Annotated in this window: 50 protein-coding genes and 3 tRNA genes (2 of these 53 running past the window's edge); 21 read left to right on the top strand and 32 right to left on the bottom strand. The window is 71.0% G+C overall.

Annotation, left to right across the window (positions count from 1 at the left end; genetic code table 11):
* Window positions 1–771: the 5' portion of a Rieske 2Fe-2S domain-containing protein gene (locus AB0F61_RS08870; RefSeq protein ID WP_357805430.1), read on the bottom strand. The gene continues 84 nt to the left of window position 1, outside the view; 771 of the gene's 855 nt are visible here — the first part of the coding sequence; it begins with the start codon at window positions 769–771; the stop codon falls past the left edge of the window.
* Between the two features lie 173 nt (window positions 772–944).
* Between AB0F61_RS08870 and AB0F61_RS08875 the strand changes: the two genes are divergently transcribed.
* Window positions 945–1,760 (top strand): crotonase/enoyl-CoA hydratase family protein, encoded by an 816-nt coding sequence (locus AB0F61_RS08875; RefSeq protein WP_357805432.1) that lies wholly within the window; start codon window positions 945–947, stop codon window positions 1,758–1,760.
* On the opposite strand, the gene AB0F61_RS08880 is transcribed toward AB0F61_RS08875, so the two are convergent.
* The 8 genes from AB0F61_RS08880 to AB0F61_RS08915 form a co-directional block, all read right to left on the bottom strand.
* Entirely contained in the window at window positions 1,747–5,436 is a 3,690-nt protein-coding gene (locus AB0F61_RS08880) for a discoidin domain-containing protein (RefSeq protein WP_357805434.1), read from the bottom strand. The two genes, AB0F61_RS08875 and AB0F61_RS08880, sit on opposite strands and share 14 nt — an antisense overlap.
* A 186-nt stretch (window positions 5,437–5,622) precedes the next feature.
* Window positions 5,623–8,529, bottom strand: coding sequence for a discoidin domain-containing protein (locus AB0F61_RS08885; RefSeq protein ID WP_357805437.1), 2,907 nt, complete (start codon window positions 8,527–8,529; stop codon window positions 5,623–5,625).
* A 140-nt stretch (window positions 8,530–8,669) separates the two neighbouring features.
* On the bottom strand, window positions 8,670–10,280 hold the full coding sequence (locus tag AB0F61_RS08890; protein ID WP_357805440.1) for a glycoside hydrolase family 13 protein: 1,611 nt from the start codon (window positions 10,278–10,280) through the stop codon (window positions 8,670–8,672).
* A gap of 140 nt (window positions 10,281–10,420) precedes the next feature.
* A complete protein-coding gene (locus AB0F61_RS08895) occupies window positions 10,421–11,308 on the bottom strand; it encodes a carbohydrate ABC transporter permease (RefSeq protein WP_357805443.1) in 888 nt (295 codons plus the stop codon).
* Window positions 11,309–11,319: 11 nt separating this feature from the next.
* Window positions 11,320–12,276, bottom strand: coding sequence for a sugar ABC transporter permease (locus AB0F61_RS08900; RefSeq protein ID WP_357805446.1), 957 nt, complete (start codon window positions 12,274–12,276; stop codon window positions 11,320–11,322).
* Between the two features lie 86 nt (window positions 12,277–12,362).
* On the bottom strand, window positions 12,363–13,742 hold the full coding sequence (locus AB0F61_RS08905) for an extracellular solute-binding protein (RefSeq protein WP_357805469.1): 1,380 nt from the start codon (window positions 13,740–13,742) through the stop codon (window positions 12,363–12,365).
* Window positions 13,743–14,075: 333 nt separating this feature from the next.
* Entirely contained in the window at window positions 14,076–15,080 is a 1,005-nt protein-coding gene (locus AB0F61_RS08910) for a LacI family DNA-binding transcriptional regulator (protein ID WP_357805472.1), read from the bottom strand.
* Window positions 15,081–15,285: 205 nt separating this feature from the next.
* Window positions 15,286–16,761, bottom strand: coding sequence for an FAD-dependent oxidoreductase (locus tag AB0F61_RS08915; protein WP_357805474.1), 1,476 nt, complete (start codon window positions 16,759–16,761; stop codon window positions 15,286–15,288).
* 91 nt (window positions 16,762–16,852) lie between these two features.
* On the opposite strand from AB0F61_RS08915, the gene AB0F61_RS08920 reads away from it, so the two are divergent.
* Window positions 16,853–17,929 (top strand): serine hydrolase domain-containing protein, encoded by a 1,077-nt coding sequence (locus tag AB0F61_RS08920; protein WP_357805477.1) that lies wholly within the window; start codon window positions 16,853–16,855, stop codon window positions 17,927–17,929.
* Here AB0F61_RS08920 and AB0F61_RS08925 read toward each other — a convergent pair whose 3' ends face one another.
* The gene (locus AB0F61_RS08925; protein ID WP_357805494.1) at window positions 17,930–19,243 is read right to left on the bottom strand and encodes a deoxyribodipyrimidine photo-lyase; all 1,314 of its coding nucleotides are present in this window, start codon (window positions 19,241–19,243) and stop codon (window positions 17,930–17,932) included.
* Window positions 19,240–20,163 (bottom strand): phytoene/squalene synthase family protein, encoded by a 924-nt coding sequence (locus AB0F61_RS08930; RefSeq protein ID WP_357805497.1) that lies wholly within the window; start codon window positions 20,161–20,163, stop codon window positions 19,240–19,242. Before AB0F61_RS08930 ends, AB0F61_RS08925 begins: the two co-directional genes overlap by 4 nt.
* Window positions 20,164–20,227: 64 nt before the next feature.
* Between AB0F61_RS08930 and AB0F61_RS08935 the strand changes: the two genes are divergently transcribed.
* The 8 genes from AB0F61_RS08935 to AB0F61_RS08970 all read left to right on the top strand — a co-directional run bounded on the left by AB0F61_RS08935 (window position 20,228) and on the right by AB0F61_RS08970 (window position 25,791).
* Entirely contained in the window at window positions 20,228–21,370 is a 1,143-nt protein-coding gene (locus tag AB0F61_RS08935) for a polyprenyl synthetase family protein (RefSeq protein ID WP_357805504.1), read from the top strand.
* Between the two features lie 28 nt (window positions 21,371–21,398).
* Window positions 21,399–22,880: a phytoene desaturase family protein gene (crtI, locus tag AB0F61_RS08940; protein ID WP_357805517.1), complete on the top strand. Its 1,482-nt coding sequence runs from the start codon at window positions 21,399–21,401 to the stop codon at window positions 22,878–22,880.
* Window positions 22,877–23,497 carry an isopentenyl-diphosphate Delta-isomerase gene (gene idi, locus AB0F61_RS08945; protein ID WP_357805520.1) on the top strand — a complete coding sequence of 207 codons (621 nt, stop codon included), beginning with the start codon at window positions 22,877–22,879 and terminating at the stop codon, window positions 23,495–23,497. The genes crtI and idi overlap by 4 nt, the downstream gene beginning before the upstream one ends.
* A complete protein-coding gene (locus tag AB0F61_RS08950; RefSeq protein ID WP_357806005.1) occupies window positions 23,487–24,431 on the top strand; it encodes a MerR family transcriptional regulator in 945 nt (314 codons plus the stop codon). Before idi ends, AB0F61_RS08950 begins: the two co-directional genes overlap by 11 nt.
* A gap of 75 nt (window positions 24,432–24,506) precedes the next feature.
* Entirely contained in the window at window positions 24,507–25,286 is a 780-nt protein-coding gene (locus tag AB0F61_RS08955; protein ID WP_357805523.1) for a polysaccharide deacetylase family protein, read from the top strand.
* A gap of 154 nt (window positions 25,287–25,440) precedes the next feature.
* A tRNA-Glu gene (locus AB0F61_RS08960) sits at window positions 25,441–25,513 on the top strand.
* Between the two features lie 31 nt (window positions 25,514–25,544).
* Window positions 25,545–25,618 (top strand) — tRNA-Asp (locus AB0F61_RS08965).
* A gap of 99 nt (window positions 25,619–25,717) precedes the next feature.
* A tRNA-Phe gene (locus AB0F61_RS08970) sits at window positions 25,718–25,791 on the top strand.
* A 194-nt stretch (window positions 25,792–25,985) separates the two neighbouring features.
* Here AB0F61_RS08970 and AB0F61_RS08975 read toward each other — a convergent pair.
* Window positions 25,986–27,152, bottom strand: coding sequence for a hypothetical protein (locus AB0F61_RS08975; protein WP_357805542.1), 1,167 nt, complete (start codon window positions 27,150–27,152; stop codon window positions 25,986–25,988).
* A gap of 165 nt (window positions 27,153–27,317) precedes the next feature.
* Here AB0F61_RS08975 and AB0F61_RS08980 point away from each other — a divergent pair, with 165 nt between their 5' ends.
* Window positions 27,318–27,836 carry an SRPBCC family protein gene (locus AB0F61_RS08980; RefSeq protein ID WP_357805545.1) on the top strand — a complete coding sequence of 173 codons (519 nt, stop codon included), beginning with the start codon at window positions 27,318–27,320 and terminating at the stop codon, window positions 27,834–27,836.
* Between the two features lie 20 nt (window positions 27,837–27,856).
* Here the strand turns inward: AB0F61_RS08980 and AB0F61_RS08985 are convergent, their stop codons facing one another.
* A complete protein-coding gene (locus AB0F61_RS08985; protein WP_357805550.1) occupies window positions 27,857–28,564 on the bottom strand; it encodes a DUF2786 domain-containing protein in 708 nt (235 codons plus the stop codon).
* Between the two features lie 125 nt (window positions 28,565–28,689).
* Between AB0F61_RS08985 and AB0F61_RS08990 the strand changes: the two genes are divergently transcribed.
* On the top strand, window positions 28,690–29,130 hold the full coding sequence (locus AB0F61_RS08990; protein WP_357805552.1) for a hypothetical protein: 441 nt from the start codon (window positions 28,690–28,692) through the stop codon (window positions 29,128–29,130).
* Between the two features lie 53 nt (window positions 29,131–29,183).
* Here AB0F61_RS08990 and AB0F61_RS08995 read toward each other — a convergent pair whose 3' ends face one another.
* Window positions 29,184–29,573, bottom strand: a complete 390-nt coding sequence (locus AB0F61_RS08995; RefSeq protein ID WP_357805564.1) for a hypothetical protein — start codon at window positions 29,571–29,573, stop codon at window positions 29,184–29,186.
* Window positions 29,574–29,728: 155 nt separating this feature from the next.
* On the opposite strand from AB0F61_RS08995, the gene AB0F61_RS09000 reads away from it, so the two are divergent.
* The gene (locus AB0F61_RS09000) at window positions 29,729–31,072 is read left to right on the top strand and encodes an ABC transporter substrate-binding protein (protein ID WP_357805568.1); all 1,344 of its coding nucleotides are present in this window, start codon (window positions 29,729–29,731) and stop codon (window positions 31,070–31,072) included.
* Window positions 31,073–31,140: 68 nt separating this feature from the next.
* On the opposite strand, the gene AB0F61_RS09005 is transcribed toward AB0F61_RS09000, so the two are convergent.
* The gene (locus AB0F61_RS09005) at window positions 31,141–31,884 is read right to left on the bottom strand and encodes an enoyl-CoA hydratase/isomerase family protein (RefSeq protein ID WP_357805571.1); all 744 of its coding nucleotides are present in this window, start codon (window positions 31,882–31,884) and stop codon (window positions 31,141–31,143) included.
* A complete protein-coding gene (locus AB0F61_RS09010) occupies window positions 31,881–32,738 on the bottom strand; it encodes a 3-hydroxyacyl-CoA dehydrogenase family protein (protein ID WP_357805595.1) in 858 nt (285 codons plus the stop codon). Before AB0F61_RS09010 ends, AB0F61_RS09005 begins: the two co-directional genes overlap by 4 nt.
* 177 nt (window positions 32,739–32,915) lie before the next feature.
* Between AB0F61_RS09010 and AB0F61_RS09015 the strand changes: the two genes are divergently transcribed.
* Entirely contained in the window at window positions 32,916–33,203 is a 288-nt protein-coding gene (locus AB0F61_RS09015) for a hypothetical protein (protein WP_357805598.1), read from the top strand.
* Window positions 33,204–33,246: 43 nt separating this feature from the next.
* Here AB0F61_RS09015 and AB0F61_RS09020 read toward each other — a convergent pair whose 3' ends face one another.
* The gene (locus AB0F61_RS09020) at window positions 33,247–34,026 is read right to left on the bottom strand and encodes a class I SAM-dependent methyltransferase (protein WP_357805609.1); all 780 of its coding nucleotides are present in this window, start codon (window positions 34,024–34,026) and stop codon (window positions 33,247–33,249) included.
* Between the two features lie 53 nt (window positions 34,027–34,079).
* On the opposite strand from AB0F61_RS09020, the gene AB0F61_RS09025 reads away from it, so the two are divergent.
* Window positions 34,080–34,469 carry a PPOX class F420-dependent oxidoreductase gene (locus AB0F61_RS09025; protein WP_357805612.1) on the top strand — a complete coding sequence of 130 codons (390 nt, stop codon included), beginning with the start codon at window positions 34,080–34,082 and terminating at the stop codon, window positions 34,467–34,469.
* 82 nt (window positions 34,470–34,551) lie between these two features.
* Here the strand turns inward: AB0F61_RS09025 and AB0F61_RS09030 are convergent, their stop codons facing one another.
* Together AB0F61_RS09030 and AB0F61_RS09035 are read right to left on the bottom strand one after the other, a co-directional pair.
* On the bottom strand, window positions 34,552–34,761 hold the full coding sequence (locus tag AB0F61_RS09030) for a BldC family transcriptional regulator (protein ID WP_007073996.1): 210 nt from the start codon (window positions 34,759–34,761) through the stop codon (window positions 34,552–34,554).
* A 250-nt stretch (window positions 34,762–35,011) separates the two neighbouring features.
* Complete coding sequence (locus AB0F61_RS09035) at window positions 35,012–35,851, bottom strand: hypothetical protein (RefSeq protein ID WP_357805627.1); 840 nt, start codon at window positions 35,849–35,851, stop codon at window positions 35,012–35,014.
* Window positions 35,852–36,044: 193 nt separating this feature from the next.
* On the opposite strand from AB0F61_RS09035, the gene AB0F61_RS09040 reads away from it, so the two are divergent.
* Complete coding sequence (locus AB0F61_RS09040; RefSeq protein ID WP_357805630.1) at window positions 36,045–37,127, top strand: Glu/Leu/Phe/Val dehydrogenase; 1,083 nt, start codon at window positions 36,045–36,047, stop codon at window positions 37,125–37,127.
* A 302-nt stretch (window positions 37,128–37,429) separates the two neighbouring features.
* Window positions 37,430–37,645 (top strand): DUF3073 domain-containing protein, encoded by a 216-nt coding sequence (locus AB0F61_RS09045; protein WP_357805639.1) that lies wholly within the window; start codon window positions 37,430–37,432, stop codon window positions 37,643–37,645.
* A 136-nt stretch (window positions 37,646–37,781) separates the two neighbouring features.
* Here AB0F61_RS09045 and amcA read toward each other — a convergent pair whose 3' ends face one another.
* From amcA to AB0F61_RS09070, 5 genes are all read right to left on the bottom strand, one after another.
* Window positions 37,782–38,009 (bottom strand): multiple cyclophane-containing RiPP AmcA, encoded by a 228-nt coding sequence (amcA, locus tag AB0F61_RS09050; protein ID WP_357805642.1) that lies wholly within the window; start codon window positions 38,007–38,009, stop codon window positions 37,782–37,784.
* Entirely contained in the window at window positions 37,978–39,081 is a 1,104-nt protein-coding gene (amcB, locus tag AB0F61_RS09055) for a cyclophane-forming radical SAM peptide maturase AmcB (protein ID WP_357806008.1), read from the bottom strand. Before amcB ends, amcA begins: the two co-directional genes overlap by 32 nt.
* Window positions 39,082–39,207: 126 nt before the next feature.
* Entirely contained in the window at window positions 39,208–40,362 is a 1,155-nt protein-coding gene (gene purM, locus AB0F61_RS09060; protein WP_357805659.1) for a phosphoribosylformylglycinamidine cyclo-ligase, read from the bottom strand.
* 59 nt (window positions 40,363–40,421) lie between these two features.
* Window positions 40,422–41,960, bottom strand: coding sequence for an amidophosphoribosyltransferase (purF, locus tag AB0F61_RS09065; protein WP_357805662.1), 1,539 nt, complete (start codon window positions 41,958–41,960; stop codon window positions 40,422–40,424).
* A gap of 166 nt (window positions 41,961–42,126) precedes the next feature.
* Window positions 42,127–42,480: a sterol carrier family protein gene (locus tag AB0F61_RS09070; protein ID WP_357243539.1), complete on the bottom strand. Its 354-nt coding sequence runs from the start codon at window positions 42,478–42,480 to the stop codon at window positions 42,127–42,129.
* Between the two features lie 161 nt (window positions 42,481–42,641).
* Between AB0F61_RS09070 and AB0F61_RS09075 the strand changes: the two genes are divergently transcribed.
* Window positions 42,642–44,723 (top strand): hypothetical protein, encoded by a 2,082-nt coding sequence (locus AB0F61_RS09075; RefSeq protein ID WP_357805680.1) that lies wholly within the window; start codon window positions 42,642–42,644, stop codon window positions 44,721–44,723.
* A 139-nt stretch (window positions 44,724–44,862) separates the two neighbouring features.
* Here the strand turns inward: AB0F61_RS09075 and AB0F61_RS09080 are convergent, their stop codons facing one another.
* The 4 genes from AB0F61_RS09080 to purS form a co-directional block, all read right to left on the bottom strand.
* On the bottom strand, window positions 44,863–45,618 hold the full coding sequence (locus AB0F61_RS09080) for a 2-phosphosulfolactate phosphatase (RefSeq protein ID WP_357806011.1): 756 nt from the start codon (window positions 45,616–45,618) through the stop codon (window positions 44,863–44,865).
* Window positions 45,619–45,622: 4 nt separating this feature from the next.
* On the bottom strand, window positions 45,623–48,283 hold the full coding sequence (purL, locus tag AB0F61_RS09085) for a phosphoribosylformylglycinamidine synthase subunit PurL (protein WP_357805683.1): 2,661 nt from the start codon (window positions 48,281–48,283) through the stop codon (window positions 45,623–45,625).
* Between the two features lie 67 nt (window positions 48,284–48,350).
* A complete protein-coding gene (gene purQ / locus AB0F61_RS09090) occupies window positions 48,351–49,034 on the bottom strand; it encodes a phosphoribosylformylglycinamidine synthase subunit PurQ (RefSeq protein WP_238685297.1) in 684 nt (227 codons plus the stop codon).
* The gene (gene purS, locus AB0F61_RS09095; RefSeq protein WP_184180400.1) at window positions 49,031–49,294 is read right to left on the bottom strand and encodes a phosphoribosylformylglycinamidine synthase subunit PurS; all 264 of its coding nucleotides are present in this window, start codon (window positions 49,292–49,294) and stop codon (window positions 49,031–49,033) included. Before purS ends, purQ begins: the two co-directional genes overlap by 4 nt.
* 355 nt (window positions 49,295–49,649) lie before the next feature.
* On the opposite strand from purS, the gene AB0F61_RS09100 reads away from it, so the two are divergent.
* Window positions 49,650–50,333, top strand: coding sequence for a DUF1986 domain-containing protein (locus tag AB0F61_RS09100; RefSeq protein ID WP_357805714.1), 684 nt, complete (start codon window positions 49,650–49,652; stop codon window positions 50,331–50,333).
* 24 nt (window positions 50,334–50,357) lie between these two features.
* Entirely contained in the window at window positions 50,358–50,921 is a 564-nt protein-coding gene (locus AB0F61_RS09105; RefSeq protein WP_357805717.1) for a YbjQ family protein, read from the top strand.
* A gap of 164 nt (window positions 50,922–51,085) precedes the next feature.
* Here the strand turns inward: AB0F61_RS09105 and purB are convergent, their stop codons facing one another.
* The 4 genes from purB to AB0F61_RS09125 all read right to left on the bottom strand — a co-directional run bounded on the left by purB (window position 51,086) and on the right by AB0F61_RS09125 (window position 57,405).
* Window positions 51,086–52,510: an adenylosuccinate lyase gene (purB, locus tag AB0F61_RS09110; protein ID WP_357805720.1), complete on the bottom strand. Its 1,425-nt coding sequence runs from the start codon at window positions 52,508–52,510 to the stop codon at window positions 51,086–51,088.
* Window positions 52,511–52,570: 60 nt separating this feature from the next.
* A complete protein-coding gene (locus AB0F61_RS09115; protein WP_357805723.1) occupies window positions 52,571–54,946 on the bottom strand; it encodes a hypothetical protein in 2,376 nt (791 codons plus the stop codon).
* On the bottom strand, window positions 54,939–55,955 hold the full coding sequence (locus AB0F61_RS09120; protein WP_357805754.1) for a glycosyltransferase family 2 protein: 1,017 nt from the start codon (window positions 55,953–55,955) through the stop codon (window positions 54,939–54,941). The genes AB0F61_RS09115 and AB0F61_RS09120 overlap by 8 nt, the downstream gene beginning before the upstream one ends.
* Before the next feature lie 157 nt (window positions 55,956–56,112).
* Complete coding sequence (locus tag AB0F61_RS09125; RefSeq protein WP_357805786.1) at window positions 56,113–57,405, bottom strand: acetyl-CoA C-acetyltransferase; 1,293 nt, start codon at window positions 57,403–57,405, stop codon at window positions 56,113–56,115.
* 55 nt (window positions 57,406–57,460) lie between these two features.
* On the opposite strand from AB0F61_RS09125, the gene AB0F61_RS09130 reads away from it, so the two are divergent.
* On the top strand, window positions 57,461–57,671 hold the 5' end (the start) of the coding sequence (locus AB0F61_RS09130; RefSeq protein WP_357805791.1) for a 3-oxoacyl-ACP reductase. It continues 1,148 nt past the right edge of the window; the window shows 211 of its 1,359 coding nt (coding positions 1–211); it begins with the start codon at window positions 57,461–57,463; the stop codon falls past the right edge of the window.

Raw genomic sequence — 57,671 nt, forward strand, 5'->3', positions numbered from 1 at the left:
CTCGCCGCCGTTGAGCCGGAACGCGCTGCCGTGCCACGGGCAGACCACGCAGGCGTGGCCGTCGATCTCCTGCACCTCGCCCTCGCCGAGCGGCCCGCTCTGGTGCGGGCAACGCTCCAACATCACTGTCACCTCGTCACCGTGCCGGTAGAGGATCACCGAGATGTCGTCGTCCACCTCCCGGGTGATCAGGGTGCGCTGCGGCAACGTCGCCATGTCGGCGAGCGAGTGCCAGCCGTCGGTCATCCGGCGCAACTCGGAGATGCTCTGGTTGACCTGCGCCCCCTGCTTGTACGCGAGGTGACCACCGATGTACGCCCCGAGGCTCACGGTCGAGAGCCCGAGGAAGCCGAGCGCGCGGCCGACGCTGTGCCGACCGGACAGCCGTGCGGCCAGCGAGCCGGCGTACAGCGTCAGGCCGACGGTGTTGGCGGCGGCGTGCACGAGGCCGACCCGGCGCTGGTCGCGGGCTAGTGCCGCCCAGTCGTTCAGCCCGGCGACCGCCGCCGGCAGTGCGCTGGCGGTGCCCAGGCCGACAAGCACGGTGGCGGGTCGACGTTGTCCGGGCATGAGGTCCAGCACGGCGGCGCTGATCCACGCGCCGACCGGCACCTGCACCATCGCCGGGTGTAGTGGATGGCCGAGGGTCACCCCGTGCAGCAGGTCCCGCAGCCGCCGCGGACGCAGCGTGCTCAGGACGACGCGCTGCAACCGGTCACCGGCCCGGTCCAACTGGGACGCCTGCTCTACTTTCGTCAGAAGTGCTCGCACGGGTACCGACTTCCCGGCGGAGAGGGTCGCAAACCGGTCTCGAGCGACAAATTCGTCACCGAGCGCGATCTCGCGGTTGCTGTCCGGCCGACCGTACGCCTGGCCGGAACACGGCACCACGTGCAAGATCGACGGGGATTGTGGGCGCGGGGTGGGGCGGGCATGCTGGGTTGATGGGTGTGCGGGTGGAGCGTGCCGGGCCGGTCACCACTGTCGTGCTCGACCGGGTGGCCGCTCGCAACGCCGTCGACGGGCCGACGGCCCGGGCACTCGCGGACGCCTTCCGCGCCTTCGACGCCGACCCGGACGCGGCGGTGGCCGTGCTCTGGGGGGCCGGTGGCACGTTCTGCGCCGGAGCCGACCTCAAGGCCCTCGGCACGCCGAGCGGTAACCGGGTCGAGCCGGAGGGCGACGGCCCGATGGGTCCGACCCGGATGACGCTCAGCAAACCGGTGATCGCGGCGATCTCCGGGTACGCGGTGGCGGGCGGGCTCGAGTTGGCGCTCTGGTGCGACCTGCGGGTCGCCGAGTCCGACGCGACGCTCGGGGTGTTCTGCCGCCGCTGGGGGGTGCCGCTCATCGACGGGGGCACCGTGCGGTTACCCCGGTTGATCGGCGAGAGCCGGGCCATGGATCTGATCCTCACCGGCCGGCCGGTGCCGGCGGAGGAGGCGTACTCGATGGGGTTGGTCAATCGGCTGGTGCCGCCCGGCCAGGCGCGGGCCGCGGCCGAGGAGCTGGCGGCGGCGATCGCCCGGCACCCGCAGACCTGCCTGCGCAACGACCGGGCGGCGCTGCTTGCCGGCGGCGGTCGGGGCGAGCCGGAGGCGCTGGCGACCGAGTTGGCGTACGGGATGGATTCGCTCGCCACCGACGCGGCGGCCGGCGCGGCCCGGTTCGTCGCGGGCGAGGGGCGGCACGGCACGATGCCGCCGGGAGGAGTGCACCTCCCGGCGGCATCCGGTGCGGGTCAGGTCAGTTGCGGTTGATGGTGAAGGTCGTGGTGGGGTTCTGGATGTCCACCGCGTTGTTGCTCAGCCGCAGGTTGGTGAAGGTGACCGACCCGACGGCCGGCCCCTGCCCGGCCTCCGGCATCGGGTTGGCCCAGATGGCGAAGCCGGACTTGGCGTCGTAGGCGTCACCACTCTTGCGCGCCCCGCTGATCGAGACGTTCGTGAAGACCGTGTCGGTGATGGGGTTCTGCGGCTGCCCGCCGACGTAGTTGGTCTGGAACATGATGCCGCTGTAGGTCGGATCGACGATGTCGACGTCGCTGACCCGGATGCCCTGGAACACCTTCGAGGCGGAGAAGACCCAGATCGCCGGGAAGGTCTGCCCGCCCCAGAAGTGTCCACCGGCCCGGACGATCGAGATGTTCTCGAACCGGGTCGGCGGGCTAGCGCCGAAGCCGTTCATCGGGTAGCCGAAGTCGAGCGAGCTGATGGTGATGCCGGAGTAGACGAGCGTGTCCGCGATGTAGATGTTGCGGAACGTGTTGCCGTAGCCGCCGTAGACGGCCACACCGGCGGCCCGCCAGGTCAGGGTCGAGGACAGGTTCTCGTAGATGTTGTCCCGCATGTCCGCGCCGCCCGCGTCGATCGCCGAGAACAGCGCGAAGCTGTCGTCGCCGGTGGCCCGGGCGTCGTTGTTGCTGACCAGGTTGTTGGTGCTGCCGTTGGTCATGTTGATGCCGTCGGCGAACAGGTTGCGGATCCGCGAGTTCTTGATCGTCATGTAGTCGGTGTTGGCGCCCCAGTAGAGGCAGACCTGGTGCTCGGCCCAGATGTTGTCGATCACGATGTTCGACACGTTGGCGAAGTCGAACACCTTGCCCGGGCCGTCGATGCGCGAGGTGTAGTTGCCGAAGTAGGCGAAGTTCGCGAACGACGATCCAGCCGCCGAGTTCTCGGCCCGGAAGCCGATGTCGGTGTTGTCCTGGCCGGAGGGGGCGTTGAACCGGGTGTACCAGGGCCCGGCGCCGGTCACCTTGACCGCCTTGCCGTACACCTGGAACTTCGACGAGGTGGAGTAGTTGCCGGCGGGCAGGTACACCCCGATCAGGTTGCCGGTGGTGTCCATCCGCACCCGGTCCAGGGCGTTCTGCACGTCCTGGTGGGTGAAGCCGGCCGGCGTCGCGTAACGGGCCGAGTCCGGGTTCGCGATCGGCGAGACCTGCTCGGTGTTGATGAAGTCGATGGCGTAGTTGGTGGTGTTGGCCGCGTCCTTCTGGAGGCGGATCTTGCTGCCGGCCGGCACTGTCGAGTTGAGCATGACGTTGGCTTCGTCGTAGATGTGCCGCGGCCCGCCCGCGCTCGGCGAGTTGCCGGGGCTGGTCTCGTTGCCGTAGAGCCAGGCGTAGCGGGACGTCAGGTCGATGGCCTTGTGGAACGTGCCGTTGACGTAGACGTTCAGCGTCGAGTTGATCCCGCCGCCGCCCGACGCGTCCGGGATGGAGAAGCGGGTGACAAGCGTGTTGGTGCTGGCCCGGGTGGTGAACTCGACGTAGCTACCGGTCGAGTTGAGGGTCACCGCACGCCGGCCGGACGCCTCGCCGGCCAGGTCGCCGACCTCCCGGTTCGGCCCGACGACGCTGGCGCCGCCGCCGACCGCGCCGTCCTCGGCCTCGTACATGTCGTACGGCATGTTGGCGCCGCGACCGACGAAGAGCGGACGGTCACTTGAGTTGTTGCCCTGCTTGACCGGCAGTTCGTTGCTGTCGGCGGCGAGCACGACCCGGACGGTGTACTTGCCGTTCGCGGCAGTCCAGGTGCCCAGGTTGACCGGGCCGACGGTGGCCCCGGCGTTGATCACGCCCGAGTACGAGCCGGTCAGGGTACGCACCACGGTGCCCGATTCGTTGAGCACGGTGAGCGTGATGCCGTGCGACCCGGACGCGGACGCCACGCTGCCGGCGTTGCGGATCGACACGGAGAAGGTGACAGTGTTGCCGGCCGACGGGTTGCCCGGCGACCAGGCGACCGCCGAGGCGACCAGGTCACTGGTGGCGACCGGGCTCACCACCAGCGGGCTCGGGTTGGTGTAGCTGTTGTTGGTGTCGTCCTGCTCGACGACGGCGTTGCTCTCGTCGACCTTCGCGCTGAGCGGGTAGCTGCCCGCGTCCCGGGTGCCGATGCTGGCGCTGACAGTGGTCGAGGCGCCGGCCGCGAGGCCACCGACCGACGCGGTGCCGACCCGGGTGGAGCCCAGGTAGAAGTTGACGTTCGTCGCACCGGAGGCCGCCGAGCCCGCGTTACGCACGGTCGCGGAGAGCGTGATGGTGCTGGTCTCCACGGGAGCGGACGGGCTGAACGACATGCCGGTCACGGTCAGGTCCGGGTTCGGCGCGGGGGTGCCGAAGACCTGGAACTCGGCCACCTGACCGGCCGGGGCGCCGGTGTTCGAGGCGATCGAGAGCCGGACGTCGGCGGCCGCGCCGGAGACCGGGATGGTCACCGTGTTGCCGCTGCCCGGGCTGAAGGAGTAGTTCGCCGCGCCCACCAGCGTGGTGAAGGACGACGAGCCCTGGTCCCGGCCGAGCACCGTGATGTTCTGCGTCCGCGCACCCCAGGCCGAGTCCGGGTTCAGTTTCACCACGACCTGGCTGAGGCTGGCGTTCGCGCCGAGCTGCACTGTCAACGTGCTCGGGTTGCCGTTGCCCTCCCAGTAGGTGGCCACGTTGTTGTCGTTGGCGTTTGTCGCCACGAACGTGTGCACGAACCCGGAGGCGGTGATCGGCTTGCCGACCGCCAGGTTGCTCCCGGTGGGCGGGTTGCCGGTGCCGGTGCGGGTCACGGAGTTGCTGTTCGCCGACTGGTTGCCGGCCGCGTCCCTGGCCCGCACGTAGTACGAGACGGTGGCGCTGTCCGGCTGACTGTCGGTGTAGGTGAGCGTCGAGCCGTTCACGCTGCCGCGCAGCGCGCCGCCGGCGTACACGTCGTAACCGGTGACCCCGACGTTGTCCGAGGACGCGGACCAGGTGAGCCGGATCTGCCCGCTGGCCGGCTGGGTGTACGCCAGGTTGCCGGGAGCGCTGGGGGCCTGGGTGTCGGTGCTGCCGGTGGCGCCGTACACCTCGACCTCGGAGAGCTGCGCGGCCGGCCAGCCGGTGTTGCCGGTGACCTGCACCCGTACGTAGCGGGTGCTGGCGGCGGTGAAGCTGACGGTCGCGGTGTTGCCGCTGGCCGGGTTGAAGGTGTAGCCGGCGGACGCCTTCAGGGTGCTGAAGGACGAACCGTTCGTGGAGCCGAGCACCGACAGCGTCTGGGTGCGGGTCTGCCAGTCCGACGACGGCGGCAGCTTGAGCACCACCCGGTCGACGCTGACCGTGGCGCCCAGGTCCGCCTGGATCCACTGCGGGAACGCGTTGTTGGCGCTCTCCCAGTAGGTCGACGCGTTGCCGTCGTTGGCGTTGCCCGCCACGTAGTTCTGGTTGTAGCTGCTGGCGGTCATGGTGGCGGACAGCCCGGCGAGCAGGGCCGCGCGGGCGGACCCGGCCGGGGCCGGAGCCGGCGTGGCCGCCGGTGCCGCGGTCGCGGGGGTGAGGGCGGGGACCGCGGCGAGGAGCAGTCCGGCGAGCGCGCCGGCGAGCAGCCGCCGACGGGCCGGCAGTCGGCCGGCTTGGTGGGCTCGGTGCGGGGTGCCTCGGGTGGGGCCGTTTCTCGACATGGGTGGCTACACCTCTTTCGGGGGTGGTGTGGGTGCGTTGCCCGGTGACGGGTGCAGGGGTACGCCCGTCGTGCCGCGACAGGTGGGGGACGGTGCGGTGTGGAACGGGTGCGGGTGGGGCCGGTGCCGCGCTGCGCCGGACGCCCGACCGGTGGCCCCCGCCCGGCTCGGGCGGGGGCCGTCGGCCTAGCTGGAGTAGACCTCGAACTCGCTGAGCTGACCGGCGGGCCAGCCGGTGTTGCCGGTGACGGTCAGCCGCAGGTACCGCTGGCTGGTCGCCGTGAAGGTCACGGTGACCGTGTTGCCGCTGGCCGGGTTGAAGGTGTAGCCGGCGGACGCCTTCAGGGTGCTGAAGGACGAGCCGGTGGTGGAGCCGAGCACCGCCAGCGTCTGCGTACGGGTCTGCCACGCCGACGACGGTGGGAGTTTCAGGACGACCCGGGACACCGTCCGGTTGGTGCCCAGGTCCACCGTCAGCGACTGCGGGAAGGCGTTGTTGGCGCTCTCCCAGTAGGTGTTGGCGTTGCCGTCCACCGCGTTGGATCCGGCATACACGTCGGAGTGGCTGGTCTCGGTGACCGACCGTCCGGCCGCGAGGTTGCCACTGGGCGGGGGCGTGGTCGGCGGGGCGGTGGTCGGCGGCGCCGTCGTCGGGGGTGCGGTGGTCGGCGGCGGTGTGGTGGCGGTGCCGCCGTACACCTCGATCTCGCTGAGCTGGGCGGCCGACCAGCCGGTGTTGCCGGTGACGCTCACCCGGATGTAGCGGCGGTCACCGGAGGGGAGCCCGATCGAGACGGTGTTGCCGCTGCCGGGGTCGAAGACGCGGCCGGCGGACGACGCCAGTGTGGCGTACGACGACCCGTCGGTGGAGCCCAGCACCGACAGGGTCTGGGTGCGGCGTTCCCAGCCGGCGGGCAGCTTGAGCACCACCCGGTCGACCGAGCGGGCCGAGCCCAGGTCCACCGTCAGGGACTGCGGGAAGGCGTTGTTGGCGCTCTCCCAGTAGGTGCCCGCGTTGCCGTCCACGGCGTTGCCCGCCGTGTAGTTCTGGTTGGTGCTGGTCGCGGTCGTCGACCGGTTCAGCGCCAGGTTCCCGCCGGTGGGTGGCGGCGTGGTCGGCGGCGGCGTGGTCGGGGGTGCGGTAGTGGGCGGCGCGGTGGTGGGGCCGGTGGTCGGCGGGGTGCTGGGGCCGCCACCCCACCGCGGCTCCGGCCACGGCCCGCAGTACGGGGTCGACGTGTACCAGCCGGAGTTACCGCTGCCCTGGGTGATCTGGAAGCCACTGCCCACGCAGTTGTGCATCGGGTTGCTCTGCGCGATGTTCGTGGCCCGCACGTTCGTGAAGGACACCTGGCTGGGTGCCTGCACCTGGAGCGCGTACGTGCCGGCGCCGTCGATCCGCACGTTCGTGAGGTTGATGCCGCTGGTCTGGCCCTCGATCCAGTGCAGCGCCGCGTACGAGCTGTCCAGGATGTCGGTGTCGGTGATGTTGATGGTGGCCTGCTGGAACGCCTCGTTGAGGGCGGAGAACCAGATCGCCCCGACGCCGAAGTTCCAGTTGTAGTCCGAGTTGCCGTTGCGGATCAACGTGTTCCGGGCGACCGTCCAGGTGCCCCGGACCGCTGTGTCGCCCTGCACACCCGGGTAACGGTTCGCGACGTGGATGCCGCCGCCGTTGGTGACCGAGTCGGCAGTCACGTTATCGGTGATCTTGATGTCCCGGCCGCCGTAGCTGACCAGGTGGTTCGCCAGCAGGGTCACCCCGATGGTGTTGTGGTCGAAGGAGTTGTTGACGTTCGGCACGCTCTGCGCCCACATCGCCAACGCGTCGTCGCCGGTGTTGCGGACGAACGTGTTCGTCACCGTCGAGTTGGTCACGCCGGTGTGGAAGTTCACCCCGTCCGCGGTCTGGTCCAGGATCCGACTGTTGCGGATGGTGAAGTTGTCCATCGGGCCGTCCATCCACGCCCCGACCTTGGTGTTCTCCAGCCACAGGTTGTCGACCACCGAGTTGGTCATCGCCCCACCCAGGGCGTTCACCTGGTCGTCGTCGACCCGCTCGCGGATGTCGCCGATGATGGCGAAGTCCCGCAGCGTGACGTTGCGGCTCGGCCCGTTCGCCTCGTGTGCGCGGACCGGGCCGGTGTAGCCGCCACCGGGGACGTACTTGCCGTAGATGCCGACGGACCTGTTCCGCTCGGTGGGGTGCCGGCCGCCGAGCACCGAATACCAGGGGTCGGCGCCGCGCAGTGTCACCCCGTCGACCACCACGTGGTCCCAGAGCGTGAAGGTCCCGGTCGGGATCCAGACGGCCCGACCCTGGGCTTTCCCGGCGTCGACAGCCGCCTGGAACTTCGCCGTCGAGTCGGTCGCGCCGCTCGGGTCGGCGCCGAAGTCGGTGACCACGTCGAGCACACCGGAGGGCTTGGTGATCGCCGGGGCGACCAGCTCGAAGTCGGCCAGGTCGATGGTGAACGAGGGCGACTGGGCGGTCGAGGAGACCTGGAACCGGATCTTCGTGCCGGCCGGCTGGGTGCTGCCGAACATCGCCCGGGTCTCGTCGTAGAAGTGGTGCGGGTTGGTGTCGCCCGGGTTGTTGTTGAACGGGTACCCGCCGTAGTACCAGCCGTACCTCGACGTCACCGGGACCGACTTCAGCAGCGACCCGTTGGCCCGCAGGTCGATGGCGGCGTCCCGGCCGGTGCCGGACGGGCTGTCCGGCAGGCTGTACCGGAAGGTGACCGCGTTGGCCGGCGCGGTGAGGGTGAACTCGACGTACTCACCGACGGCGTCGAGGGTGACCGCCTCCCGGCCGGACGCCTCGGACGGCAGCGTGCCGTAGCGCCGGTCCGGGCCGATCTTCGAGCCGTTGTGGGCGGCCTCCTCCGCCTCCTGCTCGACGAACGGGACGGTGGCGCCCCGGCCGGAAATGTCGAAGGGGGACAACCCGGCCGCCGAGGCCGGAGTTGCGGTGCCGGTGACCGCGAGGACGGTCACCGATGTGGCGGCGAGCAGGGTGGCGGCGATGGCGGCCAACCCTGCCCGGGTCGGGTGTCGAAGGTGGTGCGGGGTGCCGGTGGTGTGGTTGGCCATGAGCTGCGCTCTCCCTTTCGTCAGGCAGGCCAGATCCCCCCGTGTCGGTGCGGCGTGACGCGTTCCCCCTGGGTCCTCCTTTCCTCGGGTGGGGTGGTGCCGGCGGCCGGGACGAGCCGCCGGCACCACCGCGAGCAGAATCAGGTCAGGCCGGGTCCGTCCGCCGATCCGGGGGTACGCAGCCAGACCGCGGTGTCCGACGGCAGCATCCCGTCGTCGAGGGGACCGCTGGCCAGCAGCAGCTCCCCCTCGACCGGCATCGGCACCGGCGCGTCGGAGAGGTTGACCAGGCAGGTGAAGCCACCGCCACGGCTGAAGGCGAGCACCCCGTCCGGTGCGGGCAGCCAGGTCAGTTCGCCGTCACCGAGCGCCGGCTCGGCCCGCCGGGCCTGGATCGCGGCCCGGTACAGCTCCAGCATCGAGGCCGAGTCACCGGTCTGCGCGCTGGCCGTCCGGTCCTTCCAGTCGGCCGGCTGGGGCAGCCACGGCGCGGCGGCGCCGGCGGGGCTGAACTCGAACGGCGGCTCGTCACCGGCCCACGGCAGGGGTACGCGGCAGCCGTCCCGGCCCGGGTCGATCCGGCCGGACCGTTCCCACATCGGGTCCTGACGCAGCGCGTACGGGATGTCCTCGACCTCGTAGAGGCCCAGCTCCTCGCCCTGGTAGACGTAGGCGGCGCCGGGCAGCGACAGCGAGAGCAGCGCGGCGGCGCGGGCCCGGCGGGTGCCCAACTCCAGGTCGGTGGGGATGCCCTCGCGCTTGGCGGCGAAGCTGAACCGGGTGTCCGCCCGACCGTAGCGGGTGACGTGCCGGGTGACGTCGTGGTTCGACAGCACCCAGGTGGCCGGCGCGCCGACCGGCGCGTGGGCGCTGAGCGTCCCGTCGATGCTCTCCCGCAGCGCTTCGGCGTCCCAGGCGCAGCCGAGGAAGTCGAAGTTGAACGCGGCGTGCAACTCGTCCGGGCGCAGGTAGTTGGCGAACCGCTGCCGGTCCGGCAGCCACACCTCGCCGATCAGGGCCCGCTCGCCCGGGTAGGAGTCGGCGACCCGACGCCAGCCCCGGTAGATCTCGTGCACCCCGTCGAGGTCGTGGAACGGGTGCGGGTGGTCTGGCCGGACCTCGGGCAGCTCTCCGTCCTTGACCAGCAGCCCCGCCGAGTCGATCCGGATACCGTCCACCCCCCGGTCGAACCAGAACCGCAGGATGTCCTCGAACTCCGCCCGTACCCGGGGGTGGTCCCAGTTGAAGTCCGGCTGCTGGGGGGCGAACAGGTGCAGGTACCAGTCGCCTGGGGTGCCGTCCGGGTTGGTGGTGCGGGTCCAGGTCTCGCCTCCGAACTCGCCGATCCAGTCGGTGGGCCGCTGGTCGCCGTTCGGACCCCGGCCGGGCCGGAACCAGAACAGGTCCCGTTCCGGCGCTCCGGGGCCGCCCGCGAGCGCCGCCTGGAACCAGGGGTGCGCGTCGGAGCAGTGGTTCGGCACCACGTCGACGATGGTCCGGATGCCCAGCGCGTGCGCCTCGGCGATCAGCGCCTCCGCCTCGGTCAGGCTGCCGAAGACCGGGTCGATGTCGCGGTAGTCGGACACGTCGTAGCCGGCGTCGGCCATCGGCGAGGGATACCAGGGGCTGAACCAGATCGCGTCGACGCCGAGCGCGGACAGGTGGTTCAGCCGGGACCGGATGCCGGCGATGTCACCGATGCCGTCGCCGTTGCCGTCGGCGAAGCTGCGGGGATACACCTGGTAGATCACGGCTCCACGCCACCACGGACTTCTGTCAGCTGTGGACACGAGCACCTGCTTTCTGCGTCAGTACGTCGGCGGGTCCGCCGGACCTGGTTATCTGTCGGGCGAACTGTCGTTGTTCGCCGCGCGGGAGGATGCGGTGGTGGCTATCCCTTGATGCTGCCCGTGGTCAGACCGGACATGATGTTCCGTTGGAAGATCAGGAAGATGATGACAGTCGGGATCGCGGCGATGACCGACGCGGCGATCACCACGTTCATCGGTGTGCCGCCGGCGAAGGTGTAGATGCCGACGCTCACCGTCCGGGTCTCGGGCGACGGCATGACCAGCTTCGGCCAGAGGAAGTCCTTCCAGACCGCCGTCACGGCGAAGATCGAGACGACGCCGAGGATGGGGCGCGACAACGGCAGGATGATCGACCAGAGGGTGCGCAGCGACGACGCCCCGTCCATGAGAGCCGCCGCCATCAACTCCTCGGGAATCGAGTCGAAGAACCGCTTCAACAGGAAGATGTTGAACGCGTTCGCGACCATCGGCAGCCAGATCGCGAACGGCGAGTCGAGCAGGTTGATGTGCAGGATCGGCAGGTCGAGCACCGTCACGTACTGCGGGACGATGAGGACCATCGCCGGGATCATCAGGGTCCCCAGCATCAGGGCGAGGATCACGTTGCCGAAGATCGGTCGAAGCTTGGACAGCGAGTACGCCGCGGCGCTGTCGAGGACGAGTTGGAACAGCACCGCGCCGATGGCGTAGTAGAACGTGTTGAACAGCAACTTGGCGAGGGCCAGGTTGTTCCACGCGTCGATGTAGTTCTGCGGCTGCGGATCCTTCGGGAACAGCGACGGTGGGGTCTGCGCGATCTCCTGACCGGACTTCAGCGCGCCGGTGACCATCCAGTAGAGCGGCCCGAGGAAGACGAGCGTGAAGCCCGTCACGACGACGACCAGCAGCGTCCAGTAGATGACCTTGCCGCGCCCCCGGCTGAGCTGGGAGTGGGAGATGAGGGTCCGGGTTCCGGAATCCTGTGCCATTCCTCGCCGTCCTAGTCCTGTTTCGCAGTCAGCCGCACGTACACGGCGGAGAAGCCGGCCAGCACCACGAGCATGATCACGCCCAGGGCGGCGGCGCCGTTGAGGTCGTTCTGGAAGAACCCGTGCTGGTAGATGAGGTACGCCACCGAGGTCGCCGAGTCCTCCGCGCCTGCGCCGTTGGCGAGGATCAGGGGCTCGATGAAGAGCTGCATCGTGGCGACGATCTGCAACATCGCCAGCAGCGCGAGGATCAGCCGGGTCTGCGGGATCGTCACGTGGCGGATCCGCTTCCAGATCCCCGCGCCGTCGAGCTCCGCCGCCTCGTACAGCTCGCCCGGGATGTTCTGCAACGACGCCAGGTAGATGAGCACCGCGCCGCCCATGTTCATCCAGGTCGACGCGATCACCATCGCCGGCATGGTCATCTCCGGCGACTGCATCCACTGCGAGGTGGGCAGGTGCAGCGCCTTGAGGATCGCGTTGAAGAGCCCGGCCTCGCTGGGGTCGTACGCGTAGAACTTGAACAGGAACAGCGCCGAGGCGGGCGGCAGCATCACCGGCAGGTAGACCAGGATCCGCAGGTACCCCTTCGCGTGCCGGAACTCGTTGAGCAGGATCGCCACGAAGAACGGCACCGCGTACCCGAGGACGAGCGCGAGCACCGTGAAGTAGAAGGTGTTCTGCCAGGCCGTCCAGAAGCTGGGGTCGGCGATGATGCGGGTGTAATTGTCCCAGCCCACCCAGGTGGTCTCGCCACGCCGGGTCCGCTGGAAGCTCATCACGATGCCGCGGACCATCGGGTACCAGGAGAAGACGACGAAGCAGAGCACCGCGCCGATCAGGAACGCGTGCCCGGTGAGGTTGTCCCGTACCTTGCGGCCGAGGCTGGTGCGCTGCGGCCCCGCCGAGTACGGCGACGGCGGGCGGCCCGGTTTCCTGGGGGTCTCCGGGACGGTGGTGATCGCCAAGGCAACTCCTGGGTGAGTCGGTGACGTCGAGATGCGGTGCGAGTGGCGTGGGGGTCGGGTCGGCGTCCCGACCCCCACACGATCGGTCAGCTCTCGGCGGCGAGGAGCTGGTTGACCTTCTCCTCGGCGGTCTTGAGCAGCGCGTCGATGTTCGCGTTCGGGTTGGTCAGCACACCGGACATCGCAGCGTCGAGCACCGCGTAGACCGCCTGTGCGTTGCGCGGCTCACCCTTGATCGGCACCGGGGTGGCCTCGAAGAGCGCGAAGTTCGCCGTGTCGACGTTGGCGTTCGCCTTGCGCAGCTCCAACTCCTGCTTCTGCGCGTCGCTGCCGTTGGCGAACAGCAGCGGCTGGGGCAGACCCACCGGGTAGTTCTGCGGCTTGGCCCGGACGTAGTCGAACTGACCCTTGCCCGGCGTCAGCTTCTGGTACGCGATCCACTTCATACCGGCCTTGACCTGCTCGGGGGTCAGGTCCTTCTTGAAGAAGTAGCCCTCGCCGCCACCGAGCGTCCCTTTCGCCGGGCCGTCCTGGCCGGGCAGCGGGCTCATCGCCCAGTCCTGGAACTTGCCCTGGAACTGGCTGACGATCGCCTGGGTGGCGTCCGGTGCGCCGATGAACATGCCGACCTTGCCCGCGCCGGCGTTCGTCAGCAGGTCACCCCACTGGAGTAGTTGGCGGGAGCCCATGCTGTTGTCGCCGTAGCGCATGTCCTTGATGTTCTGCAGGACCTGCTTGCCCTGGGCGTTGTTGAAGTCGGCCTTCTTGCCGTCCTCGGTCAGCATCCGGCCGCCCTGCGAGTAGAGCAGGGAGGTGAAGTGCCAGCCGCCGGTGTTGCCGGCGCTGTACTCCGAGTAGCCGGCGATGCCGTTGCCGAGTGCGGAGATCTTCTTGGCGGCGGCCCGGACGTCGGCCCAGGTCTTCGGCGGGTTGTTGACGTCGAGCCCGGCCTTCTGGAACAGGGCCTTGTTGTAGACCAGGCCCATCGAGTAGTTCTTGACCGGCACGGCGTAGAGCTTGCCGCCGTCGGTGAAGACCTCCTTGAGCGCCGGGTCGACGCTGTCCCAGGTGGGGATCGTGTCCTTGTTGGCGTACTGGGTGATGTCCATCGCTTGGCCCGAGTCCAGCACCTGCTGGAGGTCGGTCATGTAGCCGTAGAACACGTCGGTCACGGTGCCGCCGGCGAGGCGCGCGGTGAAGTCCGGCGGGTTGTTGCACTGCTCCCCGACGCTGACGCTCTTGACGACGATGTCCGGGTTCTGCCGCTGGAACTCGGCGACGTCGTCGTTCCAGTTCTTCAACAGCTCTTTCTGGGCGCCGACCGGCTGGCAGTCGACCGTGATGGTGACCTTGCCGCCGGCGGTCGTGTCCTTGTCGTCGCTCTTCGTGGAGCATGCCGTGAGGCTGAGCCCCAGGCCGGCCACGAGCGCAACCGCCGCAGCCTTTCGGTATTGCGGTACGGACATCTGTCCATCCCTTCGGGAACGGGTGACTCCAATGACCTTCGCTGATCTGCGGTGATACGACCTGACGCCCAGTAGCTGCGTCGGAGCCAGGTGTGAGTGGAGTCACTGTAGCGAGGAGGACTCATTTCGGCAAGGTATCGACCCTGTTCCGAAAGGACACGACGTGATTACGGCAGATGTTGGCAAGCCTTTGAAAGCGGCCGGATATGGCAGTCTTTGACCCCTTATGAAGGGCCATTCGGACAGTTCGATGCTGCTCGCCGTGGGCAGCGACGAAAACGGCCGCCGACCGCCTGGAGCGGTCGACGGCCGAAGCGTCGTGGAAAGCGGTCGCTAGCGACCGGGGGCGGGAGCGGTCGACCCGCGTACCACCAACTCGGGCTCGAACAGCAACTCGTCGTGCAGCACGCCGGCACCCTCGATCTGGGTGACCAACAGGTCCACGGCTGCCTGCCCCATCGTCTCGATCGGCTGCCGCACAGTCGTCAACGGCGGGTCCGTGCACGTCATGAACGCGGAGTCGTCGAAGCCCACCACCGACACGTCGGCCGGCACCGAACGCCCCAACCGCCGGGCCGCACGGATCGTGCCCAACGCCAGTACGTCGCTGGCACAGATGATGCCCGTCACGCCACGCTCGACCAGTTTCGTCGCCGCGACCCGCGCGCCCTCCATCGAGAAACTGGACCGCTCGACACACTCGGCGTCGGCCTCGTCCCAGCCCGCGGCCCGGATCATCGCGTCCAGCTTGCGCCGGGACGGCACGTGCCCCTCCGGGCCGAGCACCATCCCGATCCGTTCGTGCCCGAGCGAGCGCAGGTGCCCGTACGCCTGCTCGACCGCAACCGCGTCATCCGTGGAGACCCGCGGGAAACCCAGCTCGTCCACACCCGCGTTGACAAGCACGACGGGAAGGCCCCGGTCGGTCAGTCGACGGTAGTGGTCGTGTCGGGCGTCGGCGAGCGCGTACGAGCCACCAGCGAAGATCACCCCGGAGACCTGATGGTCGAGGAGCATCTCCACGTAGTCCATCTCGGACACCCCGCCGATGGTCCGGGCGCAGAGAGCCGGGGTGTAACCACGTTGGGCGAGGGTCCCGGTGACGACCTCGGCCAGCGCCGGGAAGATCGGGTTCTGCAACTCGGGCAACACCAGCCCGACCAGCCGGGCGCGTTCGCCACGCAGTTTGGTCGGCCGCTCGTAACCGAGCACGTCGAGCGCGGTCAGCACGGCGGTCCGGGTCGCCTCGGAAACCCCGTCCCGGCCGTTGAGCACCCGACTGACGGTGGCCTCGCTGACGCCCGCCTTCTTGGCAACTTCAGTCAACCGCTTGGTCACGGTCGCAATCGTACGTCACCACGATGAAAGAAATGAACAGCAAATTGCCCGTCTTTTGCTGACCGATTGCCGCATTCTTCCCGGCTCACCATGATCGACTCGGGCTTCATGATGTCGCGGTATCGCGGGGCCCTGGATACCGCGACTTTCATGAACGCGAGTGGATCATGCCCCGAAACGCGCGGGACGAACGACGCGCGGGGCGTCAGGACAGGTCGCGCAGTGCGCTCTCGATGGCCCGGTGGAAGGTCGGGTAGGCGTAGATCATGTGGCGGAGCTGGCTCAGCGGCACCGCCGCGTGCACCGCCACCACAAGTGCGGAGAGCACCTCGCCGCCGGCCGGACCGACAGACGTCGCCCCGATCAGCACGCCCTGGTCGGCGTCCGCGACGAGCTTGATGAAACCGTCGTCGCCGACCCGGTGGATCCAACCCCGGGTCGAGCTGCTGAGCTTCGTGAAACCGACCTGCACGTTGATGCCGCGCTCGCGGGCCTGCCGTTCGGTGAGCCCGACCGCGCCCACCTCGGGGTCGGTGAAGGTCACCCGGGGCAGCGCGCGGTAGTCGGCTCGCGGGACGGTGCCGGCCGACCCGCTCGACCCGCTGGCGGCAAGTGAGCTGGACGCCCCCATCGCGCCACCGACCACGCTTGAGGTGCCGCTGGCGTCCGCTCCCGCCGTCGCCTGTCGGGCGCGGGCCAGGATGTCGGCGATCACGATCCCCGCCTGGTACATGGCGATGTGGGTGAAGGCGCCCTCGCCGGTCAGGTCGCCGACCGCCCAGACGTGGTCGGTGACGTGCAGACGGTCGTCGACCGGCAGGTAACGCTGGCTGGCGTCCACGCCGATCGTGTCCAACCCGAGCTCTTCCAGGTGGGCCTTGCGCCCGGTGACCACCAGCAGTCGGTCGGCGGTGAACTCCGCCCCGCCGCCACCGCGCAGGGTGAACCGGGTCCCGTCGTGCTCGACCCGCTCGGCGCGTACCCCGGTGTGGATCTCCACGCCGTCGGCGCGCAGCGCCGCGGCGGCGACCTCGGACGCCTCCGGCTCCTCGACGGCCAGCACCCGGTCGAGCGCCTCCACCACTGTGACCCGCACCCCGAAGCGGGCGAAGACCTGGGCGAGTTCCAGGCCGATCGCGCCGCCGCCGAGCACCAGCAGCGACTCCGGCAGTTGGTCGGCCTCGATCGCCTGGTGGTTGGTCCAGTACGGGGTGTCGGCCAGGCCGTCGATCGGCGGCACCGACGGACGGCTGCCGGTGCCCAGCACGACCCCGTGCCGAGCCTGGAACACCTGGTCACCGACCCGGACCCGACCCGGACCGTCGAACCGGCCACTGCCTCGCACGAGCCGGCCGCCCTTGCCGACGAACCGCTCCGCCGCGACCGTGTCGTCCCAGGTGTCGGTGGCCTCCTCGCGGATCCGCCTGGCCACCGGCGCCCAGTCCGGCTGGACCTGCGCCGTCCCGGCCAGCCCGTCGACCCGGCGGGCCTCGGCGAGCGCGTTGGCGGCCCTGATCATCATCTTGCTCGGGATGCAGCCCCAGTACGGGCACTCCCCACCGACCAGGTCCCGCTCGATGCCGACGACACTCAGGCCGGCCTCGGCGAGTCGCTCGGCGACCTCCTCGCCGCCGACCCCGAGCCCCACCACGACCACATCCACCAGCTCCGGCTCCGCCACCGCAACAGCATCCCCCAACGACACCACCGCAACCAGCGGGGTCGGCGAAAAGTAGGCACGCTCACCGGTCCGGGGCGCTTACGGTGACGGGATGCACGCACGCTTCGTTCCGGTCCGGGACTGTTTCCACGACCTGTTCACCTCCGGCCGGGAGACCGGCGCCAGCCTGACCATCTGGTACGACGGACAGCCGGTCGTCGACCTGGTCGGCGGTTTCCGGACCGGAACGGGGCCCGACGGCGAACCCTGGCGGCCGGACACACTTGCCAACGTCTACTCGGTCGGCAAGCCGGTGGCCGCGTTGTGTCTGCTGATGCTCGTCGACCGGGAGAGGGTCGACCTCGACTCGCCGGTCGAGCGGTACTGGCCGGAGTTCCGCACCCCCGCCACCGTGCGTCAGGTGTTGTCGCACACCGCGGGGCTGCCGGCCTTTCCGGTGCCCCGGCCCGCCACCGCGGTCGCTGACTGGGCGCTGCTCACCGGCGACCTGGCCGCCGCCGACCCCGAGTGGTCGCCGGGCTCGGTGGCCGGCGAGCACGCCTGGACGTACGGGCACCTGGTGGGTGAGCTGGTCCGCCGGGTCGACGGGCGGTCGGTGGGCCGGTTCCTGGCCGAGGAGATCGCCGGGCCGTGGCGGCTCGACCTCGGCTTCGGGCTGGCCGAGGCGGACCAGCGGCGCTGCGCCGAGATGCGCTACGGCGACGCGGGGTGGCCGAGCCGGAAGCTCGGCGAGCCGAGTTCACTTCGGGCGCGCGCGATGGGCAACCCGGCCGGCGGACTGGACCTCGCCGTGTTGAACAGCCCGCTCTGGCGGGGTGCCGAGATGCCGGCGGTCAACCTGCACGCCACCGCGGCCGCCCTGGCCCGGCTCTACGCCGGCCTGTTGGCCGGTGGCGTCCTGGACGGCGTCCGGCTGTTCAGCCCGGAGCTGGTGGCGGAGGCGACCCGGGTCCAGTACGACGGGCCGGACCTGGTGCTCGACGGGCCGGTCCACTGGACGCTGGGCATGCAGTGGGAGTCGGACGGCAGTTGGGGCATGGGCGGCCTCGGCGGCAGCAGCGCGTGGGCCGACCCGGGGCGGGGTTACACCTTCGCGTACACCACGGCTCAGCTCGCCGAGCACGATCGGGTGGACGAGCTGGTCGAGGCGCTGCACTCCGGCCTCTGATCAGCGCAGCCAGACCGGATCGGTGCCCGGCACCGAGAGCGGTGGTGGATAGTCGAGCGTCTCGGGCAGGCGCCACGGTTGGTGGATGGCCTTGCCCGGCACCCCCGCCAGCTCCGGCACCCACCGGCGCACGTAGTCGCCGGCCGGGTCGTACCGTTCGGCCTGCCGGACCGGGTTGAACCCCCGGTACGGCTTGGTGTCGTTGCCGGTGCCGGCGACCCACTGCCAGTTGCCCGAGTTGTTCGCCACGTCCCCGTCCAGCAGCCAGCGGAAGAACACCTTCACCCCCGCCCGCCAGTCCTGCCCGAGGTGCTTGGTCAGGTAGCCGGCGGTGATCAACCGGGCCCGGTTGTGCATCCAGCCCTGCGTGCGCAACTGCCGCATCCCGGCGTCGACGATCGGCATCCCGGTCCGCCCCTCGGTCCAGGCCGCCAGCGCGTCGTCGTCGTAGCGCCACCGCTCGGTGGCACCCCGCCGGTACGCCACGGTCGAGATCTCCGGAAAGGCGGCGGTGACCTGGTAGTAGAAGTCCCGCCAGCAGAGCTGCCGGGCGAACGGCCCGGACCGGTCCCCGGCGCGACCGGCCACCGCCAGCGGCGACACGCAGCCGAAGCGCAGGTACGGGCTGAGTCGGGAGGTGTCGTCGCCGGCCATGTCGTCGTGCTGGTCGCCGTAGCGGTCCAGGTCGGGCAGCCAGTCGGTGAGCCGTTGCCGGGCGACCCGCTCACCGCCGACCGCCGCGTCCGGCGAGTCACCGGCGGGCGGCTTCGGCAGGCTGCCCACGCGCACACCGCCGGGCAGCGTCACCCGGCGTGGCGCGGCCAGCTCCTCGCGCCACCGGTTGGCCGTCCAGGCCCGGTGGTAGGGGCTGAACACCCGGTAGTGGTCGCCGCCGCCGCCGGGCCGCAACACGCCGGGCTCGACCACTGTCAGCCCGGGAAACAGTCGCAGGTGCAGCCGGTGCCGCTCGCACTCGGCGCGCAGTCGCCGCTCCCGACGCCGGGCGTGGTGGCTGACGTCGGCGGAGAGCGCGACGGCCGCGGCACCGACCTCGCCGGCCAGCCGGATCGTCTCGGCCACCGGGTCGCCGTGTCGTACCACCAGGTCGCCGCCGCGCTCGCGCAGCTCGGCGCGCAGGTCGGCGAGGGCCTGGTGCAGAAACCGGGTGCGGTTGGCCGACAGCTCGGCCAGTTCCGGGTCGAGCACGTACAGCGGCACCACCCGGTCGAAGGCCGCGCAGGTGGTGGCCAGGGCCGGGTGGTCGTGCACCCGCAGGTCGCGGGTGAGGAGCACGATCGCGGTGCCTGTGGTCACCGGGTCTCCGGGTCGACCGTCGGCCCGGGGATGGCGACCGGCGTACCCGTCGAGGTGAGCAGCGCACGTGCGGCCACCGCCATCCGTTGCCGCTGCGGCACCACTGCGCGCCGGGCGAAGACGTCGTAGTCCTGCGCGGCGACCTCGTCGAGGATGCCGCCGTAGAGGGCGTACGCGGTGCGCATGCAGGCCTGCGAAGCCGGCGCCAGCATGGTGATGCCCGGCGCGGCGGCCGCGTAGTGCGCCTGGGCGCGGGTCACCTCGTACTCGATCAACTCTCGGGTCCGGGGCGTGCCACGGCCCCGGGCGCGGGCCTCGACCAGCTCGTCGCGGGTGACCCCGAACTTCGCCAGGTCCTCGTCCGGCAGGTAGGTGCGGCCCCGGTCGAGGTCCTCCGCGACGTCCCGGATGAAGTTGGTGAGTTGGAAGGCGAACCCGAGCTGCCGGGCCGGCTCCCGTGCCGCCACCGGGTCGGAGCTGCCGAGGATCGGCAGCATCATGGTGCCGATGACCGCCGCCGAGCCCTCCATGTAGTCGAGCAGGTGGTCGTAGGTCGGGTACGCGGTGACGGTCAGGTCCATCGCCATGCTCTTCAGAAACAACGCAAAGTCGTCCCGGTCGAGATCGAAGACGGCGATCGTGTGCAGCACGGCCGGCAGCAGCGGGTCGTCGACTGACGCGCCGCGCAGACCGGCGACGAACTGGCTGGCCCAGTCGTCGAGGCGGGCGGCCCGCTCGGCCGGTGGCAGGTCCTCGGTGCGGTCGACGATCTCGTCCGCGTAACGGGTGAACCCGTAGAGGGCGTGCACATGTCGTCGTTTCCAGGCGGGGAGCAGTCGGGTGGCGAGATAGTAGGTGCGGCCGTGACGTCTGTGCAGCTCACGGCACCGGTCATAGGCAGCGGTGAGATCAGTGTCCACCGGCCCTCCCTCATTTATCGACGCACCAATCGACGCAACTCGTAGCCTAGGGTACGCTCACCGCATGGCCAACGACGCAGTTGCGGGCAATGCGACTCGTATGGCGGCGGCAGCGCCGGTCGACCGGGACGACCCGGTCCGGGCCGTGCTTGCCGCGTACACCCATGAGCTGGTCACGGCGGTCGACGAGACCCTGACGACCTTCCTCGCCGCCGAGGTCGACTCCCTCGCCGAGATCGACACGTCGATGGGCGCCTTCGCGGCCTCCGCGCGAGAGGCAGTCCTCGTCGGCGGCAAGCGGATCAGGCCCACGTTCGCCTACTGGGGTTGGCGCGGGGCGGTCGGCGGGGCCGAGGCACTGCCGCCCGTGCTGCCCGCGCTTGCCGCGCTGGAGTTGCTGCACACCTTCGCCCTGGTGCACGACGACGTGATGGACGCCTCCACCACCCGCCGCGGCCGACCCACCGCACACGTCGCGCTTGCCGCACAGCACATCCAGGCCGGCCACCGCGGTGACCCCGGGCGGTTCGGCGACGCCGTCGCCGTGCTCATCGGCGACCTCTGCATGGTCTGGGCCGACCAGTTGCTGGCCCAGGCCACCGTGCCACCGGCCCGGCTGTTCGACGTGCGCCGCTGCTACGACCAGATGCGGGTGGAGACCGTCGCCGGGCAGTATCTCGACGTGCTCGGCGAGAACGACCCGGCCAACTGGTCGGTCGACCGGGCGCTGCGGGTGGCCCGCTACAAGACCGCCAGCTACACCGTCCAGCGACCACTGCTCTTCGGCGCCTGCCTGGCCGGGGTGCCCGCCGACGACCCGCTGGTCTCCGCGTACACCCGCTACGGCCTGGCCGTCGGCGAGGCGTTCCAGCTTCGCGACGACCTGCTCGGCGTCTACGGCGATCCGGCCGCCACCGGCAAGCCGGCCGGTGACGACCTGCGCACCGGCAAGCCGACCACGCTGCTCATGCTGGCTCGGGAGTTGGCAACGCCGGCCCAGTTGAGAGCCCTGGAGCGGGCCCGCGACGAACCGGTCGAGGGCCTCGCCGAGCTGGTGGCCGAGACCGGCGCGGTGGCCCGGGTGGAGCGGATGATCGCCGAGCGGGTGAGCGAAGCACTCGCCGCGCTCGACGCCGCACCCGTGGACCGGACGGCGCGGACCGCGCTGACCGGGCTGACCACCGCCGCGACCAACCGGCAGGCCTGATGAGCGACTTTCTCGAGGAGGTGGTCACGTGCGGACGGTGACAGGACCCACGGACCGGGTGGTGGTCGTCGGGGCCGGGTTGGGCGGGCTCGCCTGCGCGCTGCACCTGGCGGGCAGCGGGCGACAGGTCACCGTGCTGGAGCGTGAGCCGGTGCCCGGCGGGCGAGCCGGGCGGCTCGCCGTGGACGGCTACGAGTTCGACACCGGCCCGACAGTGCTCACCATGCCCGACCTGATCGCCGAGGCGCTCGGTGCGGTCGGTGAGGAGCTGCACGACTGGCTCGACCTGACCCCGCTCGATCCTGCCTACCGGGCGTACTACCCGGACGGTTCGACACTGGACGTGCTCACCGACACCACGCGGATGGCCGCCGAGATCTCCCGGGTCTGCGGCCCGCGCGAGGCCGACGGTTACCTGCGCTTCGTCGACTACGCCCGAGAGCTGTGGCGGCTGGAACGGACCGACTTCATCGAGCGCAACCTGGACGCGCCGACCGACCTGATCACCGGCAACCTCCTCAAGCTGCTCGGCGGCGGGGCCTTCCGACGCCTCCAGACGAAGATCAACCAGTTCTTCCGGGACCCGCGTACCCAGCGGATCTTCTCCTTCCAGGCGATGTACGCCGGCCTCGCACCGCACGACGCGCTCGCCATCTACGCGGTCATCGCGTACCTCGACTCGGTGGCCGGGGTCTACTTCCCGCGCGGCGGCATCCATGCGGTCTCCAAGGCCATGGCGGGCGCCGCCGAGAAGCACGGCGTACAGATCCGGTACGACACGACGGTGACCCGGGTGGAGACGGCGCACGGCCGTGCCACTGGCGTGCTCACCGCCGACGGCGAGCTGGTGCGGGCGGACGTGGTGGTGCTCAACCCCGACCTGCCGGTCGCCTACCGGGACCTGCTCCCCGCCGCTGGGCAGCGTCGCCTCACCTACTCCCCGTCCTGTGTCGTTCTGCACGTCGGGTCCCGACAGGCCTATGCGAAGATCGCCCATCACAACATCCATTTCGGACGCGCGTGGAAGGGCACCTTCGATGAGGTCATCCGGCGGGGCGAGCTGATGACCGACCCGTCGCTGCTGGTGACCAACCCGAGTCGGACCGACCCCACGGTGGCCCCACCGGACCGGCACACCTACTACGTGCTCGCCCCGGTGCCCAACCTGCACCGGGCCCCGTTCGACTGGCGCGGCGACCTGACCCAGCGCTACAGCGACCAGCTGATCGGCACCCTGGAGGAGCGCGGCTACGTCGGCTTCGGCGCCGGGGTCGAGGTGCTGCGGGCGATCACCCCCGCCGAGTGGGAGGAGCAGGGGATGGCCGCGGGCACCCCGTTCGCCGCCGCGCACACCCTCTTCCAGACCGGCCCGTTCCGCCCGTCGAACCTGCACCGCGACCTGCCGAACGTGGTCTTCGTCGGCTCCGGCACCCAGCCCGGGGTGGGCGTACCGATGGTGCTCATCTCCGGCAAGCTCGCCGCCGGCCGGATCAGTGGGGAAGGCCGATGAAAAGCCGCGAGACACACCTGGTCGAGCTGGTCGACGAGACCGGCAAGGCCCACGGCGAGTTGACCGTGGCGGCCGCACACCAGCCCCCGGGGCGCCTGCACCGGGCCTTCTCGGTGCTGCTTGTGGACCCGGACGGCCAGGTGCTGCTCCAACGCCGGGCCGCCGTCAAGACCCGGTTCCCGCTGCGCTGGGCCAACTCCTGCTGCGGCCACCCCCGGCCCGGCGAGTCACTCGCCGAGGCGGCCAACCGGCGGCTGCGCGAGGAGTTGGGGGCGGGCCCGGTCGAGCTGACCGAGGTCGGCGTCTACGTCTACTACGCCGAGGACCCGGCCACCGGTCGGGTCGAATTCGAGTACGACCACGTGCTGCGGGGTGATTTCCTGCCCGCGGCTCCACTCCTGCCGGACCCGGACGAGGTCGCCGAGCTGCGGTGGGCCGACCCCGCCGCACTCGCAGCCGAACTGGACCTCGACCCCCGGTCGTACGCGCCCTGGCTGGGCGGGGTGGTGAACCGGCTGCTGCACCCCTCGGGCCCCACGCCGGGCGCACCCGGTCCGGCCGTGACCCCGCCCGGATCGTCGGCGGATGACACGGCGGAGCGGTCGGGTGGTCGATGAGGCGCTGAGCGCGGGCGCGGTCGCACGCCGGCTGGGGGTCGCGGTGACGACCCTGCGCACCTGGCATCAGCGCTACGGGCTCGGGCCCAGCGAGCACGTCCCCGGTCACCACCGTCGGTACACGCCCACCGACCTGGCCCGCCTCGAGATCATGCGACGGCTCACCGCCGAGGGGGTGAGCCCCGCCGAGGCGGCCCGCTGGGCCCGCCAGGCGCCGGATCCGATGCCCACCGAGACCGCCGCACCCGGTCCGATGCACCGACCGGCCCGGGACGGCGGCGGAACCATCCCCGTGGGCCGCGCCGGACCGGCAGCCCGTGGGCTGGCCCGCGCCGCCATGCGACTGGACGCGGCGGCGATCAGCGAGACGATCGCGCACGCCCTGGCAGCCGACGGGGTCGTCGCCACCTGGGAGGGCCTGCTCCGCCCGGTCCTCGCCGGCATCGGCGAACGCCACGCCGCCACCGCCGGTCTGATCGAGGTGGAACACCTGGTGTCCCGGTGCGTCTCGGAGGCGCTCGCGGCGGCCAGTTGGGCCAAGGTTCCCACCGGGCCGGCCCGCATCCTGCTCTCCTGCGCCGACGAGGAGCAGCACACCCTGCCGCTTGAGGCGTTGGCCGCCGCTCTCGCCGAGGCCGGGGTCAGCTACCGGACGCTCGGCGCCCGGGTGCCGATCGCCGCCCTCCTGGAGGCGGTCAACCGGACCGGACCGGCCGCTGTGGTGCTGTGGTCGCACACCCGGGCCACCGCCGACCCGGGTCAGCTCAGCGCGCTGCTGGCGGCACCCCGCCGCCCGTTGCTGGTGCTCGCCGCCGGCCCCGGTTGGCGAGCCGACACGCTGCCCGCGGGGGTGGTGCGGCCGATCGACCTGGCCGAGGCCGTCTCGCTCGCCGTCGCGGTCCGTGACTCGCTCGACCAGTCGAGGCCTGACTGACCGCACTGTCGCCCACATCGTGGCGTGAACTACCGTCGGGGGTCCGCCTACCCCGACCCCTCCGGGAGCGAGCAGATGCAAGCCCGCGCCGTTCTGGCGTCCGTCCTCGCCATGGCGCTGCTCTTGTCCGGTTGTGCCCAGCCGGACCGCACCATCGCAGCCGCCGGCCCACCGCGGCCGGTGGAATCGGTTACGCCCACCCCGTCGCCGCACCCCACCCTCGCCAAGCCGCCCAAGCCTCCGCTGCGCCCACTGCCGGCCAAGCTCCCCGCCGGCCTACGGCGCAACACCGGCGCGCGCCCGGTGGTCCTGACCTTCGACGACGGTCCCAGCCCGGCCTGGACACCCAAGGTGCTCGACCAACTGCGGGCCTCCGGGGTGACTGCCACCTTCTGCGTCGTCGGTCGCGAGGTGCAGCGCCACCCGGAGCTGGTCCGCCGGATCGTCCGCGAGGGACACCAGCTCTGCAACCACAGTTGGCGGCACGACCTCGACCTGGCCCGGCGGCCTGTCGCCGAGATCAAGGCCGACCTGGAACGCACGAACAACGCCATCCAGGCGGCGGCCCCCGGGGCGAAGGTGTCCTTCTACCGGCAGCCGGGCGGCCGGTGGACGTCGGAGGTGCTGGGGGTGGCGAAGGATCTCGGCATGCGCCCCCTGCACTGGTCGGTCGACCCGCAGGACTGGGACAAGCCGAACGCCGCCACGATCGGCAAGCGGGTTCACGCCGCCGCCCGCCCCGGTGCCATCGTGCTGCTGCACGACGGGGGCGGCAATCGGGCTGCGACGCTCGCCGCCTGCCCCCGTCTCATTGCCGACCTGAAGCAGCGCTTCGGCGTCACCAAACTCCGCTAGACCGGCCTTGACCTGCGGTTATGCCTCTCCCGAAGCCCTTGCGGATACCGATTTTGTTGACCGACCGGCCATCACGTATGCTTTCCAAGCCTCCGGCGGGGCCGGATGGGAGCAAGTCCGCTTGAAGTTGCGAGTGTGCAATGATGGCGGGGCCGCCCTCATCGTCTAGCGGCCCAGGACGCCGCCCTTTCAAGGCGGTAGCACGGGTTCGAATCCCGTTGGGGGCACGACCGGCGCAAGCCGGAGCAACACAAGCTAGGTCCTGTGGAGCAGTTGGAGTGCTCGCCGCCCTGTCAAGGCGGAGGTCGCGGGTTCAAGTCCCGTCAGGACCGCAGCGCTGACGCCGCGCCTCGCGCGGCGTTCTGCGTATCGGAGCATGTCGCCCCGCCGCCGGTTCGTCCGGTTGTTGGGTAACATGGGCCGAGCGACACGGCCAGGTAGCTCAGTTGGTACGAGCGTCCGACTGAAAATCGGAAGGTCGGCGGTTCGACCCCGCCCCTGGCCACATAGCCTTTCGCCGGGCTACAGAGGTCCCCACCAGCGGAAACGCAGGTGGGGATCTTGCTGTTGGGGCTCCTTTCTCGTCGTCCGCCGGAATGTGATCCACTCGACTTCCCGGATATCGGGGCATCCGAGTACGCGGGATGCCGCGAGATTGCCAACATCGAGTCGATCATGAGTTGGCGGCGGGCCCGGCCGTCAGCCGTCGCGGCCCTGCTGGCGGTGCTGGGCCACGCCGCTCTGGATCGCCTCCCACACGCTGCGCCCGGCCTGTCGCAGCGTCTCGCCCGCCTGCTCGGCGAGCTGAGCCGCGCTCTGCGCTGCGGACTGCGCCCCACCCCGGGGACCACTGCCGCCGTCACCGGCTCCGGCCGGGCTCGGGCCGGCGGCGGACGGCTGATCGGGTGGCTTGCTGGCCTGCCCGGTCGACGGCTGATCGGGTCGGTTGCTGGCCTGCCCGGTCGACGAGTCCGCCGGGCCCTCGGTGCCCCGACCCGCCCCGGACGGCCGCTGCCCGTCACCCGAACCTGCCGACCGCTGCCCTTCGGGATGGTGGCGCTCCCCGTGTTGCCGGCCGGTCGGTTGCTGGCCCTGCGCTCCGCCGGACTCCTGTCGTAGCTGTTCCCCTGACCCAGGGCCACCGGCCTGGGACCCGGCTCCCCCGGCGCTGGGCCCCGGACCGCCGGCGTGCGGCTCGCGGCCTCCCGCGGGTGGCCCCGAGCCCGGCCGACCCGCTCCCGACCGATCGACGCCTGGCCGATCAGGACCAGGCCGACCCGCGTCTGGCCGACCCATTCCCGGCCGACCGAGGCCCGCCCGATCAGCGCCCCCTCGATCAGCACCCGACCGATCGGCGCCCGACCGATCAGCGCCCGACCGATCAGCGCCTACTCGCACAGGGCCGGCGACGCCGGCAGCGGCCGTTTGTTGGCCCGGCCCGCCGAGTACGCCATCGGAGCGGCGTGCCGACGCCTCGACCGCCGCCGCGGCGCCGTGGACTGACCGCTGGGCGCTGCGGTTCACGTCGTCGAGGGCGGTGGTGGCCGTCCGGGCGAGCGCCTCGATGATCTGCGGGTTGTGGTCGAGCGTGTCGAGCGCTCGCCCGAGGATCTTGGTCAACTGCTCCAACCGCACCCGTAGCTGCGCCTCGGCGTGCACCCCGTTGATGTCCAGCTCAACGCCGCTCAGGTGCACCCGTACGCCGGCGTCGACCTGGATCAGGTTGGCCACCCGGGCCCGCAGCGAGAGGTCGGCGTCGAGGCCGTCGACCGCCAGCCGGATCGAGTCGACGGAGACCTTCGGAATGTCGAGCAGGACGTCCGGCTCCACCTGGTCCGGCTCCCGCTGCTGCGCGCTCTCGCTCATGCTCTCCCGCCCGCCCTCACACCGGCCCGGTCGTCCGGGCCGTTCGGCGCGGTTACCCGCTTTCCGGCGGGGCATCCCGTCCGTGGCGGATCGACGACGGCCTGTCCGGAACCGGGCACCGAACGAAGCTGCACACGCGGGCATCAGCCGGTATGGTCCGGGCCTATGGGACAGGAAATGACTGATCCGGCCGACATCCGGCAGGACGTCGACCGGTTCTCCTTACGGTGCAGCCTCCACGTCCCGAGTTCCGCCGAGCGCGCGTTCGCGGTCTTCACCGACGAGCTGACCGACTGGTGGGTCACCGAATACACCTGGTCCGGTCCGGACTCGCTGGCCGAGCTGGGCATGGAGCCGCAGGCTGGCGGAATGCTCTACGAGATCGGCCCGTACGGCTTCCGCGCCGACTGGGGTCGGGTGCTCACCTGGGACCCGCCGCGCCGGTTGGTCTTCGTCTGGCAGATCGGCCCCGACCGGGCGCCGGTGCCGGACCCGGCCCGCGCGAGCGAGGTCGAGGTGCTGTTCCACTCCGAGGGGCCGGATCGCACCCGGGTCGAGCTGGAGCACCGACACTTCGACCGGCACGGCGAGGCTGCCGAGGGATATCGCGAGGCCCTCACCGCCGGCTGGCACGAGTTGCTGACCCGCTACGTCGCGACGGTGTCCCGCCACCAGCCCACCTGACCACCGCCGTCACGCGGTGGTCAGTGGCCGAGTTGCCGTGCCCGCGCGGTGTTGCCGGCGAGGTCCCGACCGCCCAGGTCCGCGTGTCGGCCGGCCTCCGCCCCCGACCCGAAGCCGGTGCCGCCCAACCTGCGTGGCGGTGCGGTGCGCAGCCGCGGGTACTGCTCGGCGAGCCGCCGCTGCACCCGGTCGGACCGGTCGGCCAGCACCAGTGCCACCGACGGGGTCCCCGACTCGCTTGCCGCCGCTGTCTCCGCCGCCCAGAGCCGGCCTCCGATCACCTCCGCGAACCCGGCGAGCCAGGACCGGCGGAAGGCGGCGGGATGGTCGTCCGCCGGCACCGCGGTGGCGGCCAGGCCGTGTGCCGCCTGCACGAGCAGGGAGGTGAAGAGCAGGTCCACCCGTTCCAGGTCGCTGGCGAAGCCGAACAGGTGCAGCGCGAAGCCGTTGCCCTGCCGGCGGCGTACGCAGCGGCAGCGCAGTGGTTCGGCGACCGCGGCGAGCAGGCCGACCTTGTCGCGAGCGTAGGGGGCGACGATGTCCAGGACGCGGTCGCCGACCGGGTCGGTGGTCGGGTCACGGGCGGCGAGCAGTGCCCGATCCACGCCGTAGCGGGCGATCAACTCGGTCGCCTTGGCGGTGAACGCCTCCGCCTCGGCGGGTGTGCAGGCCGGGTCCTCGGCTTGGGCGAGCAGCTTACGCACCTTGCTCAGCATGGCCTCGGACATGACTAAGAGCTATCACACGGGTCGGACACCACCGGGGCCGCGCTGCGATCAATCGATGGCTATCATCGTCACGATCAATGATCAGTCCAATACGGACGGTCAGTCAACCGCTTCCGGAGGAATGCATGTCATCCCCAACCGCTCGGCTCTTCGCCGTCGCCACGGCCACCGCACTGCTCTTCGCCGGCGCGCCCGCACAGGCCGAACCGACCGGACCGGTCACGCCGGTCAGCGCCGGGCCGAACCTCTTCGCCCCGCTCGCCACCTGCTACGGCGGCGCGGTCCGGTCGTACTTCGAGACCGGCCGCTACGGCGGCCAGGCCGGCCAGTTCCGCACCACGACCCGCTGTCGCGACATCAACGTCCGCAACGCGAGCGTGTACGCCACCGAGGCGTGCGTGATCTTCGTCGACAAGACGAGCGCCTGCAACTACTGGACCTACCTCCCGGCCAACTCCGGCTGGACCACCGTGGCGACCAACGTCCGGGACGGGGTGAACTTCCAGGTCCGCTTCGAGAACCTGCGATACGAGTACGAGCCACTTGTCGCGTACCACGCGTTCTGAGCGACCGTGCGGGCGCGGCGTCCGTCCCGCCGGACGTCGCGACCCGACGGGCGTCACTCGGCGCGGCTGCGCAGGGTGGCGATCGTCGAGCCGGCGAGGGTGAGCAGGCAATCCGGGAGCAACCCGTCGGCCTCCGCCGCGCCGAACAGCGCAGCTCCGGTCGGCTCGTCCCGATTGGCGTACGCGCTGACGAACCGGGCCACCCAGCGGGTGTCGTAGTCAGCCTGGTCGATTCCCGGAAAGTCGAGCGCTGCCCCGCTGGCCGCTGGGGCGTCGCCGACCATTGTCGCGGCCAGGCACCAGGCCACCCCGTACGCGCCGTTGAGGCCGGATCGGTCGACGACCGCGTCGAAGGCTCCCACCACCGCGTCCCCATCTCCGGTCAGCGCCGAGCGGAGCACGGCGGCCGCGTCGTCGAACGTCTGCTGTGGTAGGTCCGTCACGCAGCGCACAGTAGGACGGGCGGTCAAGTGACCCGGCGGCCGTCACTGTCCGTGTTCAACGCGAGCTACCTGCGCTTTACGCCACCTCCACGGTCCCGCCGATGGCCTCGGCACGCTAATGTGCGCAGCGGACCTTCGCCGGAGGAAGGACGACCATGTTCGTATCACGCCGCTCGCGGGTAGCCACACTGGCTGCCTGCGCGACGATCCTGCTCGCCACAAGCGCCTGCGGGGATGAAAAGGCCAAGGAGTCAAGCGCCCAACAGGTGCGCCTCTATGGCACGGACGGCAACATGCTCAACTCCTATCCCGCGGAGTTGAAGGAACGGGCGAGTCTCGTCGACGGCATGAAGGGCACCACGCCACTCGTTCCGCTGCCGGACGACTTCAAGAGCCGGCTGAAGACCGTCAATCCGGCGCTGACGGACTACGTGTACTCCGCCGAGACGTACGACGCCGTGGTGGTCGCCGTGCTCGCCGCTCAGTTGGCCGGAAGCACCGACCCGGCTGCCATCGCGAAGCAGATCGTCGCCGTGACCAACGACGGGCAGCGCTGCGAGGACCCGGCCACCTGCCTCGCGCTGGCGCGCAACGGGCAGGACGTCGAGTACCGGGGCGTCTCGCTGACCCGGGCGGGTTTCACCGACAAGGGTGAGCCGGCCACCGCGAGCTACGCCACGCTGACCTTCGACGGGCAGCAGATCAACGACGGCAAGACCGAGTTCGTCGGCGCGGGCATCGAGTCGGCGGCGAGCACCAAGACGCCGCCGAAGCCGAAGAAGCAGCGGCCGAACGTGGACCCGGACCAGAAGCCGCTGATCCTGGGCGGCCTGCTGCCGAAGACCGGTGACCTGTCGATCGCCTACCCGCCGATGGCGGCCGGCGCCGCGCTGGCGATCCGGGAGATCAACGCCGCCGGTGGCGCTCTGGGCAAGCCGGTCACCTGGGTGGATGGCGACGACGGCACCAACCCGGCGGTGGCCAAGGCCACTGTTGCCAGGCACGTGACGGACGGTGTCAGCGTGATCATCGGCGCGGGTGGTTCGGGCATCTCCCGGGCGGTGCTGCCGGACGTGGTGCAGGCCGGGAAGATCCTCTTTTCCCCGTCCAACACCGACAGCAGCCTGACCGACGTGGACGACGGGGGCCTCTACTTCCGCACCGCACCGCCGGACAGCCTCCAGGGCCGGGCGCTTGCCGATGTCATCCTCCGCGACGGATCGCAGAAGATCGTCATCGTCGCCCGCAAGGACTCCTACGGCGAGGGCCTGCAGGGCACCGTCCGTGACGAGCTGGAGAAGGCCGGCATCGCCGGGGACCGCCTCAAGCTGCTCACCTACGAGCCGCCGGCCGACGCCAAGGCTCCCCCGGTGGACTTCGCCGGTGGCGCCAAGGAGATCAAGGACTTCGGCGCGGACGCCGTACTGATCATCGGCTTCGGCGAGTCGGCCTCGGTGATCCGTTCGCTTGCCGACAGCGGCGTGCAGATCCAGCAGTAGCACCACCCCACAGGCGAAAAACGGCCGCACCGGCGCGAGCGTCGGTGCGGCCGTTTCGTCTCCGGTGATCACCGCGGCCGGCGGCGCTCCAGGAACTCGGTCATCCGCCGGTGCTTCTCCTCGTCCTCGAAGAGCACCGCCTGGCTGACCAGGTCGAGGTGTGGGTGCGCGGCAGCCGGTGCGTCCACCGCCAGCTTGGTCAACCGCAGCGCCAGTGGGGAGCCCAGGGCGATCTCGTCAAGCACCGCGTGCGCCACCGTGAGCAGCTCGTCGGGCTCGTCCACCACCCGGTTCACCAGGCCGATGCGCAGCGCCTCGGCGGCGTCCACCCGCCGGCCCGTGAAGAGCAGCTCCTTGGCCCGGCCCTCACCGATCAACGCGGGCAGCCGGTGAGTCGCGCCGGCGCCGGCCAGGATCCCCAACCGCACCTCCGGCTGACCGAAGACCGCCCGCGCCGTACACACCCGCAGATCGCAGGCGTACGCCAGTTCCGCGCCGCCGCCGAGCGCCGGGCCGTCGACGGCGGCCACCGTGGGCATCGGCAACGCCCGGATCCGAGCGAAGGCGGCGGAATTGATCGCGGCCAGGGCGTCCGTACGGCCCCGCTCCCGGAGCTGGGCGATGTCGGCGCCACCGGCGAAGATGCCGGCCGCGCCACCGGTGAGCAGCAGCAGCCGGGGGCGGGCCTCCAACTCGGCGCAGACCTGGTGCAGCTCGGCGATCAGGTCAGCGTCGATGGCGTTGCGCTTCTCCGGCCGGTCCAGGGTCACCACCAGCCGGTCCGGCCGCTCCTCGATCCGCAGCCCGGTCACTGCTTGACCCCGTCGTTCCACAGGTAGAAGCCGTGCCCCGACTTCTTACCCAGCCGCCCCTCGTCCACCATCTCCACGAGCAGCGGCGGCGGCGCGAAGCGGTCCCCGTACGCGGCCTGGAGGGTACGGGCGATGTCCAGCCGTACGTCGAGGCCAACCAGGTCGGTGAGCTCCAGCGGCCCGATCGGGTGCCGGTAGCCGAGCACCATCGCCTTGTCGATGTCCGCCGGGCTGGCCACCCCGTCGGCGACCATGCGGATCGCCTCCAGCCCGAGGGTGACCCCGAGTCGGGAGGTGGCGAAGCCGGGCAGGTCGCGTACGACGACGGGGTCCTTGCCCAGCCGGCCGGCGAGCGCGACGGCCGCGGCGGTGGTCTCCTCGGCGGTGGCCGGGCCGACCACGATCTCCAGGAGGGCCATCGCCCAGACCGGGTTGAAGAAGTGCAGGCCGAGGAAACGCTCGGGTGCGTCCAGCCCGGCGGCCAGCTCACCGATGGCGATGCTTGAGGTGTTGCTGGCCAGCAACGCCGGGCGCAGCGCCGCGGCGTCGCGCAGCACCGCCCGCTTCAGGTCGAGCCGCTCCGGCACCGCCTCCACGATCACCTCGGGGGCGGGGGCGACCTCGGCGAGCGTCGGGCGCAGGGTGACCCGCTGCCGGTGCGTGGCGGCCTCGTCGGCGCTCAGCTTTCCGCGCTGCACGGCCCGTTCCCACAGCTCGGCGAGCCGGTTCAGCGCGGTCCTGCCCCGCTCCGGGTCCACCTCGACCAGTTCGACGGTGTGCCCGGTCCCGGCCGCCACGTACGCGATGCCGAGCCCCATCGTGCCGGCACCGACGACCACGAAACGTCCGCTCATCACGCCTCCCTGTCCCGCCTGCCGGCGCGCGGGGTCCCCGCCACACCGAGCCGGGTGTTTCGCCCGCTCCGCTCGCTCATGCTGCGACCCTAGACAGCTCGACGATCCGGCCCATGCTTGGGGGAGCGCGGGATCGGGTAATGACGGCCCGTCAATCGAGGGAAGGAACCAGTCGACATGAGCCAGGCACCGGAGAGCGTCACCGAGTCCGAGATCGTGGAGACCCGGGGCGACGAGCGGGTCGAGCTGCTGCGCGCGGACACCAACAACGACGGCAAGACCGATGTGTGGGTGGTGGACACCGACGGCGACGGCAAGGCCGACCTGTTCCAGTTCGACACCGACGGCGACGGCAAGGTCGACATCACCATGGTCGACATCGACGAGGACGGCCAACCGGACGAGGTGGTCGACGGCGACGGCGGCCTCCCGCCCGAGCAGCTCCCCCCGACCGTCCAGGTCTGAGCGGTACGACGGCCCCCGCGCCGGCTGGCGCGGGGGCCGTCGCTCATTGGGCGAGGCGCAGGGTGGCCAGGTAGTAGGGGGCGTCCCGGTCGTCCACATCGGTGAGCCGCCAGCCGGTGCCGTGCACCAGCGAGGCGAACTCGTCGGCCGAACAGACCAGGTAGTCGAACCATTCGGTGCCCAGCTCGCGGTAGCGCAGTCGGAGCCGGAGTTGACCGCCGAGCCGGCCCCGGCGGCGGTTGCGCTCGTGGTAGCTGGTGTGCAGCGGGTCGCGGGTGCCGTACGGGTCGGTGCCGTGCGCGATGATCTGCGCTCCCGGTCGGGCCAGCGCGGCGAGCGCGGCCAGGAACCCGGGGGCACGCTGCCGACCCTCGAACAGCCCGAGGTTGTTGCCGAGCAGCAGGAACGTGTCGTACCGCCGACCGTCGGCGACGTGCGTGTCGACGGTGCCGTGCACCAATCGCCGGACGCCACGACGCCGGCTGACCGCGAGCGCGCCCGCCGAGGTGTCCAGCCCGGTGACCGGTACGCCGCGCTCCTGGAGCAGCAGCGCGATCCGACCGGCGCCGGTGCCGATGTCGAGCGTCTCGCCGCGTACCCGGTCCACGGCCCGGTGGTCGTACGGCTGCCACTCCTGCGGCCCGTCCAGGTAGTGCGCGGCCGGAGCGCCATTGATCAGACCGTCGTCCCGCTCGATGATCTCGATGACCGGCCGGGGTAGTCGGCCGCCGACAAGCGGTCGGGGGCCCACCCCGGTGGCCACGGCAAGCGTGTCCCGCAGCAGTTCGCCGATCACGTCACCGATTTGAGGCTCACCCGTCACGACGTTCACGCTATCTGTCCACTCAGCGGCCGGTGGCGGCCTATCCTGGCGGCGTGACCACGCTGGACCGGCTGTCGGCCGAGAAGTACATCCTGCTCACGACCTTCCGCAAGGATGGTCGGGCGGTGCCGACCCCCGTCTGGGCGGTCCGCGACGGTGAGGCGCTGGCGGTCTGGACCCGGGCCGACTCGGGCAAGGTCAAGCGGATCCGCAACAACGGTCAGGTGACAGTGGCGCCCTGCGACGTTCGGGGGCGTCCGCACGGGGCGGAGGTGCCGGCTCAGGCCACGATCTGCGGCGGCCGTGACACCGGTCGGGTTCGTGATCTGCTCAAGCACAAGTACCGGCTGATCGGCCGGCTGAGCCTGCTGGGCAGCCGGCTGCGCCGCGGCGAGGGCGGCACGGTCGGCATCCGCGTGACGCTGGCCGAGGGCCGGCGCTGAGGGGTGGTCGGGCCTCGGCCCGGCCATGGAAAGGGGCGGCGGATCGAGATCCACCGCCCCTGACCGGAAAAACTGGTGCCGCTCAGTCGCCCTGCCGCTGCTGCGGGATCTGACCCTGCAACAGCGCCCTGACCTCCGACTCGCGGTATCGACGGTGACCACCCAGGGTGCGGATGGCGCTGAGCTTGCCCGCCTTGGCCCACCGGGTCACCGTCTTCGGGTCGACACGGAACATCGACGCCACCTCGGCCGGCGTGAGTAGCGGCTCTGGTTCGTGCGTTCGCGATGCCATCGGTCACTCCTCCACATGTATAGACATCGGCCGGGGTCCCGCCGGCCGACGCGTCTCCCATGGTCCGGCTAGTCCCCGATGTCCGACATGGGCCGAACGGATGAAGGTCCCTAGACGGACGGATGAACCATGCCCGATTTTTACGACTTTTACACGGCAGAATCTACCTTATTCGGACTCATGATCACGGTTCGTGATGCGTCAACTACGAGTGCAACTCGCCTTGGGAGCGCTCCTACGACCATTTGCCCTAGTTGCACCGCTCCAGGAGCTGCACCGCGCGCCACCGGGCCACCAACTTGTCGTACGCGGCGGACGCCTCCTCCGCCTCACCCCGCGACAACCCCGCCAGGCCCTCGGCGACCAGCTCGGGCGAGTCGTCCGCCGCGAGAGTCTCGTCGGACAGCAGGTCGACCAGGCCGCCGTAGTCCAGTTCGACCACCGACCGGGGATGGAACTCCTCCAACCAGCGAGCCGCCTCCTCCACCGCCTCGGTGATCGGCGCCTCGCCCACCGACTTGCGCAGCACGGACAGTGCCCGTGACGACCGACGACGGGCCTTGGAGATCTCCGTGCGGTAGCGCAGCGCCCGCCGGCCCGGCTGGGCGACCAGATCCCGCTCAGCCGGCTCGAAGAGCACGAACCAGCGCAGCGGCACGCCCCACGTGGCGATCTGCTCGTGCACCCGGGGCACCCCGTGCTCCAGCACCCGGGCCCCGCTGCGCCAGTCGTCGACCACCGCCCGGGCCTGCCCGGCCAGCACCGGCGGCACGAAGGCGTCGGCGAGCACCGAGGGCACCCCGTCCCGGGCGCTGAGCGCCGCCTCAGCGACCCGGATCCGCAGGTTCCACGGGCAGACCAGCAGGCTGTCGTCCGTCTCCAGGACGTACGCCTCCTCGGGCAGGTCCGGCAGCCTGGTCCAGCCAGCACCCAGCGCCTCGATCACCGCCGTCCGCTGTCGGCCGGGACCCTCGACCGGGGCCACCGCCCGCCCCTCCGAGACGTAGCGGCGCCAGTAGCTCTGCCGGTCTCGGTCGAAGGCGGTCAACGGTTCGTACACGCGCAGGTAAGAAGCGAAGAGCGACGGCACGGCGCGATCCTCCCACGAACCGCGCCCGGACGCGGTCAGCGGCCGGACCGCGCGCGCCGCAACGTGGGACGGCGGCGGCGCGTCGAGCGCCCACCCGGCGGCCGATACTAGGCTCGATCACACCGGCAGCATCCCCGCCGGCGTCCACCAGGTCCGCGTCCCACAAGGGCGCACACCACTCCAGGAGCCAACAATGGGTGTATTCGCGAGCACCGACGACCCGGTATCGACAGGTCACGAACAGGTCGTCTTCTGCCAGGACAAGCAGAGTGGCCTGAAGGCGATCATCGGGATCTACTCCACCGCGCTGGGGCCGGCGCTCGGCGGCACCCGCTTCTACCCGTACGACAGCGAGGAGGACGCCCTCGCCGACGTGCTCGACCTGTCGCGCGGGATGGCGTACAAGAACGCGCTCGCCGGGCTGGACCTGGGCGGTGGCAAGGCCGTCATCTGGGGTGACCCGGAGCAGATCAAGAGCGAGGCGTTGCTGCGCGCGTACGGTCGCTTCGTGGAGTCGCTGGGCGGTCGCTACTACACCGCCTGCGATGTCGGCACGTACGTGGCGGACATGGACGTCGTGGCCCGGGAGACCCGCTACGTGACCGGGCGCAGCGTGGAGCACGGCGGCGCCGGCGACTCGTCGATCCTCACCGCCTGGGGCGTCTTCCAGGGCATGCGGGCGGCCGCCGAGCACGTCTGGGGCACTCCGAGCCTGCGGGGCCGGCGGATCGGTGTGGCCGGGCTGGGCAAGGTCGGCAAGTACCTCACCGGGCACCTGCTCGACGATGGCGCCGAGGTGGTCGCCACCGACGTCAACCCGAAGGCGCTGGCGTGGGTGCGTACCAACCACCCGCAGGTCACCCTGCTTGACGACGCCAGCGCCCTGGCCGCCGCGGACATCGACGTGTACGCGCCCTGCGCGCTGGGTGGCGCCCTGAACGACGACACCGTGCCGGCGCTGCGCGCCAAGGTGGTGGCCGGTGCGGCCAACAACCAACTCGCCCACCCCGGCATCGAGAAGCTGCTGGCCGACCGGGGCATCCTCTACACCCCGGACTACGTCGTCAACGCGGGCGGCGTCATCCAGGTGGCCGACGAGATCGAGGGCTTCAACTTCGATCGGGCGAAGCTGCGGGCGACCCGGATCTACGACACCACCCGGGAGATCCTGCGCCTGGCTGACGCCGAGGGCGTGCCGCCGGCGGTGGCCGCGGACCGGCTGGCGGAGCGGCGGATGGCGGACATCGGCCGACTGCGCGGGATCCACCTGCGCTGAGCGTTCCCGGAGGCGGATCGACGGGAATCCGCCTCCGGGCCTCCCTCGGCCGGCTCGCTTGGGTAGGCTGACGTCGGGTCAACTTTGATGCGGTTTGTCCGGTGTCACGGGTGCTAACCGATCCGCTCCTTACCCAGTACACTGGGTGACGGCCGGATCGACGCGACGCGCAGAGCCGGCTGACGGTAACCCGAGGTGCCGAACGATGGCATCCCCATGTACCGTAAGAGCCACGAGAGATGCCTGACGTCATCGGGGCCCGCCTTCGGGCTGCCCCGCATTCTGTGCGAGGGGGTCGAGCCATGGGGCGCGGCCGTGCTAAGGCCAAGCAGACGAAGGTGGCCCGGGAGTTGAAGTACCACTCCCCGAACACCGACCTCACCGCCTTGCAGCGCGAACTGGCGGGTGCTGGTAAGTCTGAGCACCACTTCGACGACGACTCTAAAGAGTTCGTCGACGACGATGATGAGGATCACGCGGACGACGACCCGGATCCCTGGGTCCATCCGACCCGCTGACCTCTCGACGCAACTGAGCACGCGGTAAGGCCGCGTGCTCACGCACGTTCCGTGCAGGTGCAGTAGCCGACGATCAGGGGCCTGACCCGACCGGAGTCACTCCGGTCGCTCGACAGGCCCCCGATCGTGGCTCACCTCAGCGTGGGCGGTTGTTCCAGTTGTAGAACGTCGGGATGTTCTCGAAGTGGTTCCAGGCGCACACCGCGCTGGTGCCGTCGCTTCCCGAAACCTCGGAGCGCAGCCTCCGCGCGTCTTCGGCCTCCTGTAGCAGCGCGATGAGTGCGGGACCCACCTCCCGCACCCGTTCGGTGACGCCGTCGTCCGCTTCGCGCTCAGGGCGCCGGTGACTCGTGGTCTCGGGCATGCTCCAACACTCCCTCCAATAGGCGGATCTTGCTGTTGCGGCAGTGCTCGGTCTCGGTACCGTCAAAACGCCCCAGCTCGAAGTAACGGTTGGCGGCATGGCCGCCCCCGCAGAAGCCGAAGTACGGGCAGGAGACCCGGCACGCCTCCACCCCGGCCAGGAACTCGCCCACCCACGGCGTCGCCGCCGCACCGGCGAGGATCTCCGCCAGCGGGGTCTGCAGCACGTTGCCGCTGCTGAAGTCGCCGTAGCGAGGGTCGCTGAAGCCGGCCAACTCCGGGGACAGCACGATCACCGAGCCGTCGTGACCGATCGTCGGGATCGGGTCCAGTTGGCGGGGCAGCACCGCGTCCGCCGAGTTGTCGAGCACGGCCGCTGCGTAGCGCAGCGACCACTCGATCTCGCGCAGGTGGATCCGGGGCTCCCGACGCCAGGCCGCGACCAACTCGGCCCAGAAGCCGGTCACCGCCGCCGGGTCGTGGCTGTTGTCGCGGGTGTTGACCCCTTCGGTCTCCTCGATGTTGACGCCCAACACGTCGCAACCCAGCTCGAGGAAGTAGTCGTACAGCTCGGTGGCGAGCCCCGGCTCCGGTCGGGACACCACGGCCAGCGCGGAGAACGGCAGATCGTGCCGCCGCAACGCGGCCACGCCCCGCAGGATCCGGTCGTACGCCGGCTGGCCGCCCCGGTTGACCCGGTCACCGTTGCGCGCCCGGGGCCCGTCGACGCTCACGCTCACCCGCATCTCGTGCCGGGTGAAGAAGTCACACCAGTCGTCGTCGATCAGGGTGGCGTTCGTCTGCACGTGATGCTCGACCTCGGGCCCGAACGGGGCCATCAGGTCGGCCAGGTGCTCCCGGCCGGCCGCCAGCGGCTCACCGCCGTGCCACACCACCGAGAACCGGCCCGCCGCCGCCCAGGGATTGACCGCCGCCGCGACAGCCCCGGCCACCGCCACCGGCATCCGCTGGTCGGCGGCCCGAAACGGCAGGTAGCAGTACGTGCAGTCGAGGTTGCAAAGGGTGGTCGGCTGCATGACGACGTACGACGGGACGGCCGCCAGACCGCGCATCCCGCTGAACAACTGTCCCCGAGCAGCCATCGCCCTCCTCCGCCTGTCCTGAGCCCTTCAGGCTAGGCGGCATTGGCCACTCGGGTGAAGCCCTGATCAGGTGCCCGTACGATCACCAGCCCGTGATCAACCTCGGGTGTGCTGACCCACCATCTGCACGTTGCCGGTGCCCTCGATGATCTCGCCGGCCTGCCACGCCTCGACCCCACGGCCGGTAAGCGTCGCCAGCGCGCGGTCAGCGTCCTCGGCCGACACGATCGCGAACATGCCGACGCCCATGTTGAAGGTCGACTCCATGTCCTGGTCGTCGATGCGACCCTTCGACTGGATCAGGTCGAAGATCGGCTGCGGCTTCCAGGTGGACCGGTTGACCACCGCGTCGACGTGCTCCGGCAGCACCCGGACCAGGTTGCCGGGGATGCCGCCGCCGGTGATGTGCGACAACGCCCGCACCTCCGCCTCGGCGATCAGCTTGAGGCAGTCCTTGGCGTAGATCTTCGTCGGGGTGAGCAACTCCTCGCCCAGGGTCCGCTGCCGACCGAAGTCGTCGATCACGATGTCCAGTCGCATCCGGGCCGCGCCGAGCAGCACGTGCCGGACCAGCGAGTAGCCGTTGGAGTGCAGGCCGGACGAGCGCATGGCGATCACCACGTCGCCGACCTCGACCCGCTCCGGGCTGAGGATGTCGGCTTCCTCGACCACGCCGACACCGGTCGCGGAGATGTCGTACTCGTCCGGGCGGAGCACGCCGGGGTGCTCGGCGGTCTCCCCGCCCAGCAGTGCGCAGCCGGCGTAGCGGCAGCCGTCGGCGATGCCCGCGCCGATCTCGGCGACCTTGTCCGGAACGACCTCGCCGGTGGCGATGTAGTCGAGCAGGAACAGCGGCTCGGCACCACAGGCCACCAGGTCGTCGACGACCATCGCGACCAGGTCGATGCCGACGGTGTCGTGGATGTCCATCTGCTGAGCGATCACCAGCTTGGTGCCCACGCCGTCGGTGGAGGACGCCAGGATCGGGCTCTTGTACTTCTTCGTGTCCAGCCGGAACAGACCGGCGAACCCACCGAGGTCACCCAGCACCTCAGGGCGGCGGGTCTGACGCACCTTCGACTTGAGCAGCTCCACCGCGCGGTCGCCCGCGTCGATGGAGACTCCGGCGTCGGCGTACGAGACCGAGCGTTTGCGGGCCTGCCGGCTGGTGCCGGCCGTCCAGGGCTGTCGGTCGCCGCCGGCGCCGGTCGGGCTGCTTCCTGCGCCGCTGCGCTCGGACACGTGCGTCACGGTTCTCCCCTTTGGTTCTCGGTGCCGCGCCGACGGTGGCCGGGCCGCGCCGGTTGGTGCTACGGGCGGTTTGCGGTAACGCCACCCGGAGTGGCGACGGACGAGCCGTTGGTGTGCGGAGCTTCCGGCGTCGAGTTCGCGACCCGTCGCCCCACCCCTTCGAGCACGTGCTTGCCGATCAGGTTGCCGGCTGGCAACTCGATCGGGTACTCCCCATCGAAACATGCCCGACACAGCCGGGTCTTCGGCTGCTCGGTTGCGGCGATCAGGCCAGGAAGGGAAACGTAACCCAGCGTGTCGGCGCCGATCGAGCGCCGGATGCCGTCGTTGTCCAACCCGTTGGCCAGCAGCTCCGCCCGCGTGGCGAAGTCGATGCCGTAGAAGCACGGCCAACTGACGGGCGGAGAGGAGATCCGGACGTGCACCTCCAGCGCCCCCGCCTCACGCAGCATCCGGACGATGGCGCGCTGGGTGTTGCCGCGCACGATCGAGTCGTCCACGACCACCAACCGCTTGCCCCGGACGTTCTCCCGCAGCGGGTTGAGCTTGAGGCGGATGCCGAGCTGACGCAGGGTCTGCGACGGCTGGATGAACGTGCGACCGACGTACGGGTTCTTCATGAGGCCGGCGCCGTAGGTGATGCCGGACGCCTCCGCGTAGCCGATGGCGGCCGGGGTGCCGGACTCCGGCACCGGGATCACCAGGTCGGCCTCGACCGGGTGCTCCTTGGCCAACTGCCGACCGATCTGCACCCGCGCCGCGTGGACGTTGCGCCCGGCGATCGTGGCGTCCGGGCGGGCGATGTAGACGTACTCGAAGAGACAGCCCTTCGGCTCGGGCGCGGCGAACCGGGTGGAGCGCAGCCCGTTCTCGTCGATAGCGATCAACTCGCCCGGCTCGACCTCGCGGACCACACTCGCGCCGACGATGTCCAGGGCGGCCGTCTCGCTGGCCACCACCCACCCGCGCTCCAGGCGGCCGAGCACCAGCGGGCGGACGCCGTGCGGATCGCGGGCCGCGTAGAGGGTCGACTCGTCCATGAAGACGAAACTGAACGCGCCGCGCAGTTGCGGCAGCACCTCCAGTGCGGCGGCCTCGACCGACAGATCCGGTCGGCCGGCGAGCAGCATCGTCACCAGCGAGGTGTCGTTCGTCGAACCGTCCGCGACGAGGCCGCGCTCGGCGACCTCCTTCTCCAGCTCGGCCGTGTTGACCAGGTTGCCGTTGTGGGCAAGCGCGATGGTCGTGCCGGAGGTGGTGGACCGGATCGTGGGCTGGGCGTTCTCCCAGTTGGACGCGCCGGTCGTGGAGTAACGGGCGTGCCCGATGGCCAGGTGGCCGCGCAGGCTCGCCAGGGTGGGCTCGTCGAAGACCTGGGCCACCAGGCCAAGATCCTTGTAGACCACCACGCCGGAGCCATCGCTCACCGCGATGCCCGCCGCCTCCTGGCCGCGGTGCTGCAGGGCGTAGAGGCCGAAGTAGGTCAGGTTGGCGACCTCTTCGCCGGGCGCCCAGACGCCGAAGACACCACAGGCGTCTTGGGGGCCAGGTCGTTGGGGGTCAAGGTCGTGGCTCAGCCGGCCGTCGCCTCGGGGCACCTACCGCTCCCTCATGCTGGTCTGGACCGGCTGGGCGGGATCACGTGCGGATCCACACTCGTCTGCCGGGACCACTCTCATCGCCTGACAGTGTACGCGAATCGCCATCGACACAGATAGTCACGTTTCCTATGCTGAGCGTCACCATGAGTAGGACATCGGACGATCAGAGGGGCAGATAGGCCGAGAGGTCCGCCCGGACACCGCTCATCTGGACGCGACCCTCGGTGACCGCCTCCGCCCACCCGATCCGCCCGGTAGCCAACTCCAACCAGGTGTCCGCAGCCATCTCGACCACGTTTGACGGGTTTCCCCTGGTGTGTCGAGGGCCGGGTACGCACTGGATCGCACCGTATGGTGGAACGCGCACCTCCACCGATCGGCCGGGGGCGCGCTCCGCGAGGATGGCCAACAGCGACCGGACCGCCTCTCGGAACACCGGCCGTTCGGGTGTACGCCCCTCGTCGAGCGCCGACAACGCCGCCGCGACGGCAGCGGACTTACTGTGCGGAGAGGACACGAAGGGACGATACGACCCGCGGGCCGAACACTTGACATTGGCCCTGGGTCGCGCCGATCCAGTCGGACAAGGCATAGTTGCCGACGGCGTATTCGTACCGTGATGATCCCCGGCCCGGCGCCCCGCCGGTCAGAGGGAAGTCAGCCCGGAAGGCGGTGGACGTGTCAACACACCGACGTGCCTGGAAGCAGCGGGCCGGTGTGGTCGTAGCGCTGGTTGCCGGCGCTCTGCTCGCCGTCCCCGCCACACCAGCCCTGGCCGCAGATGTCGACGTCTCGGCGAACTCGGTCCAAGTGAACGCCGGCAGCGACGCCACGGTCACCGTGCGCGTTACGGGCAGCAACGACGACAAAAAGGGCAAGATCAGTCTCTCTGGTCTGCCGTCCGGTGTCACCTGTGCCAGCGGTTGCGGCGATTTCGACTTCCCTGACGGCGGCCTGGGCAACCCGACAAAGTCGGTGCTGGTCAGGATCGCGGCCAACGACAGCGCTGGTGACGCGACAGCAACGATCACGGTCGCCGTCGAGGCCGACTCGGGCCCGGACACCGCCACCGTGGCGCTGACCGTCAAGGGCAAGGCCGCCGCGCCGCCGCCGACTCAGACCGTGCAGTCGATCTCCGGCAAGGTGGTCGTCCAGGCCGACAGCAAGGCGGTGCCGAACGCAGTGGTCATGCTGCTGGACAGCACCGGCAAGCGGTTCGACACCACGAGCGACGGCAGCGGCAACTTCCGCTTCACCGGCAGCACGAGCAACCCGATCGCACCGGGTCGGATCGACCTGGGTGCCACCTTCGACAACGTGCAGGCCAGGAAGACTCTGAACGCCGCTGCCGGGCAGTCCATCACCGGGCAACGGATCAGCCTCGCGATCAAGGTCGAGGTGACGCCCAGCGCCACGCCGTCGGCCACCGCCGAGGCGACTCCGACCGAGGAGCCGGCCGAGGAGGGCGAGGAGGACCAGGCAGCGGACGACGCCAGCGCCGGCCCCCCGGCGAACGCCTCGAACAACGAGGACGGCGGCGGCGCCGGCTCGTACCTGATCATCCTGCTCGGTGGCCTGCTGGTGGCCGCTGGTGTGGGCACGATCGTCCTGCTCTGGATGAAGCGCAAGGAGAACGGCGGCGACGACGACGCCCCGGCCGCGGCTGGTGGCGGCGCTGTCGTGCCGCCGGCACGGGGCGGTTTCCGTGGCGCCGACGACCAGACCCGGATGGCCGGCGGCCGACCCGGTGCTGCTGCGGACCCGACGATGGTCGGCGGTGCGGCGCTGAGCGAGGCACCGACGATGATGCACCGCCCGGTGGTCGACGACGTCCCACCGGACCCGTACGGTGCGCCAGCGCAGACGTACGGCGGTGCGGGGCAGCAGGGTTGGGGCGGCGCCGGCTACGGCGACGAGCCAGCACCCGGCGGGTACGGGGCCGGCGGTTACGGCAACGCGCCCGCGTCGGGTGGCGGCTACGGCAACGCCCCCGCCTCCGGTGGCGGTTACGGCGCCCCGGCAGGTGCCGACGGCGGCTACGGCGCCGGTGACGCCTACGGCGCGGCACCCGGTTCCGGCGCTGGTTACGGCAACGCGCCGGCCTCCGGTGGCGGTTACGGCAACGCGCCCGCGTCGGGTGGCGGCTACGGCAACGCGCCCGCCTCCGGCGGCGGTTACGGCAGCCGTGACTACACCGCTCCCGCCGGGGGGACCGCCGCCTACCCGCCGGCTCCCGCTGGTGGAGCGGCCTACGGCGAGCGGTACGACGAACCGACCGGCCGGTACACCGGCGACAACACCCAGTACCCGGCACCTGCCGACCCGTACGCCACGGGCGTCTACCAGCCGGAGCAGGGACAGGGGTACGGCCAGCCCGACCCGGCTCCCTACGGCGGTCGGGCCGCCGAGCCGACCGCCGGGTATGGCGGCCAGCAGGCCGGCGGCTACGAGCAGGGCGGCTACGGTCAGCAGGCCGGCGGGTACGACCAGGGTGGCACCTACGGCCAGGAGCCTCCGCCGCAGCAGCGCGGTGGCTACGACGACCGCGGCTACGAGCAGGGCGGCTACGGCCAACCCGCCGGCGGGTACGACCAGGGTGGCACCTACGGTCAGGAGCCTCCAGCGCAGCAGCGCGGTGGCTACGACGACCGCGGCTACGAGCAGGGCGGCTACGGCCAACCGGCCGCCGGTCGGTCCCGACCGGAGACCCCGCCGCCGACCGACCGGGGCGGCCGACGCCTCGACTGGCTGGACGACTGACCCCACCACAGCGCACCGAAACGGCCACCCGGATCTCCGGGTGGCCGTTTCGCACTCAAGATCTACTCGTGGTCAATGACGTCGCGGTATCCCGCCTGCCTGGATACCGCGACTTCAGGCAGACCGAGTCGATCACCGGTCAGGCGGCGGAGAAGACACCCTGGTAGAGCACCGGCACGACGTCCGACACGCCGACCCGGACGGCGATATCCACGTCCTCGGCGAAGCCGCCCTCGGTCAGTTCCCGCCCGGAGACGCTCCCCCGCACCGCGGCCGGCACATCCGGGGTGCTCGCCAGCGCGGCAAGTGCCATGGCAGCCTCCACGGACAACCCGCCAGGTACGCCGGAGAGAGCGTCGAGCACCGATGCGGCACCGAGCTGGTCCTCCACCGACGGGCGCAGCGATCCGTCCGGCCACCGCTCCCCCGAGGCGATCACGCCGATCGGAGCGTCCACGGTGCCGTACCCCTGGCGGCGCAGCCAACGCCCGACGGCCCGGGCGTTACGCAGGCACGCCGCGACCACCGGGAGGCCGGTGGCGCTGGCGGCGGCGCTGACGGCGGAGCCGTTCGGCGAGGGTAGTACCAGATCCGCCACCACAGGTGCGGTGCTCAGCGCGGCCGGCGAGAGCGACCACGGGTGCTCCGCGCTCACCCGACGTCGGCCCACCGCCGCGACCGCGCCGACGCGCACCGCGTACTCGGCGGCCTGCTCACCCCAGGGGAACGGGTGCACCCGCATGCCCCGGGCGACCGCCACCTCCACGGCGGTGGTGAACGACAGCACGTCCACCACCACCAGCGCCGCGCAGACCCGGCCGAGCTCGGCCGCCCCGGTCAGCCCCCAGTCGAACCGGGCACCGGAACCGGGTTGGCCGTAGACAGCGGCCGCCAACGCCTCAGCGCTCGTCAGGCGACGGCTCGGTGACACCGGTGTCAGACTCGGACGACCGACCGTGCTGTGCCGGACCGATCGGCTCGACAGCGCCGGTCTCCGGGGAGGGCCCCGAAGAGGCGATCGGCTCGGAGACCACCTCAGCCGGGTCGATCGGCTCGGCCGGGGCGACCGGCAGCGGGACGGCCTCGACCGCGCCCGCCACGCCGGCTGCCGGAGCGGGCACCTCGACTGCCGCCGAGCCCCCGAAGAGGCGCGGCAACGTCTCGGTGTGTGCCCTGCGCAGCTCGTCCAGGTCGATCCGGAACTGACCGTGCACCTCGAGCGCCCCACCGGACGGGTCGGTCACACCGATCAGCTCGAACGGCACACCCCGCTCGGCGCAGAGCGCCGCGAACGCCTTGTCGTGGCCCCGCGGCACCGACACCAGCGCCCGCGTGGCGGACTCGCTGAACAGGTAGACGAACGGCATCGAACCCTCGGTGAACTGCTCCGGCACCGCGACCCGGGCACCGACGCCGCGGCGCAGGCAGGCCTCGACCAGGCTCTGGGCGAGACCACCGTCGGAGAGGTCGTGCGCGGAGGCCAGGTGACCCACCCGGGCGGCCTCGGCCAGCAGGTCGGCGAGCGCCTTCTCCCGGGCCAGGTCGACCTGCGGCGGGATGCCACCGAGGTGCTCGTGCGTCACCCAGGCCCACTCCGAGCCGGACAACTCCACGTTCGTCTCGCCGAGCAGGTAGAGCTGGTCGTGGTCGCCACCGGCGCGCGGGACGAAGCCCATCGGCACCCGGTCGGCGACGTTGTCCAGCACGCCCAGCACACCGACCACGGGGGTCGGGTGGATGGCCGCCGCGCCGGTCTGGTTGTAGAAGCTGACGTTGCCGCCGGTCACCGGGATGCCCAGCTCCAGGCAACCGTCCGCGAGGCCGCGCACGGCCTCGGCGAACTGCCACATCACGCCCGGGTCCTCAGGTGAGCCGAAGTTGAGGCAGTTGGTCACGGCGATCGGCTTCGCGCCGGTCACCGCCACGTTCCGGTACGCCTCGGCCAGCGCCAGCTTGGTGCCGTTGTACGGGTCGAGCCTGGCGTACCGGCCGTTGCCGTCCACCGACAGCGCCACGCCGAGCCCGGTCCGCTCGTCGATCCGGATCACGCCGCCGTCCTCCGGCTGGGCGAGCACTGTGTTGCCCAGCACGTAGCGGTCGTACTGCTCGGTGACCCAGGTCTTGTCGGCCAGGTTCGGCGACGCGATCATGCGCAGCACGGTCTCCCGCAGCGCCTCCGGGTCGGCCGGGCGGGGCAGCGTCTCGGCCCGGTCGGCCTGGAGCAGGATCAGGTCGGCCGGCTCGCGCATCGGCCGGGCGTAGACCGGGCCGTCGTCGACGAGCGAACCCGGCGGCACGTCGACGACCAGGTGGTCCTGCCAGGTGATCAGCAGTCGGCCGGGGCGGCCGTCCGGCTCCGGTGCGGTGACCTCGCCGATCGCGGTGGCGAGCACGCCCCACTTCTCGGCGGTCTTGAGCACCGCGTCGAGCTTCTCCGGCTCGACGACAAGCAGCATCCGCTCCTGCGACTCGCTGGCCAGGATCTCGTGCGGGTCCATCGACGGCTCACGCAGCGGCACCCGCTCCAGCCAGACCCGCATGCCGGTGCCGGCCGCGGCGGCGGTCTCGGTGAGGGCGCAGGTCAGGCCGGCGCCGCCGAGGTCCTGGATGCCGACGACCAACTGGCCGTCGTACAGCTCCAGGCACGCCTCGATCAGCAGCTTCTCGGTGAACGGGTCGCCGACCTGCACTGCGGGTCGGCGTGCCTCGCTGCCCTCGTCGAAGGTGGCGCTGGCCAGCACCGAGACGCCGCCGATGCCGTCCCGGCCGGTCTTCGCGCCCATCAGGACGACAACGTTGCCCGGGCCGGCGGCGGCCTTGTTCTGCAACCGGTTGACCGGCAGCACGCCCAGGCACAGCGCGTTGAGCAGCGGGTTGCCCTGGTAGGAGGGGTCGAAGACCAGCTCACCACCGATGTTGGGCAGGCCGAGGCAGTTGCCGTAGCCGCCGACGCCGGCGACCACGCCGGTGAGCACCCGGGCGGTGTCCGGGTGGTCCGCGGCACCGAAGCGCAGCGGGTCCATCACCGCGACCGGGCGGGCGCCCATGGCGAGGATGTCCCGGACGATGCCGCCGACGCCGGTCGCCGCGCCCTGGTACGGCTCGACGAAGCTCGGGTGGTTGTGCGACTCGACCTTGAAGGTCACCGCCAGCTCGTCGGAGATCTGCACGACGCCGGCGTTCTCGCCGATGCCGGCGAGCAACCGGTCGCTGTGCGGGGCCTTCTCACCGAACTGGCGCAGGTGCACCTTGCTCGACTTGTAGGAGCAGTGCTCGCTCCACATGATCGAGTACATCGCGAGTTCGGACTGCGTGGGCCGACGGCCGAGGATCTGGCGGATCCGGTCGTACTCGTCGTCGCGCAGACCAAGCTCGGTGTACGGCTGGAGCTCGCCCGGAGTGCCGCCGGCGCGCGGCACCGTGTCCACGCCCTCGGTCCACACGGCGGTGGGCGGCAGCGGGGCCGGGGCGACGGGCTGCGCCGGGGTCGGCTCGGCCGGCTGCGCCGGAGCGGAGTACGCCTCGGGCGTGTCGCGTACCGGATCCGGATGGGTGGTCATGACCTCTCCTCGCTGCGCTCGTGCCCGCCAGACCGGCGGTTGAGCAGACCGATGATCGTGTCGCCGGTCATGCCGGCGCCCCCACCAGGTGCTTGAGGACCGACGTGAAGAAGCCGAGGCCGTCCAACGAAGGACCGGTGAGTGCCTCCACCGCGTGCTCCGGGTGCGGCATGATGCCGACCACGTTGCCCGCGGCGTTGGTGATCGCGGCGATGTCGCGCTGCGACCCGTTGGGGTTGCCGCCGACGTACCGGGCGACCACCCGGCCCTCGGCTTCGAGCTGGTCCAGCGTCGCGGTGTCCGCGACGTAGCAGCCCTCGCCGTTCTTGACCGGGATGAGCACCTCCTGGCCGGGCTGGAACGCGTTGGTCCACGCGGTGCCGGCCGACTCGATGCGCAGGACCTGGTCCCGGTTGCGGAAGTGCAGGTGCTGGTTGCGGGTGAGCGCACCGGGCAGCAGGTGCGCCTCGCACAGGATCTGGAAGCCGTTGCAGATGCCGAGCACCGGCAGGCCGCCCTGGGCGGCGTCCACGATCGTCTCCATCACCGGGGCGAACCGGGCGATGGCACCGCAACGCAGGTAGTCACCGTAGGAGAAGCCACCGGGCAGCACGACCGCGTCCACCCCGTGCAGATCCGGGTCACCGTGCCAGAGCCGGACCGGCTCGGCACCGGCGATCCGGACGGCCCGGGCCGCGTCCCCGTCGTCGAGCGAGCCGGGGAAGGTGACGACACCGACCCGGGCGGTCACGAGCGGGCGTCCGCGGTCTCGTCGGCCTCGACCAGGCGGATGGTGAAGTCCTCGATGACCGGGTTGGCGAGCAGCTTGTCGGCAATCTCCCGAGCGCGGTCCAGGTCCGGTTCACCGGTGAACTCGATCTCGATCCGCCTGCCGATCCGAACCGAGGCGACGTCACCGACGCCGAGCCGGGGCAGCGCGTTTGCGACGGCCTGGCCCTGCGGATCGAGGATCTCGGGCTTGAGCATGACGTCGACGACGACGCGAGGCACTGGGCACTCCTGACTGTGTACGCAGTTGGGTGCCGACCCACAACGGGCGAGCGCAGCCAGCGTACCTGGCAGATATCGCCACGGGCGCACCGGCCGGGTGCAGTTCAGGCAGTGATCGACATTACCGACGCTCTGGGTGACCCAGGGAGCGCGACAGGTGCCCTCAGCAGGACATACACGGCGCTTCCGGTAGCCGAATCGTTACATTGATCAATCCCGATCAAAATCTTGATAACGATGACCTCGGGCCCTATCGTACATCGACGTAAGTCGATTCAGGCGACGGCCGGAACCCCCGCTGTCGCCCTTCCGCACCCGGCGACCCCGGGTCCGCCCCGTCCAAGGAGTCCCCCCGATGCGCATCCGCCCCCTGCTCGCCGTACTCAGCACCGCGTTGGTCGGCGCCCTCGGCGCCGCGTCCGCCGCGTCCGCCGCCCCGCCCGGCCCGCAACCCATCATCGGCGGCGACACCGTCGCGTCCGCCCCCTGGGTGGCGGCGGTCATGAGCAACGGCTCGTTCACCTGCTCCGGCAGCGTCATCGCCGCCCAGTGGGTGCTCACCGCCCGCCACTGCATCAGCGGCACCATGTCGGTCCGGGTCGGCAGCGTCTACCGCGCCTCGGGCGGGGTCACCCGCACGGTAAGCGCCACCTACACCCGCAACGACCTCGCCCTGATGCGGCTCTCCAGCACCGTCAGCACGTCGACGGTCAGCCTGGCCAGCAGCAACCCACCCATCAACTCGACCAACTCGATCTACGGGTGGGGCATGACCTGCTACAGCGGCTGCTCCGCGTCCAGCCAGTTGAAGACCGCCACCGTGCGGGTGACAAGCAACAGCGTGACCGACGCGTACGGCGGGCAGGCCATCCGCAGCACCGAGATCAGCGGTAACGCCTGGCGGGGCGACTCGGGTGGCCCGCAGTTCTACAACGGCCAGCAGGTCGGTGTCGCCTCCACCGCAGACGGCTACAGCATCCAGAACTACGGCAGCGTTGCGTACAACCGGGCCTGGATCACCTCGGTGGCCGGTGTCTGACGGTTAGCGCCCCGGGCGGCGCGGATGGTCGGCTGCGTGTCGGCCGTCCGCGCCGCGTCGTTTCGCAGCATCCGATCAGGTGAACAATGCACCCGATCGGGTCGGGCCACTCCTGACAGCATCGGAACCGTGCTGGTCGTGACGACAGAGCAACTGCCCGGCTATGAGATCCGCCAGATTCTCGGTGAGGTCGTGTCCTCGATGGCCAGGACACGCAACCCGTACCGCGAGGGGGTCAAGAACCTGCGCGGTGGCGCGTACGACCCGATGGCCCCGGACAACCTGACCCGGTGGCGCACCGACTCGGTGTCCCGGCTCGGCGAGGAGGCCCTGCGGCTCGGCGCGAACGCGGTGATCGGCATGCGCTTCGACAGCCGTGACTGCGGCGAGATGTGGATGGAGATCTGCGCGTACGGAACGGCGGTGGTGGCCGTACCCAAGATGCCCGAGGTCATGCCGGCGGACCAGCCGGCGGTCGCCGCGGAGACGGCGGAGGTCGCGGGCTTCACGGAATCGCCGGGTGGCATCGCCGAGCCGGCAAGCGCCCCCAACCTCCGGACCGCCGCCGAAACCGCGACCGGCGACTAACCCCAACCCACCGACCCGCCCCACCCACACCCACCCACCTCACGGCACGCGGGTGGTCAAGAGGTTTGCGTCATTTTCGATCTTCCACTTGACGCAAACCTCTTGATCAACTGGGCTGCGCGGAAGGGGGTGGGGGTGGCGGTGGCGGTGGGGGTGTGGGCGGGTCAGAGGATGGGGGGTGGGGAGTAGGTTGCGGCGTCCGGGTGGGTTTGGACCACCTTGGTGATCCGGCGGGTTACCGCTTCCACCTGCGCGGCAGCGGCGCCAACGAAGGCGGAGCGGTCGGCCACCAGGGTGTCGATGTCGGCGCGGGACAGGCCGAGTCGGCCGTCCGCCGCCAACCTGTCGAACAGGTCGTTCTCCGGCGAGCCCTGCTCGCGCATGGCCAGGGCCACCGCGACCGCGTGCTCCTTGATCACCTCGTGCGCGACCTCCCGGCCGACGCCCCGCCGCCCCGCCGCCACCAGGATCTTCGTGGTGGACAGGAACGGCAGGAAGCGCTCCAACTCCCGGTTGATCACCGCCGGGTACGCGCCGAACTCGTCGAGCACTGTGAGGAACGTCTGGAACAGCCCGTCGGCGGCGAAGAACGCGTCCGGCAGCGCCACCCGGCGGACCACCGAGCAGGACACGTCCCCCTCGTTCCACTGGTCACCGGCCAACTCGCCGACCATCGACAGGTAACCCCGGATGATCACCGCGAAGCCGTTCACCCGCTCCGACGAGCGGGTGTTCATCTTGTGCGGCATCGCGCTGGAGCCGACCTGGCCGGGTTTGAAGCCCTCGGTGACCAACTCCTGGCCGACCATCAGCCGGATCGTGGTCGCCAACGACGACGGCGCGGCGGCGGTCTGCGCGAGCGCGGCCAGCACGTCGAAGTCCAGCGAGCGCGGGTAGACCTGCCCGACGCTGTCCAGCACCCGGGAGAAGCCCAGGTGCTCGGCGACCCGCCGCTCCAGCTCGGCCACCTTGTCGGCGTCGCCGTCGAAGAGGTCCAACTGGTCGGCAGCCGTGCCGACCGGTCCCTTGATCCCCCGCAGCGGGTAGCGGGCGATCAACTCCTCGAGCCGCTCGTACGCGATGAGCAACTCCTCCGCCGCCGACGCGAAGCGCTTGCCCAACGTGGTGGCCTGCGCCGCCACGTTGTGCGAACGGCCGGTCATGACCACCTCGGAGTGCTCGTGGGCCAGCCAGCCCAACCGGACGAGGGCGGCCACCACCCGGTCCCGGATCAGCTCCAGCGAGGCGCGCACCTGAAGCTGCTCGACGTTCTCGGTGAGGTCCCGCGAGGTCATCCCCTTGTGCACGTGCTCGTGCCCGGCGAGCGCGCTGAACTCCTCGATCCGGGCCTTCACGTCGTGCCGGGTGACCCGCTCCCGCTCCGCGATCGAGGCGAGGTCGACCTGGTCGAGCACCCGCTCGTATGCCTCGACCACGCCGTCCGGAACCGACACGCCCAGGTCACGTTGGGCGCGGAGCACGGCGAGCCAGAGCCGCCGCTCCATCCGGACCTTCTCCTCCGGAGACCAGAGGGCGACCAGTTCGGGCGAGGCGTACCGGTTGGCCAGCACGTTGGGGATCGTCGTCACGTACCTCATTGTCCCGCACCCGCTGGTCGACACCCGTACCGGGCCGGGTTGCCGAGGCGGTCAGGGGCGGCTGACCTCGTAGACCGTGACCGAGCCGGCGACCAGCCGAACCTCGGCCAGCCGGGCCAGCTCCGGCGACACCGCGCCCGCCCTGGCGTCGGCGAACAGCCACCGGACCCCGTGCCGCGTCCGGAGCCGATCCAGGTCGGCTGGGGTCGGCGTGGTGAACACCCGGTCGTTGAACGCGAGCAACTCCTGGTCGGGGAAGTTCTGTCGGGCGTACCCCAGGTTGTCGACGCCGTGCGCGGCCACGACCGCGTCGGTGTAACCCCAGCTCTCCACCACCGTCCGGTGGCCGCCCAGACCGGTCACCCAGAACGCCCGGGCATCGCAGTGCTGGGTGGTCCGCACCGGCCGGCAGTGCACGTTGGTGGCGACCACGTCGTCGGCGGCGGCATGCTCGTCCAGCCACAACGCCGCGCGCATCTCGTCGGCGGTCAGCGCGTACGGCTGCGGCCCGGTCGCCGGCACCGGCTCGGTAAGCATCGAGCGGACGACCCCGCCCACGGCGACGGCGCCGCTCGCACCGAGCATCGCGGCGGTGACCCCGGCCACCGCAATCGTCACCGTCCGCCGACGGCCGCCCGGTGACGGGACGCGCCGCCGCCACAGGACGCCCACCCCGACGGCGAGCGCGGCGGCCACCGCCACGAACAGCGCGTACCGGACCGCTGACGCACCCAGCACCCGGAGCCATCCCTCGATGGTCGAGGTGTAGGGGGTGCCGGGTCGGGCGATCTTCGGCCACGCGAAACCCACCACCGTGCCGGCCGTGGCCAGCGCCGCCACCGCGCCGGCCACGGCGGGCACCACCAGCACCGGCCAGGGTGCCCGGGCCATGGCGAGCGACCAGGCGGTCAACACGCCGCCGACCGGGATGACACCCATCCAGAAGTAGATCTGGCTGATCGACGGGTGCTGGAACACCCAGGTGGTGGCAGCTCCGGCGAGCACCGTGCCGGCGAGCAGCCAGACGGCCGCGTCGGCCCGGTGCTCCCGCTCGACGAGCAGACTCATGCCCACCCACCGAGGCGCCTGACCCAGCACCCACCAGGCGACCACGGAGAACGCCAGCAGCCAGCCGATGGCACCGCCGTCGTTGATGCCCGGCGGCAGCGGCGCATCCGGCCAGATTCCGTCGCCCCCACCGAGCGTTTCGGAGTACGGGCCGATGAAGTGCAGCAACGCCAACGCCTGCACGCGCAGCGTCGAGGCCCCGCCACCGGCGAACAGCCGGAACCCGAGCGCCATCGCCGCCACGAGACAGGCCAGCGCCACCAGGGCAGGCCGCGGCAGCCGCCGCTCCCGCCACCAGAACACGACAGCGGTGAGACCCAGGCCGGCGATCAGCGGTGGCAACGCACTGGACTTCGCCCCCGCACAGACCAGGCCGAGCACCGGCACCAGCGCCCAGGCCAGGCCGAGGGACCGCCCTCGCGCCACGTCGACGCAGAGCCCGACGAGCAGCAGCAACGGCACCAGCACGTACGTCTGGGACGGGCTGGCGTACGACAGCGGCATCTCACCGGACGCGCCCACCGCCGAGCCGAGCGTGACAGTCGTCCCGACGAAGCCGGCGACGGCGACCACCGGGCCGGCCCAGACGGCACCACTCAGGTCGCGGGCGAGCCCGGCCGCGAGCACCGCCGCCGTGCCGATCACCGGCACCAGCCAGAATCGCAGCAGCACCGTCGTGGGCGCGATGTCGGTGATCATGCTGGCGCTGGCGATGTGCGCGTCGGAGAGGTAGTGGTAGCGCAGCCCCTCCCCCGCGACGTGCGGCAACTCGAACGGCATCGCCCGGGTCAGCTCCTGCACCAGCCCGAGGTGGTAGAGCAGGTCCTGGTAGTAGTCTCCGTGCACCGGGGGCAGTGGCACCATCCGCCACTGGACGTACCCCCAGGCCACCACCACCAGCAGCGCCGCACCCATTGCCCAGTGCCACCGGACCGGCAGCGGTCGGCGCTCGCCGACCCGCCAGTGCCGGCGTAGTCCGGGGACGGCGGCGAAGGCGAGGATCACGGGCAGCGGCCACCAGCGCAGCAGGGACTGCTGGCCGGTCGCCGCGGTCGACGCCCAGGCGACGATCTCGAGCAGCAGGCCGGTGGCCGCACCGTAGGCGAGGTCCTCCGGCAGGTTGCCCCGGCTGCCGCGCAGTGCGCGGTGCACAAGGGCCCCGGGGAGCACCAGGGCGAACACCCAGTACGCGGAGAACCGGACGAGGTCAGGGGCCGGCACGTCGCCGCGGGACCAGACGAGCAACAGGGCGGCGATGACGAGCGCCCACGGGAGCGTGGTGAGTACCGGCAGGAGGGCGTTCCGACGGGCCACCGGTGCCGGAGTGTCGATCCGCTCGGCCAGCAGGGTGTCAGCCACGGGCGCTGACCGCCGGCCCGAAGTCGGCCCGGCTCTCCGCCGCCGTCTCGGCGGCCGGCACCTCGTCCAGCGAGTCGAATCCGACGTGGAAGGCCGGCCGGTTCTGCACCGTGGCGTAGATCCGGCCGACGTATTCGCCAAGGAGGCCGAGGCAGACCAACTGCACCCCACTGAGCAGCAGCACGGCGACGAACATCGAGGTCCAGCCGGGGATCGTGGCACCGGAGACGTGGACGACAACGCCGAACACGATAAGCGCGAGGCAGAGCAGGAAACTCGACATCCCCAACCAGGTGGCCAGTCGCAGTGGCGCGGCGGAGAAGTTGGCGGTGCTCTCCCAGGCCAGGGCCACCATCCGGCGCAGCGGATACTTCGTCTCCCCGGCGGCTCGTGCCGCGCGGTCGTAGCGCACCTCGGCGCTGGGGAAGCCGAGCGACGGCACCAGCAGCCGGTAGACCGGGGCGCGTTCGGGCAGCCGGCGCAGCACCTCGATCACGTCCCGGCTGAGCAACCGGAAGTCGCCGGCCTGGGCGGGCAGCTCGGTGCCGACGAGCCTGCGCATCGCCCAGTAGTAGCCCCGGGCGGTGTTGCGCTTGAAGATCGTGTCGGTGCTGCGGTCGGCGCGGACGCCGTAGACGACGTCCACACCGTTCTCGCGGGCCACCCGGAGCATCTCGGCGATGGTCTCCGGTGGATCCTGGAGGTCGGCGTCGAGGCTGACCACCCACTGGCCGACGGCACGGTGGAGGCCAGCGGTAAGCGCCGCCTGGTGGCCGCTGTTGCGCCGCAGCCGGAGCACCCGCAACTGCGGCCAGTCCCGACCGTGGTCGAAGAGCACCGACACCGTGTCGTCCCGGCTGCCGTCGTCGACGGCGACCACCTCGTAGTCGACACCGAGTGCGTCAAGCACCGGCCGCAGCCGGGCGACCAGGGCCGGGATGACCGCGGTCTCGTTGAACATCGGGATGACCACCGAGAGGGTGGTCGTCCGTGGGACGACGGACTCCATGGTGTTACGGCCCCGTTCCGCACGCAGGAGCGATCGATTCCGCGCCCAGGGCGCGGCACCGATCACGATTGCGTGGTAAACCCTCCGCTGGCGGGCTGACTCCTGAACGGGCCGTTAACGCCTACTTGCGGGCGTCCCCATAAGGGACGATCCGTCGTCAGCGTTCCAGGATCGCTGTCACACCCTGGCCACCGGCCGCGCAGATCGAGATCAATCCGCGTCCGCTGCCCTTCTCGGCAAGCATCTTGGACAGGGTCGCCACGATCCGCCCGCCGGTGGCGGCGAACGGGTGCCCGGCGGCAAGCGAGGAGCCGTTCACGTTGAGCCGGTCGGTGTCGATCGCGCCCAGCGGCGCGTCCAGGCCGAGGCGGTCCTTGCAGAACTCCGGCGACTCCCAGGCGGCGAGGGTGGCCAGCACCTGCGAGGCGAACGCCTCGTGGATCTCGTAGTAGTCGAAGTCCTGCAACGTCAGCCCGGCGCGGGCCAGCATCCGGGGCACCGCGTACGCGGGGGCCATCAACAGCCCCTCGTCGCCGTGCACGAAGTCGACAGCCGCCGTCTCGGACCAGCTGAACCAGGCCAGCACCGGCAGGTTGTGCGCGGCCGCCCACTCCTCGCTGGCGAGCAGCACGGTGGACGCGCCGTCGGTGAGCGGCGACGAGTTGCCGGCGGTCATGGTGGCGTGCTCGGCGTCCGGGCCGCGGGTGCCGAAGGCCGGCTTGAGTGAGCCGAGCTTCTCCAGGCTGGTGTCGGGGCGAAGGTTCGAATCGCGGGTCAGCCCCAGGTACGGCGTCATCAGGTCGTCGAAGAAGTTCCGGTCGTACGCGGCGGCGAGCCGTTTGTGCGAGCGCAGCGCCAGCTCGTCCTGGGATCGCCTGTCGATCTGCCAGTGCCGCGCGGTGCGGGCGGCGTGGTCACCCATGGACAGGCCGGTGCGCGGTTCGGCGATGCGCGGGATCTCCGGCTTGAACGGCTGCGACGGGCGCAGCTTCGCCGCGACCTTGAGCCGTTCGCCGAGCGTGCGGGCGGAGTTGAGCTTGAGCAGGGTGCGCCGCATCTCCTCGTTGACCGCCAGCGGCGCGTCGGAGGCGGTGTCGACACCGCCGGCGATGCCCACGTCGAGCTGACCGAGGGCGATCTTGTTGGCGACCAGGATCACCGCCTCCAGGCCGGTGCCGCAGGCCTGCTGGATGTCGTACGCCGGGGTGTGCGGGTCGAGCCGGGAGCCGAGCACCACCTCGCGGGCGAGGTTGAAGTCACGGGAGTGTTTGAGCACCGCCCCGATCACCACCTCGCCGACCCGCTGACCGGCCAGCCCGTACCGGGCGATCAGACCGTCCAGCGCGGCGCCGAGCAGGTCCGTGTTGGACGCGTCGGCGTAGCGGGAGTTGGAACGGGCGAAGGGGATGCGATTGCCCCCGATGACCGCGACCCGCCGGATGCTCTGCACGATCCGCCTCCTCCGAGATGTGTTGCTCGAACCTACTCGCCAGTAGGCTACGCCCATGACCGACAGGTACGCGAGCTTCGTCCAATCGGCCGCCGGCCGCGCGCTGGTCAAGCGCCTCGGGCTGCCCGACCCGCCCCGGCTGCGCCGGCACCACCCCGGCGACCCGCTGCTACCCGGGCCGGCCCTGCTCGGCGCGGCCACCGGCGGCCGGCTCGCCGAGCCGCTCGCCACGATCCTGACCGCCGCCGGGGTCGAGCTGCGAGACA

Origin of the sequence: Micromonospora sp. NPDC023888 (genome assembly GCF_040639415.1) — a bacterium.
Lineage (GTDB): Bacteria > Actinomycetota > Actinomycetes > Mycobacteriales > Micromonosporaceae > Micromonospora.

Bases quoted from the DNA above. Each gene is read 5' to 3' on its own strand.
- AB0F61_RS09040 (WP_357805630.1), top strand. From the start codon at position 36,045: ATGGGTGTATTCGCGAGCACCGACGACCCGGTATCGACAGGTCACGAA.
- AB0F61_RS08905 (WP_357805469.1), bottom strand. From the start codon at position 13,742: ATGTCCGTACCGCAATACCGAAAGGCTGCGGCGGTTGCGCTCGTGGCC.
- AB0F61_RS08885 (WP_357805437.1), bottom strand. From the start codon at position 8,529: ATGGCCAACCACACCACCGGCACCCCGCACCACCTTCGACACCCGACC.
- AB0F61_RS09105 (WP_357805717.1), top strand. From the start codon at position 50,358: ATGGTCGGCTGCGTGTCGGCCGTCCGCGCCGCGTCGTTTCGCAGCATC.
- AB0F61_RS08880 (WP_357805434.1), bottom strand. From the start codon at position 5,436: ATGTCGAGAAACGGCCCCACCCGAGGCACCCCGCACCGAGCCCACCAA.
- AB0F61_RS08920 (WP_357805477.1), top strand. From the start codon at position 16,853: ATGCACGCACGCTTCGTTCCGGTCCGGGACTGTTTCCACGACCTGTTC.
- AB0F61_RS09100 (WP_357805714.1), top strand. From the start codon at position 49,650: ATGCGCATCCGCCCCCTGCTCGCCGTACTCAGCACCGCGTTGGTCGGC.
- AB0F61_RS08990 (WP_357805552.1), top strand. From the start codon at position 28,690: ATGTCATCCCCAACCGCTCGGCTCTTCGCCGTCGCCACGGCCACCGCA.
- amcB (WP_357806008.1), bottom strand. From the start codon at position 39,081: ATGCGCGGTCTGGCGGCCGTCCCGTCGTACGTCGTCATGCAGCCGACC.
- AB0F61_RS09030 (WP_007073996.1), bottom strand. From the start codon at position 34,761: ATGGCATCGCGAACGCACGAACCAGAGCCGCTACTCACGCCGGCCGAG.
- AB0F61_RS09045 (WP_357805639.1), top strand. From the start codon at position 37,430: ATGGGGCGCGGCCGTGCTAAGGCCAAGCAGACGAAGGTGGCCCGGGAG.
- AB0F61_RS09120 (WP_357805754.1), bottom strand. From the start codon at position 55,955: ATGGAGTCCGTCGTCCCACGGACGACCACCCTCTCGGTGGTCATCCCG.
- AB0F61_RS08955 (WP_357805523.1), top strand. From the start codon at position 24,507: ATGCAAGCCCGCGCCGTTCTGGCGTCCGTCCTCGCCATGGCGCTGCTC.
- AB0F61_RS08875 (WP_357805432.1), top strand. From the start codon at position 945: ATGGGTGTGCGGGTGGAGCGTGCCGGGCCGGTCACCACTGTCGTGCTC.
- idi (WP_357805520.1), top strand. From the start codon at position 22,877: ATGAAAAGCCGCGAGACACACCTGGTCGAGCTGGTCGACGAGACCGGC.
- amcA (WP_357805642.1), bottom strand. From the start codon at position 38,009: ATGCCCGAGACCACGAGTCACCGGCGCCCTGAGCGCGAAGCGGACGAC.
- AB0F61_RS09015 (WP_357805598.1), top strand. From the start codon at position 32,916: ATGAGCCAGGCACCGGAGAGCGTCACCGAGTCCGAGATCGTGGAGACC.
- AB0F61_RS09000 (WP_357805568.1), top strand. From the start codon at position 29,729: ATGTTCGTATCACGCCGCTCGCGGGTAGCCACACTGGCTGCCTGCGCG.
- AB0F61_RS08985 (WP_357805550.1), bottom strand. From the start codon at position 28,564: ATGTCCGAGGCCATGCTGAGCAAGGTGCGTAAGCTGCTCGCCCAAGCC.
- AB0F61_RS08935 (WP_357805504.1), top strand. From the start codon at position 20,228: ATGGCCAACGACGCAGTTGCGGGCAATGCGACTCGTATGGCGGCGGCA.
- AB0F61_RS08975 (WP_357805542.1), bottom strand. From the start codon at position 27,152: ATGAGCGAGAGCGCGCAGCAGCGGGAGCCGGACCAGGTGGAGCCGGAC.
- purL (WP_357805683.1), bottom strand. From the start codon at position 48,283: ATGACCACCCATCCGGATCCGGTACGCGACACGCCCGAGGCGTACTCC.
- AB0F61_RS08895 (WP_357805443.1), bottom strand. From the start codon at position 11,308: ATGGCACAGGATTCCGGAACCCGGACCCTCATCTCCCACTCCCAGCTC.
- AB0F61_RS08980 (WP_357805545.1), top strand. From the start codon at position 27,318: ATGGGACAGGAAATGACTGATCCGGCCGACATCCGGCAGGACGTCGAC.
- AB0F61_RS09010 (WP_357805595.1), bottom strand. From the start codon at position 32,738: ATGAGCGGACGTTTCGTGGTCGTCGGTGCCGGCACGATGGGGCTCGGC.